General features: G+C 30.7%; 67 protein-coding genes and 2 tRNA genes (2 of these 69 cut by a window edge). 43 read left to right on the top strand and 26 right to left on the bottom strand.

Features of this window, described 5'->3' with window-relative positions:
- Nucleotides 1–782, bottom strand: partial view of a glycosyltransferase family 4 protein gene (locus tag K5783_RS07100; protein ID WP_297473316.1) — the 5' portion only. Its footprint begins 199 nt before the window's first position; the window shows 782 of its 981 coding nt (coding positions 1–782); the start codon lies at nucleotides 780–782; the stop codon falls past the left edge of the window.
- 202 nt (nucleotides 783–984) lie between these two features.
- On the opposite strand from K5783_RS07100, the gene K5783_RS07095 reads away from it, so the two are divergent.
- Nucleotides 985–1,488, top strand: a complete 504-nt coding sequence (locus K5783_RS07095; RefSeq protein ID WP_297473315.1) for a hypothetical protein — start codon at nucleotides 985–987, stop codon at nucleotides 1,486–1,488.
- A 152-nt stretch (nucleotides 1,489–1,640) separates the two neighbouring features.
- Here K5783_RS07095 and K5783_RS07090 read toward each other — a convergent pair whose 3' ends face one another.
- Both K5783_RS07090 and K5783_RS07085 read right to left on the bottom strand, forming a co-directional pair.
- Nucleotides 1,641–2,453 (bottom strand): class I SAM-dependent methyltransferase, encoded by an 813-nt coding sequence (locus tag K5783_RS07090; RefSeq protein ID WP_297473313.1) that lies wholly within the window; start codon nucleotides 2,451–2,453, stop codon nucleotides 1,641–1,643.
- A gap of 68 nt (nucleotides 2,454–2,521) precedes the next feature.
- A complete protein-coding gene (locus K5783_RS07085; RefSeq protein WP_297473312.1) occupies nucleotides 2,522–3,313 on the bottom strand; it encodes a class I SAM-dependent methyltransferase in 792 nt (263 codons plus the stop codon).
- Nucleotides 3,314–3,425: 112 nt separating this feature from the next.
- Here K5783_RS07085 and K5783_RS07080 point away from each other — a divergent pair, with 112 nt between their 5' ends.
- From K5783_RS07080 to K5783_RS07065, 4 genes are read left to right on the top strand one after another with little or no spacing between them, the layout of a single operon-like run.
- Nucleotides 3,426–4,550 carry a hypothetical protein gene (locus K5783_RS07080; RefSeq protein WP_297473311.1) on the top strand — a complete coding sequence of 375 codons (1,125 nt, stop codon included), beginning with the start codon at nucleotides 3,426–3,428 and terminating at the stop codon, nucleotides 4,548–4,550.
- 59 nt (nucleotides 4,551–4,609) lie between these two features.
- A complete protein-coding gene (locus K5783_RS07075; RefSeq protein WP_278974999.1) occupies nucleotides 4,610–5,182 on the top strand; it encodes an aldolase/citrate lyase family protein in 573 nt (190 codons plus the stop codon).
- A 12-nt stretch (nucleotides 5,183–5,194) separates the two neighbouring features.
- Nucleotides 5,195–5,989, top strand: coding sequence for a glycosyltransferase family protein (locus K5783_RS07070; protein WP_297473308.1), 795 nt, complete (start codon nucleotides 5,195–5,197; stop codon nucleotides 5,987–5,989).
- On the top strand, nucleotides 5,973–7,058 hold the full coding sequence (locus K5783_RS07065) for a DegT/DnrJ/EryC1/StrS aminotransferase family protein (RefSeq protein ID WP_297473307.1): 1,086 nt from the start codon (nucleotides 5,973–5,975) through the stop codon (nucleotides 7,056–7,058). Before K5783_RS07070 ends, K5783_RS07065 begins: the two co-directional genes overlap by 17 nt.
- Before the next feature lie 6 nt (nucleotides 7,059–7,064).
- Here the strand turns inward: K5783_RS07065 and K5783_RS07060 are convergent, their stop codons facing one another.
- Nucleotides 7,065–7,796 (bottom strand): N-acetylneuraminate synthase family protein, encoded by a 732-nt coding sequence (locus tag K5783_RS07060; RefSeq protein WP_297473306.1) that lies wholly within the window; start codon nucleotides 7,794–7,796, stop codon nucleotides 7,065–7,067.
- A 60-nt stretch (nucleotides 7,797–7,856) separates the two neighbouring features.
- Here K5783_RS07060 and K5783_RS07055 point away from each other — a divergent pair, with 60 nt between their 5' ends.
- On the top strand, nucleotides 7,857–8,276 hold the full coding sequence (locus K5783_RS07055; protein ID WP_278974995.1) for a GNAT family N-acetyltransferase: 420 nt from the start codon (nucleotides 7,857–7,859) through the stop codon (nucleotides 8,274–8,276).
- A gap of 28 nt (nucleotides 8,277–8,304) precedes the next feature.
- On the opposite strand, the gene K5783_RS07050 is transcribed toward K5783_RS07055, so the two are convergent.
- From K5783_RS07050 to K5783_RS07020, 7 genes are all read right to left on the bottom strand, one after another.
- On the bottom strand, nucleotides 8,305–9,300 hold the full coding sequence (locus K5783_RS07050; RefSeq protein WP_366939169.1) for an SDR family NAD(P)-dependent oxidoreductase: 996 nt from the start codon (nucleotides 9,298–9,300) through the stop codon (nucleotides 8,305–8,307).
- A 62-nt stretch (nucleotides 9,301–9,362) separates the two neighbouring features.
- Nucleotides 9,363–9,956 (bottom strand): class I SAM-dependent methyltransferase, encoded by a 594-nt coding sequence (locus tag K5783_RS07045; protein WP_278974994.1) that lies wholly within the window; start codon nucleotides 9,954–9,956, stop codon nucleotides 9,363–9,365.
- A 301-nt stretch (nucleotides 9,957–10,257) separates the two neighbouring features.
- Nucleotides 10,258–11,568 (bottom strand): DUF4910 domain-containing protein, encoded by a 1,311-nt coding sequence (locus K5783_RS07040; RefSeq protein WP_297473305.1) that lies wholly within the window; start codon nucleotides 11,566–11,568, stop codon nucleotides 10,258–10,260.
- 127 nt (nucleotides 11,569–11,695) lie between these two features.
- Complete coding sequence (locus K5783_RS07035; RefSeq protein ID WP_297473303.1) at nucleotides 11,696–13,591, bottom strand: hypothetical protein; 1,896 nt, start codon at nucleotides 13,589–13,591, stop codon at nucleotides 11,696–11,698.
- A gap of 59 nt (nucleotides 13,592–13,650) precedes the next feature.
- Nucleotides 13,651–14,892: a class I SAM-dependent methyltransferase gene (locus tag K5783_RS07030; protein ID WP_297473302.1), complete on the bottom strand. Its 1,242-nt coding sequence runs from the start codon at nucleotides 14,890–14,892 to the stop codon at nucleotides 13,651–13,653.
- Between the two features lie 55 nt (nucleotides 14,893–14,947).
- Nucleotides 14,948–15,994, bottom strand: a complete 1,047-nt coding sequence (locus tag K5783_RS07025) for a glycosyltransferase family 2 protein (RefSeq protein WP_297473300.1) — start codon at nucleotides 15,992–15,994, stop codon at nucleotides 14,948–14,950.
- 22 nt (nucleotides 15,995–16,016) lie between these two features.
- The gene (locus tag K5783_RS07020; protein WP_297473298.1) at nucleotides 16,017–16,958 is read right to left on the bottom strand and encodes an SDR family oxidoreductase; all 942 of its coding nucleotides are present in this window, start codon (nucleotides 16,956–16,958) and stop codon (nucleotides 16,017–16,019) included.
- A gap of 144 nt (nucleotides 16,959–17,102) precedes the next feature.
- Between K5783_RS07020 and K5783_RS07015 the strand changes: the two genes are divergently transcribed.
- From K5783_RS07015 to K5783_RS06990, 6 genes are all read left to right on the top strand, one after another.
- Nucleotides 17,103–17,615 (top strand): dTDP-4-dehydrorhamnose 3,5-epimerase family protein, encoded by a 513-nt coding sequence (locus K5783_RS07015; RefSeq protein ID WP_297473297.1) that lies wholly within the window; start codon nucleotides 17,103–17,105, stop codon nucleotides 17,613–17,615.
- The gene (gene rfbB, locus K5783_RS07010; RefSeq protein WP_278974987.1) at nucleotides 17,612–18,613 is read left to right on the top strand and encodes a dTDP-glucose 4,6-dehydratase; all 1,002 of its coding nucleotides are present in this window, start codon (nucleotides 17,612–17,614) and stop codon (nucleotides 18,611–18,613) included. The genes K5783_RS07015 and rfbB overlap by 4 nt, the downstream gene beginning before the upstream one ends.
- A gap of 49 nt (nucleotides 18,614–18,662) precedes the next feature.
- Nucleotides 18,663–19,727 carry a glucose-1-phosphate thymidylyltransferase gene (locus tag K5783_RS07005; protein ID WP_297473296.1) on the top strand — a complete coding sequence of 355 codons (1,065 nt, stop codon included), beginning with the start codon at nucleotides 18,663–18,665 and terminating at the stop codon, nucleotides 19,725–19,727.
- A gap of 139 nt (nucleotides 19,728–19,866) precedes the next feature.
- Nucleotides 19,867–20,748 (top strand): hypothetical protein, encoded by an 882-nt coding sequence (locus tag K5783_RS07000; protein ID WP_297473295.1) that lies wholly within the window; start codon nucleotides 19,867–19,869, stop codon nucleotides 20,746–20,748.
- Nucleotides 20,749–20,760: 12 nt separating this feature from the next.
- Complete coding sequence (locus K5783_RS06995) at nucleotides 20,761–21,627, top strand: sulfotransferase (RefSeq protein WP_297473294.1); 867 nt, start codon at nucleotides 20,761–20,763, stop codon at nucleotides 21,625–21,627.
- 32 nt (nucleotides 21,628–21,659) lie between these two features.
- Entirely contained in the window at nucleotides 21,660–22,022 is a 363-nt protein-coding gene (locus tag K5783_RS06990; RefSeq protein ID WP_297473292.1) for a hypothetical protein, read from the top strand.
- 23 nt (nucleotides 22,023–22,045) lie between these two features.
- Here the strand turns inward: K5783_RS06990 and K5783_RS06985 are convergent, their stop codons facing one another.
- A complete protein-coding gene (locus K5783_RS06985; RefSeq protein WP_278974982.1) occupies nucleotides 22,046–22,576 on the bottom strand; it encodes an acyltransferase in 531 nt (176 codons plus the stop codon).
- Nucleotides 22,577–22,680: 104 nt separating this feature from the next.
- Here K5783_RS06985 and K5783_RS06980 point away from each other — a divergent pair, with 104 nt between their 5' ends.
- The 4 genes from K5783_RS06980 to K5783_RS06965 are packed head-to-tail and all read left to right on the top strand — an operon-like array spanning nucleotide 22,681 to nucleotide 25,481.
- The gene (locus K5783_RS06980; RefSeq protein WP_297473289.1) at nucleotides 22,681–24,432 is read left to right on the top strand and encodes an HAD family hydrolase; all 1,752 of its coding nucleotides are present in this window, start codon (nucleotides 22,681–22,683) and stop codon (nucleotides 24,430–24,432) included.
- Nucleotides 24,432–24,671 carry an acyl carrier protein gene (locus K5783_RS06975; RefSeq protein ID WP_278974980.1) on the top strand — a complete coding sequence of 80 codons (240 nt, stop codon included), beginning with the start codon at nucleotides 24,432–24,434 and terminating at the stop codon, nucleotides 24,669–24,671. Before K5783_RS06980 ends, K5783_RS06975 begins: the two co-directional genes overlap by 1 nt.
- On the top strand, nucleotides 24,664–25,092 hold the full coding sequence (locus K5783_RS06970; protein ID WP_278974979.1) for a MaoC family dehydratase: 429 nt from the start codon (nucleotides 24,664–24,666) through the stop codon (nucleotides 25,090–25,092). Before K5783_RS06975 ends, K5783_RS06970 begins: the two co-directional genes overlap by 8 nt.
- Nucleotides 25,050–25,481, top strand: coding sequence for a holo-ACP synthase (locus K5783_RS06965; RefSeq protein ID WP_347567272.1), 432 nt, complete (start codon nucleotides 25,050–25,052; stop codon nucleotides 25,479–25,481). The genes K5783_RS06970 and K5783_RS06965 overlap by 43 nt, the downstream gene beginning before the upstream one ends.
- Here the strand turns inward: K5783_RS06965 and K5783_RS06960 are convergent, their stop codons facing one another.
- Together K5783_RS06960 and K5783_RS06955 are read right to left on the bottom strand one after the other, a co-directional pair.
- Complete coding sequence (locus K5783_RS06960; protein WP_297473287.1) at nucleotides 25,482–27,122, bottom strand: glycosyltransferase family 39 protein; 1,641 nt, start codon at nucleotides 27,120–27,122, stop codon at nucleotides 25,482–25,484. It lies immediately after the preceding gene.
- On the bottom strand, nucleotides 27,115–28,248 hold the full coding sequence (locus K5783_RS06955) for a hypothetical protein (RefSeq protein ID WP_297473285.1): 1,134 nt from the start codon (nucleotides 28,246–28,248) through the stop codon (nucleotides 27,115–27,117). Before K5783_RS06955 ends, K5783_RS06960 begins: the two co-directional genes overlap by 8 nt.
- Before the next feature lie 170 nt (nucleotides 28,249–28,418).
- On the opposite strand from K5783_RS06955, the gene K5783_RS06950 reads away from it, so the two are divergent.
- Together K5783_RS06950 and K5783_RS06945 are read left to right on the top strand one after the other, a co-directional pair.
- The gene (locus K5783_RS06950; RefSeq protein ID WP_297473283.1) at nucleotides 28,419–29,927 is read left to right on the top strand and encodes a hypothetical protein; all 1,509 of its coding nucleotides are present in this window, start codon (nucleotides 28,419–28,421) and stop codon (nucleotides 29,925–29,927) included.
- 9 nt (nucleotides 29,928–29,936) lie between these two features.
- A complete protein-coding gene (locus K5783_RS06945) occupies nucleotides 29,937–30,638 on the top strand; it encodes an acylneuraminate cytidylyltransferase family protein (RefSeq protein ID WP_278974974.1) in 702 nt (233 codons plus the stop codon).
- On the opposite strand, the gene K5783_RS06940 is transcribed toward K5783_RS06945, so the two are convergent.
- Nucleotides 30,635–32,470, bottom strand: a complete 1,836-nt coding sequence (locus K5783_RS06940; RefSeq protein ID WP_297473280.1) for an MBL fold metallo-hydrolase — start codon at nucleotides 32,468–32,470, stop codon at nucleotides 30,635–30,637. The two genes, K5783_RS06945 and K5783_RS06940, sit on opposite strands and share 4 nt — an antisense overlap.
- Before the next feature lie 70 nt (nucleotides 32,471–32,540).
- Complete coding sequence (locus K5783_RS06935; protein WP_297473279.1) at nucleotides 32,541–33,470, bottom strand: methyltransferase domain-containing protein; 930 nt, start codon at nucleotides 33,468–33,470, stop codon at nucleotides 32,541–32,543.
- A gap of 151 nt (nucleotides 33,471–33,621) precedes the next feature.
- Between K5783_RS06935 and K5783_RS06930 the strand changes: the two genes are divergently transcribed.
- From K5783_RS06930 to K5783_RS06915, 4 genes are read left to right on the top strand one after another with little or no spacing between them, the layout of a single operon-like run.
- Nucleotides 33,622–34,491 (top strand): SDR family NAD(P)-dependent oxidoreductase, encoded by an 870-nt coding sequence (locus K5783_RS06930; RefSeq protein WP_297473277.1) that lies wholly within the window; start codon nucleotides 33,622–33,624, stop codon nucleotides 34,489–34,491.
- Nucleotides 34,467–35,528 (top strand): N-acetylneuraminate synthase family protein, encoded by a 1,062-nt coding sequence (locus K5783_RS06925; RefSeq protein WP_297473276.1) that lies wholly within the window; start codon nucleotides 34,467–34,469, stop codon nucleotides 35,526–35,528. The genes K5783_RS06930 and K5783_RS06925 overlap by 25 nt, the downstream gene beginning before the upstream one ends.
- Nucleotides 35,525–36,667: a UDP-N-acetylglucosamine 2-epimerase gene (gene neuC / locus K5783_RS06920; RefSeq protein WP_278974966.1), complete on the top strand. Its 1,143-nt coding sequence runs from the start codon at nucleotides 35,525–35,527 to the stop codon at nucleotides 36,665–36,667. Before K5783_RS06925 ends, neuC begins: the two co-directional genes overlap by 4 nt.
- 1 nt (nucleotide 36,668) lies before the next feature.
- Nucleotides 36,669–37,541 carry an NAD(P)-dependent oxidoreductase gene (locus tag K5783_RS06915; RefSeq protein WP_297473274.1) on the top strand — a complete coding sequence of 291 codons (873 nt, stop codon included), beginning with the start codon at nucleotides 36,669–36,671 and terminating at the stop codon, nucleotides 37,539–37,541.
- Between the two features lie 78 nt (nucleotides 37,542–37,619).
- On the opposite strand, the gene K5783_RS06910 is transcribed toward K5783_RS06915, so the two are convergent.
- Nucleotides 37,620–38,444, bottom strand: a complete 825-nt coding sequence (locus tag K5783_RS06910) for a DUF3473 domain-containing protein (protein WP_297473273.1) — start codon at nucleotides 38,442–38,444, stop codon at nucleotides 37,620–37,622.
- 89 nt (nucleotides 38,445–38,533) lie between these two features.
- Between K5783_RS06910 and K5783_RS06905 the strand changes: the two genes are divergently transcribed.
- A complete protein-coding gene (locus tag K5783_RS06905; RefSeq protein WP_297473272.1) occupies nucleotides 38,534–39,409 on the top strand; it encodes a glycosyltransferase family 2 protein in 876 nt (291 codons plus the stop codon).
- Between the two features lie 306 nt (nucleotides 39,410–39,715).
- On the opposite strand, the gene K5783_RS06900 is transcribed toward K5783_RS06905, so the two are convergent.
- Nucleotides 39,716–40,708, bottom strand: coding sequence for an SIS domain-containing protein (locus K5783_RS06900; RefSeq protein ID WP_297473270.1), 993 nt, complete (start codon nucleotides 40,706–40,708; stop codon nucleotides 39,716–39,718).
- Nucleotides 40,709–41,118: 410 nt separating this feature from the next.
- Between K5783_RS06900 and mtnA the strand changes: the two genes are divergently transcribed.
- Complete coding sequence (gene mtnA / locus K5783_RS06895) at nucleotides 41,119–42,174, top strand: S-methyl-5-thioribose-1-phosphate isomerase (protein WP_297473269.1); 1,056 nt, start codon at nucleotides 41,119–41,121, stop codon at nucleotides 42,172–42,174.
- A 39-nt stretch (nucleotides 42,175–42,213) separates the two neighbouring features.
- On the top strand, nucleotides 42,214–42,852 hold the full coding sequence (locus K5783_RS06890) for a PqqD family peptide modification chaperone (protein WP_297473268.1): 639 nt from the start codon (nucleotides 42,214–42,216) through the stop codon (nucleotides 42,850–42,852).
- Nucleotides 42,853–42,854: 2 nt separating this feature from the next.
- Here the strand turns inward: K5783_RS06890 and K5783_RS06885 are convergent, their stop codons facing one another.
- Together K5783_RS06885 and K5783_RS06880 are read right to left on the bottom strand one after the other, a co-directional pair.
- Nucleotides 42,855–43,502: an SDR family oxidoreductase gene (locus tag K5783_RS06885; protein ID WP_297473266.1), complete on the bottom strand. Its 648-nt coding sequence runs from the start codon at nucleotides 43,500–43,502 to the stop codon at nucleotides 42,855–42,857.
- Between the two features lie 164 nt (nucleotides 43,503–43,666).
- Complete coding sequence (locus K5783_RS06880; protein WP_297473265.1) at nucleotides 43,667–43,906, bottom strand: hypothetical protein; 240 nt, start codon at nucleotides 43,904–43,906, stop codon at nucleotides 43,667–43,669.
- A 113-nt stretch (nucleotides 43,907–44,019) separates the two neighbouring features.
- On the opposite strand from K5783_RS06880, the gene K5783_RS06875 reads away from it, so the two are divergent.
- Nucleotides 44,020–44,613 (top strand): hypothetical protein, encoded by a 594-nt coding sequence (locus K5783_RS06875; RefSeq protein WP_297473264.1) that lies wholly within the window; start codon nucleotides 44,020–44,022, stop codon nucleotides 44,611–44,613.
- Here K5783_RS06875 and K5783_RS06870 read toward each other — a convergent pair.
- Nucleotides 44,577–45,065 carry a hypothetical protein gene (locus tag K5783_RS06870; RefSeq protein WP_297473262.1) on the bottom strand — a complete coding sequence of 163 codons (489 nt, stop codon included), beginning with the start codon at nucleotides 45,063–45,065 and terminating at the stop codon, nucleotides 44,577–44,579. The two genes, K5783_RS06875 and K5783_RS06870, sit on opposite strands and share 37 nt — an antisense overlap.
- 42 nt (nucleotides 45,066–45,107) lie before the next feature.
- Nucleotides 45,108–45,182, bottom strand: a tRNA-Arg gene (locus K5783_RS06865).
- Nucleotides 45,183–45,226: 44 nt separating this feature from the next.
- Between K5783_RS06865 and K5783_RS06860 the strand changes: the two genes are divergently transcribed.
- A complete protein-coding gene (locus K5783_RS06860; protein ID WP_297473260.1) occupies nucleotides 45,227–46,402 on the top strand; it encodes an aminotransferase class I/II-fold pyridoxal phosphate-dependent enzyme in 1,176 nt (391 codons plus the stop codon).
- Here K5783_RS06860 and K5783_RS06855 read toward each other — a convergent pair.
- The 3 genes from K5783_RS06855 to npdG are packed head-to-tail and all read right to left on the bottom strand — an operon-like array spanning nucleotide 46,396 to nucleotide 47,701.
- Complete coding sequence (locus K5783_RS06855) at nucleotides 46,396–46,794, bottom strand: pyridoxamine 5'-phosphate oxidase family protein (protein WP_297473259.1); 399 nt, start codon at nucleotides 46,792–46,794, stop codon at nucleotides 46,396–46,398. The genes K5783_RS06860 and K5783_RS06855 overlap by 7 nt on opposite strands.
- Nucleotides 46,778–47,011 carry a hypothetical protein gene (locus K5783_RS06850; RefSeq protein WP_278974946.1) on the bottom strand — a complete coding sequence of 78 codons (234 nt, stop codon included), beginning with the start codon at nucleotides 47,009–47,011 and terminating at the stop codon, nucleotides 46,778–46,780. The genes K5783_RS06855 and K5783_RS06850 overlap by 17 nt, the downstream gene beginning before the upstream one ends.
- 18 nt (nucleotides 47,012–47,029) lie before the next feature.
- Complete coding sequence (gene npdG / locus K5783_RS06845) at nucleotides 47,030–47,701, bottom strand: NADPH-dependent F420 reductase (protein WP_297473255.1); 672 nt, start codon at nucleotides 47,699–47,701, stop codon at nucleotides 47,030–47,032.
- A gap of 51 nt (nucleotides 47,702–47,752) precedes the next feature.
- Here npdG and K5783_RS06840 point away from each other — a divergent pair, with 51 nt between their 5' ends.
- Genes K5783_RS06840 through K5783_RS06815 form a run of 6 tightly spaced genes read left to right on the top strand, consistent with a single transcriptional unit; the run spans nucleotide 47,753 to nucleotide 52,124 of the window.
- On the top strand, nucleotides 47,753–48,376 hold the full coding sequence (locus K5783_RS06840; RefSeq protein ID WP_297473254.1) for a histidine phosphatase family protein: 624 nt from the start codon (nucleotides 47,753–47,755) through the stop codon (nucleotides 48,374–48,376).
- A 56-nt stretch (nucleotides 48,377–48,432) separates the two neighbouring features.
- Nucleotides 48,433–48,693 (top strand): heme transporter CcmC, encoded by a 261-nt coding sequence (locus K5783_RS06835; protein WP_109877728.1) that lies wholly within the window; start codon nucleotides 48,433–48,435, stop codon nucleotides 48,691–48,693.
- A 2-nt stretch (nucleotides 48,694–48,695) separates the two neighbouring features.
- Nucleotides 48,696–49,127 carry a cupredoxin domain-containing protein gene (locus K5783_RS06830; protein WP_297473252.1) on the top strand — a complete coding sequence of 144 codons (432 nt, stop codon included), beginning with the start codon at nucleotides 48,696–48,698 and terminating at the stop codon, nucleotides 49,125–49,127.
- Between the two features lie 37 nt (nucleotides 49,128–49,164).
- The gene (locus K5783_RS06825; RefSeq protein ID WP_297473251.1) at nucleotides 49,165–50,691 is read left to right on the top strand and encodes a cbb3-type cytochrome c oxidase subunit I; all 1,527 of its coding nucleotides are present in this window, start codon (nucleotides 49,165–49,167) and stop codon (nucleotides 50,689–50,691) included.
- Nucleotides 50,692–50,698: 7 nt separating this feature from the next.
- Nucleotides 50,699–51,673 (top strand): plastocyanin/azurin family copper-binding protein, encoded by a 975-nt coding sequence (locus tag K5783_RS06820; protein ID WP_297473249.1) that lies wholly within the window; start codon nucleotides 50,699–50,701, stop codon nucleotides 51,671–51,673.
- 7 nt (nucleotides 51,674–51,680) lie between these two features.
- Nucleotides 51,681–52,124 carry a COX15/CtaA family protein gene (locus K5783_RS06815; RefSeq protein ID WP_297473246.1) on the top strand — a complete coding sequence of 148 codons (444 nt, stop codon included), beginning with the start codon at nucleotides 51,681–51,683 and terminating at the stop codon, nucleotides 52,122–52,124.
- On the opposite strand, the gene K5783_RS06810 is transcribed toward K5783_RS06815, so the two are convergent.
- Nucleotides 52,114–52,638 carry a hypothetical protein gene (locus K5783_RS06810; RefSeq protein WP_297473245.1) on the bottom strand — a complete coding sequence of 175 codons (525 nt, stop codon included), beginning with the start codon at nucleotides 52,636–52,638 and terminating at the stop codon, nucleotides 52,114–52,116. The two genes, K5783_RS06815 and K5783_RS06810, sit on opposite strands and share 11 nt — an antisense overlap.
- 96 nt (nucleotides 52,639–52,734) lie before the next feature.
- Between K5783_RS06810 and K5783_RS06805 the strand changes: the two genes are divergently transcribed.
- From K5783_RS06805 to K5783_RS06760, 10 genes are all read left to right on the top strand, one after another.
- Nucleotides 52,735–53,337: an SRPBCC family protein gene (locus K5783_RS06805; protein ID WP_366939173.1), complete on the top strand. Its 603-nt coding sequence runs from the start codon at nucleotides 52,735–52,737 to the stop codon at nucleotides 53,335–53,337.
- A gap of 60 nt (nucleotides 53,338–53,397) precedes the next feature.
- A tRNA-Lys gene (locus K5783_RS06800) sits at nucleotides 53,398–53,471 on the top strand.
- 80 nt (nucleotides 53,472–53,551) lie between these two features.
- Nucleotides 53,552–54,295 (top strand): hypothetical protein, encoded by a 744-nt coding sequence (locus K5783_RS06795; protein ID WP_297473242.1) that lies wholly within the window; start codon nucleotides 53,552–53,554, stop codon nucleotides 54,293–54,295.
- A gap of 25 nt (nucleotides 54,296–54,320) precedes the next feature.
- The gene (locus K5783_RS06790; RefSeq protein ID WP_297473240.1) at nucleotides 54,321–54,863 is read left to right on the top strand and encodes a hypothetical protein; all 543 of its coding nucleotides are present in this window, start codon (nucleotides 54,321–54,323) and stop codon (nucleotides 54,861–54,863) included.
- A gap of 5 nt (nucleotides 54,864–54,868) precedes the next feature.
- Nucleotides 54,869–54,991 carry a hypothetical protein gene (locus K5783_RS06785; protein WP_297473238.1) on the top strand — a complete coding sequence of 41 codons (123 nt, stop codon included), beginning with the start codon at nucleotides 54,869–54,871 and terminating at the stop codon, nucleotides 54,989–54,991.
- Nucleotides 54,992–55,000: 9 nt separating this feature from the next.
- Nucleotides 55,001–55,282 (top strand): hypothetical protein, encoded by a 282-nt coding sequence (locus K5783_RS06780; RefSeq protein WP_297473235.1) that lies wholly within the window; start codon nucleotides 55,001–55,003, stop codon nucleotides 55,280–55,282.
- 37 nt (nucleotides 55,283–55,319) lie between these two features.
- The gene (locus K5783_RS06775) at nucleotides 55,320–55,445 is read left to right on the top strand and encodes a hypothetical protein (protein WP_297473233.1); all 126 of its coding nucleotides are present in this window, start codon (nucleotides 55,320–55,322) and stop codon (nucleotides 55,443–55,445) included.
- Nucleotides 55,446–55,512: 67 nt separating this feature from the next.
- Nucleotides 55,513–55,713: a winged helix-turn-helix domain-containing protein gene (locus K5783_RS06770; protein ID WP_297473232.1), complete on the top strand. Its 201-nt coding sequence runs from the start codon at nucleotides 55,513–55,515 to the stop codon at nucleotides 55,711–55,713.
- A 409-nt stretch (nucleotides 55,714–56,122) separates the two neighbouring features.
- Nucleotides 56,123–56,476 carry a hypothetical protein gene (locus K5783_RS06765; protein WP_297473230.1) on the top strand — a complete coding sequence of 118 codons (354 nt, stop codon included), beginning with the start codon at nucleotides 56,123–56,125 and terminating at the stop codon, nucleotides 56,474–56,476.
- Nucleotides 56,473–56,634: the start of a hypothetical protein gene (locus tag K5783_RS06760; protein ID WP_297473229.1), read on the top strand. Its footprint extends 696 nt past the window's final position; the window shows 162 of its 858 coding nt (coding positions 1–162); it begins with the start codon at nucleotides 56,473–56,475; its stop codon lies beyond the right edge, outside the window. Before K5783_RS06765 ends, K5783_RS06760 begins: the two co-directional genes overlap by 4 nt.

The raw sequence follows: 56,634 nt of genomic DNA, 5'->3' as shown, positions 1-56,634 counted from the left end.
TTATCCTGCATCATCTCGGCAATACCTCCTGCATTTGTAGCAATTACAGGTTTTTCCATTAATTGAGCTTCCTTTAGAGTAAGTGGAGCCAAATCCATACCGCTTACTAGTGCGTAAATATCTATTTCACTTAGAAATTCTCTGACTTTTTCAGGATACTGTAAATGTCCCAACCAATGAAAATTTTCAAATTTTTCTAATTCTGAAATAATATTTTCTCTATAAACTCCATCACCTACCCAATAGAAATTTACATTTGGAAGTTCCTTCATGACTTTTTTTAAAATTAGCATCTCTTTTGTTTTCCCCCACCAGTCTGCACCTTGCAACAAACCTACACAGGGATGTTTTAACTTCATTCCTTCAACTTTATGCCAATGTTTGGCATTTATTCCCTCTAAAAATGGAAACGTTTCTTGAGTTGGATGATGTTCTTTTACAACATCTTCCAAGTATTTGCATATTGGCAATATTGTAATTGCATTTCTAAAACATTTTTCTGCAGTTTTGTTTCTAAACCAAATCACTGCTCTCATAATTGGTCCTTTATGTAATGTTTTTTTTGCCCATTCGATTTCGGACCAATAATGCCCTCTTAACAGAACAAATAATGGAATTTTTGATTTGATTGTATCTATTCCAAAATGAGATTGCCTATCAATAAACACAGCATCTGGCGCAAATTCATCAATTAGATTTCTAAACTTTTTATTTGTTCCAAACCATTCTTGTGGTCTTTTACTGGGGAAACCTGTACTATAATCTGTATCCTTGACCAACATGGTTTTCACACCTAATTTTTGTAAAGAATCTGAGAATTCTTTTAAATGAAAGAACTTTCCCTGGCTTCCATATGCTATAAGTAATTTCAATTCTGTGTATTCTTATTCAAGCCTACTCAATATTAAATATCCTGAAATTTTTTCACTGAAATCAATTTTAATTTTTAGTGATATTGATATAGTCTAAATCATTATCTGTTTTATGGAAAAGCATTTAGGATTTAGAGCCTGGTTTTATTTTCGAAATGGATGGTCACTATATTTTGCTTTTATTTTTGCTGCTATAAACACATTGACTGTAACATATTATTTAGCAATTGAACGTATTCCTTCTTTATTACTGATTTTTCCAAGTTTTTTGCATTATATTGTAATTGTTACATTTGTAGGTATACCCCTTCTAATCTTTATTGGTTATGCTCATTATAAAAAAACGGCTGCATTTAGATCGGAAGTAGACATCTCAATGGAAACCAATCCTTATCAGCGTAGAATGGTTGTTAATACTGAAGCAATTCTAAGATTAAATCTAAAATTATTAGATCTTATTCTCAAGTCATCTGCTGTTGAAAAAGCTTCAAAAGAAGATTTAGAAAATATTGTTGTATTACAAAATGAAATTTCTCAATTACTGAAAAACAGAACATTCACAAATGAAAAAGATTTAGAATTTTTTAGAAATATTGATAAAAAAATATCTTTTTAATTAATTTTCAAGAATTTAATCAAATTTTTTGATTTAATCTTTTCAAACTATTTTTTATTATGAAAAATTTAATATTCTTAGGTTTTGATTTAGAACTTTTTTATAAAAAAGATATTTGACATACTTTAAAAAACTAATCTGTGATTTTAATTCTAAACTTTTAAAATTAATCGCAAAAATTTTCCTTTTTTACTGTTTGTAGGTATTCTTGGATAATATTGAAATTTTTTTAATCTTGATCTTGTTACTTTATTCATAACTCCTTCAAATTTTGTTGCAGGTCTAAAATAGTCACATTCTACTACTTTGAACCCTGTTTTATTAGCTAAATTTACTAGAGATTTCTTTGAAAAATGGAATGTATGGGGTACTTTAAAAATAGATGCTTTTAGCATAGAGGCATTTTCACAATTAGGCACCTCGATAAAAAAAATCCCATCATTCTTTAAATTTTTTTGAATATTTTTAAAAAACTGAATAGGTTTTATTAGATGCTCCAAAACATGTGACATCCAAATAATGTCAAATTTTTCTTTTAATTGAAAATCTTCTGCAGAACCAACAATACAATGACTATTTTTTAATTTTTGATTAATTAATTTAACATTATTTTCATCTGGTTCAATAGATGTAACCGAAAATCCTTCTTCATCAAACCAAAATGTAGCTTGACCTTGACCCGCACCAATTTCTAAAATGCTTTTTTTGTTATTCATATATGGCTTACAATATTTTTTTTGCGAAATCCAATGTCTTCTTTTTCCTTGTGAATCTATGTCTGAAAAATTATCTTTTACTGCATTTTTAGCATCCCATAAATTATTGTCTCCCCAATGCTTATCTTTGTAAATTGATTTTGTTTTTTCTGTAATTTCAATTTCTGATTCACCAGTAGCGTAAAGATTGCATTTTTCGCATTGAAATACTGGTAATTCTAAATAAGAATTATTTGTATATTTTTTCATTGATAAATTTCCACAAGAAATACATTCCATATCTATTTTCAGATTATGTTATAATATCAAACTATCTGTTAATCTCTAACTGAATTTAGAGTTAGTGTAAAACAATAACAACTTGGAAAACAAATCTTAGCCAAAAACTTCCTTAACTTGATGAATTTGAATTTGAATACAGCATATCCTGAATAACAGTAAGGGCAGTTTTTCTTGTTAACAATTTTGAATCCGTTTTTCTTAAATAATTTTTTCCAATAAAAATTTGAAAAATAAAGTATCTCATGAATAAAACTGGTATTTGCACCTAGAGGATGAAAAAACAATCTTCTTAGATTTTTCTTTGAAGATACATTTTCATCATTTAGAGTTTCGTTATTATTTTCTTTTTTTTCATATGAATTAAAAATATGCTGGAATTTCTTTGACTTGACCAAATATTTGGGAATAAAACAATAATGCCAAAAATTTGTGATAAATGACCACCATGTTGAGGGAACAATATGGATAATTAATCCGTCTTTTTTCAAAACCCTTCTCATTTCCATAAAAGCCACTTCAATATCATTAATTTCTTGTAACATATTTGAAGAAAATATGATATCAAATGAATTTTCTTTAAAATTTAATTTGTTAATATCGCCTTTTTGAACAGGAAAAAATTGTGGAAATAGTGGTTTGATATCAATTGAAGTGACATTGTATCCTTTTTTAGAAATTAATTCTGCCTGGAATCCATCACGACCACCAATCTCTAAAATTTCCAAATTTCTCTCTTTTGGAAACATTTCCAAAGCTGTTGCCAATTCACCATTTCTAATTAATTCCCACCATTTCTTTTCAGTATTTTCTCCCATCTCACATTTCATCTACAAATACCTAATAATTTTCTCAATATAACCATAAATCAGATTTATCATGACCGTCTTATAGATCATTATTAAGAAGATTTTAAATTAATATGAAAAATCATCATATACATTGAAAAAAAACTCTCTCTTGTTAATAATAGCAGCTTTGTCCATTTCTGTTTTTATTTATGGGGTTTTAGTAGGTACATACAAAATCTTTCCATATGAGCAATTAGATTATGTAAAAACGATTTCATTAAATGAAAAAAACGATTCTGATGAAAAAAATATTATTTATGAAAATGATGTAAATTCATTAATTCATATTAAAACTATCGATGATATATCCAAATTAAGAAATAATTTAATTGATTTTATTTGGAGTGGCGATGGACTTCCTAATTCAAAATTACCTGATAGCGTTCAAACAAATATTTCAAATCCATTATATGAGAATTTTAAAAATCTCAAAAGAATTGATCAAATTAATGTTGTAATGGATTATGGTGTAAACTCCATCTCTTATCTATTTATCCCTGAATCCAGCAATAACAAGTTAATAATATATCATCAGGGTCATGCAGGTGATTTCTACAAAGGAAAAGAAACCATTCAATTTTTTCTAGAAAATGATTACGCAGTATTGGCATTTTCAATGCCCTTGTTGGGAATGAATGATCAACCTGTGATTAAGGTACCTAATATTGGTACAATAAAATTAACATCGCATGAACATTTACGATTTCTTGAATCATCAGATTTATCTCCGATCAAATTTTTTATGGAACCTATAACTGTATCATTAAACTATTTGGATGAAAATTACGATTTTTCCTCATATCATATGGTTGGTATATCCGGTGGCGGTTGGACTGCCACTTTGTATCCTGCAATTGATGCAAGAATTTCACAAAGTTATTCTGTTGCCGGCTCTGTTCCAATTTACCTTCGTTCAATTCCTCAAAATTATGGAGACTATGAACAATGGCTTCCAGCACTTTATCAAAATGCAAATTATCTTGATTTGTACATAATGAATTCATATGGTGATGATAGAAAATTTGTTCAGATTTTTAATAAATATGATTCATGTTGTTTTTCAGGCGAATTATTCAAATCGTATGAAAATGAAATTAAAGAATCCATCAAGAAATTAAAACATGGTCATTTTGAGATTTATCTGGATGAGACTCATAAAACACACAAAATCTCAGAATCAGCATTAAAAATCATCCTTGATTCTATGAGAGATTAATTCTTCTTCAATCAGAATTAATGAAAAAACGATAAATAACGCAAAAAAAAATTCTTTTTGTGCTAATTGCCTCTCAAAATTTAACAAATTACGGAGTTCCTGTACCTGAAAATACAATTTTTAGAATCAACTTAGCTTGGACCAATTCATTAGATGAATTACAAAATCTTTTAAAAAAGCACTCAGAGCATGATGTCTTTGTTGATTTGCCCATACATAGAACAAAACCGCCTAACAACAAGTACTCACTTGAAGATCTGATTCCAATATTAGAGTCACATTCAAACGTAAAATATTTGGCAATTTCCAATGTTGAATCTGCAAGTGATCTCAAAAAACATCTTGAATTACTCCCTTCATCCATCACATTGATTCCTAAAATTGAAAGTCCAACTGGTGTGAACAATATTGAAGAGATAATGAATTCAATTCCTTCGCAAGAAAAAATAGCAATGCTTGATCATGATGATCTCTATTCGTCAATGTTGAAGAGAAATGAACCTTCTTCAAATTTTGTAACTTATGTAAATAAATTAGGAGAATATTGTTCTAAAAACAATATAATTCTTTTAAGAACAATCGGGGTTATTTTCAGTGATGAAGAAAAACGTATTACTGAATATGTAAAATAGATTTCATTTCATATGATTGGTTGCATAATTCAGGCACGTATTGGTTCTACTAGATTACCTGGAAAAGTGATGCTAAACCTTGATGAAAATCCAGTTTTGTACTATGTTTTAGAGCAACTTCGTTCCTGTAAATTAGTTGACAAAACCATTGTAGCCACTACCACTCTGGATGAAGATGATGTAATAGAAAATTTCGTTGCCACTATGAATGTAGATGTTTTCAGAGGAAGTCCAAATGATGTTCTAGACAGATATTATCAGTGTGCAAAAGAATTTTCCATTGACACTATTGTGAGAATCACTGCAGATAACCCGTTGATAGATCCCACGATTGTGGATGATTTGATAAAAGAATTTACCGCTAATTCATATGATTGTTTAACAAATGCGTATGTGAGAACATTCCCATATGGTACAGAAGTTGAAATATTCTCTTTTGAATCCCTTGAAAAAGCATGGAAAAATGCAATAAAGCCTTCTGAAAGAGAACACGTTACTCCTTATTTGTATAATAATTCTGGTAACTTTAAGATCTTTAATGTAGAACATCCAAAAAATATTTCAAATTTAAGATGGACAATTGATCGTGAAAATGATTTGACACTAGTAAAATTAATTGTGTCTAAAATCAAAAAGAGACCTATCTTGATGAATGACATTCTTGATTTGCTTTCCAAAGAACCAGAATTGTTTGAAATAAATAAAAATCAAATACCACATGAAGGATACCAAAAATCTCTAAAAGAAGATGAAGAGTACCTTAAATCTAGGAAAAAAGACAGAGAAAATCATGACAAAGAAAATTAAGCTATTTGATCCGTCAATTGATCAATCTGAAGAAAAAGCTATTATCAAAGTATTACAAAGTAAATTCTGGGCATCTGGTTCTGGAACTGGAAATGTGAAAATATTTGAAAACAAATTCAAAAAATATGTCGGTTCAACTGATTGTGTTGCAGTAAATAGTGGAACCTCTGCTCTAAATCTTGCTTTATCATTAATGGATATAAAAAATAAAGAAGTGATTGTTCCCTCTTTAACATTTGTCTCAACAATTCATGCAATAAAGTTGAATGGTGGTAAACCTATTTTTGTGGATGTGGATGAAAAAAATCTCTGTATTGATGCTGAACAGATTACTCAATCTATAACTGATAAAACCAAAGTGATTCTTCCTGTACATTTTGGGGGAATGCCTTGTGATTTGAGCAAAATAAAAAAAATCTGCAAGGATTATGATTTAACTCGAATAGAGGATGCTGCACATGCGTCTGGTTCAACATATAAGAATCAAAAAATCGGAAAACACAGTAGTGCTGTTTGTTTTAGCTTTCATCCTGTCAAAAATCTTGCAATGCCTACAGGGGGGTTGATTTCCCTTAATGGTAAATCTTCTAAAAAATTTAAAAAAATATTGGAATCTAGACGTTGGTGTGGTATTACAAATCGACATGATTCATTTTATGATGTACAGGAAATGGGTTGGAATTATTACATGAATGAATTCTCAGCAGCAATTGGAATTATACAATTAAAAAAATTAGATAAATTAAATATAAAAAGAAAAAAAATTGCTAAATTATATTCTAAAAAAATTAATTTAGAACAAAAAATGATATTTGATGAAAATTGTTCTTATCACCTATATTGGATTCGAGTAAAAAATAGAAATCAATTTAGAAAAAAAATGAATCAAATTGGAATTGAAACTGGAATCCATTATAGGCCAGTCCACACCTTTTCAATGTATAAAACCAATTCCCATCTACCTGTAACAGAAAAAGTGGGAAACGAGATAGTTTCTATTCCCATTCATCCAAACCTATCAAATGATCAAATTTACAAAATAATTGACGCAGTCAATGAATTTTCCTAATTTTAATTAAAAATTTGCGTTTTCAATAATTCTGATATTTGATACTAATTCAGATAATTCCTTGGTATTCATTGAAGTTGATGCATCTGGACCTTTAGAATTTTTTAATTTAACATGCTTTTCGATTAGAATCTGTTTGGATTTTTTTTGTTTTTTCAATATTGTAAATAATATGGGTGCTGTAATTCCTGATGTGTGATCAGAAAACCCATCATACTTTAGAGCTTCTTTCCAATCAATTTTCTTGAATTCCAATGGATATTCTGAAATACAATAACAAAAAATGGTTTTATTTTTAGAAAATATCCTCTCTATTTTTTTCTTATCTCCACCCATTCCCATACTTATGATGATTGGTTTTTTTGTTAAAGCCTTACTTTCTAATACTTCAAGTGAATGTGGATCTTTAATAAGACAAGTTCTTGATGCTATTTTGTATTTTTTTACATTTAACGTTTCTAGAAATGTTACAGCTTCTGGATAAAATACACTACACATGAATTCTATTCTTGCTTGATCAGCAATTTTTTTAATTTTTCTAGCTTTTTCAAATGTTAACTCAGATTTTTTAATTTCTTTCCAATTCGGATGATTCTTTGAATAAAGATCTTCTGCACGCCACATTTGAAATTTTACTATGTCTGCTCCGGCTTTTTTACATTCCTGAATAATTTTTTTAGCTTTTGATACACTTCCTTCCCAGTTTGAACCTATCTCAGCTACAATTATGGTTTTCAATTATTTAACACACATAAGGAAAAATTTAACTGTTTTAAAGTTTCGATTAAATTAATTCTAATGAAAAATAATGTGATCTCTGTTAAATTGAAATCTGTGAAAAAATCAGACTGTGAATTTCTTTATGATTTGTTAAAGGAAAGAGATCCAAGAGCAAATATCTCTCATAAAAAAATGCCTAGTTTTACACAACATGTAAAATTTGTCATGTCCAAACCCTACTCAAAATGGTATATTATTGAAGCCTTCCAAAATCCTGTAGGCTCAGTTTACCTGACAAAAGATAACGAAATTGGTATTTTCGTTAAAAAGGATTTTCATAGTAAGGGTATTGCTTCTGCTGCAATTAACCTATTAATGGAAAAACATCCTCGTTCCAGATATTTAGCAAATATAAATCCAAAAAATAAGAAATCAATTCAATTTTTTAAAAATCAAAAATTCAATCTAATTCAACATACCTATGAATTAGAAAAATAAATTATTCTTTACGTATTATTTCTTTATCTTAAATTACTTTTTTAATCATTTGCTTTAATTCTTCTTTTGATATCTTTTCTACTTTATCTGATGAATAATCTTTAACATTTTCTATTTTTTTTATTCCTTGATATACTTCTTTGATATTATCTATGTGAAATAGTGGATATAGTGGATTTGTAATAAAATACATGTTATTGTATTCCCAACTATACCTAATTTCATCTTCACTAATTAAAATTTCATGCAATTTTTCTCCAGCTCTTATCCCTATAATTTCTTCACTGACATTTTCAAATAAATCGCTTAAAGCATCTTTTAGGTCCATGATGTTATATGCCCGCATTTTTGGTACAAAAATCTCTGAACCTTTACCTGAATTTGTAGCATTCAAAATAAAATCTAATGCTTCATCCATTGTAATACTAAATCTAGTCATTCTCGGATCTGTTATTGTGATTTTTTTCTTTTGCTTAATCTGTTCAAGAAATAATGGTATTACTGAACCACTACTACCAAAAACATTTCCATATCTGACAGAAATAAATTTAGTTAAATGTTTTTCTGGATCTGCAAAATTATTTGCAGTTACAAATAGTTTTTCCATTAATAATTTTGTAGCTCCATAGGTGTTTAATGGAGAAACAGCTTTATCTGTACCTATCGCAACAGCTTTTTCTACATTTTCATGTAGACAAGCGTTAATTACATTCTGTGAACCTATTACATTTGTTTTAATTGCTTCAAAAGGATTGTATTCTATCTTTGGAACATGTTTTAATGCTGCAGTATGAAAAACGATATCTATATCTTCAAAAGCTCGTTTTAAACGTTCATAATCATTAATATCTCCTAAAAAAAATCTAAGACGATTATCGTTAAATTGATTTTCCATCTGAATCTGTTTTTCTTCATTTCTACTGAAAATTCTAATTGTGTCTACTTTCATTTCTAAAAGGCGTTTAGTAAGAGCCTGTCCTAATGAACCTGTACCGCCTGTAATTAGGATCTTTTTTCCTTCCATGATGGATTCTCTTCTAACTAATTCTAAAAAGCTTTGCTTATCTAAAAAAATTAAATATGTTATTATTTTTCTAAAACTATTTGCATAATATTTCCCCAAAAAGGAAAACTCTTTTTTGTCTCACCTTTAATTAACTGAATTAAACTTTCATTGTCTTTTACATGATTTGCATATGGCGTTTCTAAGTATGGATATGAACATTCTTGAATTTTATAATTATATATTTCACATAACTTCATTATGGACATTTTATTGAAAATCAATGTATGTGAAATTTCATCAAATAAATGCCAATTATCTTTTAATAAATTATATAAAATTGAATCAGAATTGGGAAGGCTGTAAATAATAATTTTTACATTTTCTGAACTTAACTCAGCAATTTTTTTCATGGTTTCTTTTAGATCAAATCCTAAAAATTGAAAAGATCCTCTAAATACTATACAGTCAAACTTCAAATTAGTTTGATAGTTAATCAAATCTGTTTCAGTAAAATTGATTGCTGAATTGCATTTTTCTTCAGCTATCGCGATTGCATCTCTATCTATGTCTATTCCATAAAGTTGGAGATCAGAAATTTTACTTAGATTAGCTAGGAATCCTCCAGTTGAACACCCAATATCTAATACATTCCCTTTCGGAACTATTTTTTTCAAATGTTTGGCATCTATAGAGTATTGTATTTGCCGCAATCTACTTGAAGTAGAATTCTCCTTTCTTGATTCCTTATAATTTTTCAGATAATTGGAATTTCTGCTATGTTCTTTACTATCTATATATTGTAAAGAACATTGACTACACTGAAATACTTTACATGTATCCAACTTTATTTCTTGAAATTCTCTTGATTCACATAGAGGACAAACCATTTCCTGTAATTTTTGGATCTATCGTACATAAATTATTTATCAACTGTTTAAAATGATTAAAATTCCATTATGTCTAAAATTAATTTCGTTAGATTGGTTGAATTAAACCTGATTCAACCAATCGTTTTGCAGCTAGCTTGATATCACTCAATTCTATTTTTGAACGCTGTGATATGTCTAATAGGCTATTTTCCCCATCAGAAAAATTTAACACCCAAAATATTGGCATTTTATCTTTCATCCCATCTTTCTTTGCTCCAATCATATCATATAATCCTCTTTTACCAAGATTGGGCTCACATTTTGGATAAATATTCTTGAACATTAATTCCGTTTTTTTTGTATGTTTTTGAGTACTTTTGCTCAAGGAAGAACCTCCAAAATGTTCTTCCAATTCAAAAATTACACTTAGATATTTCTCAAAAGTACTTTGAAAATTTTTTGGATGTACAAAATCTAGGTTATCCGCAGATGTATGATATTCGGGAAATTTTCCATAAAGTGTTCTGGTAATTGATCCAATTGGAAGATTGAATCCTGGGGAAGAAAACTGTCTTTCATCGCTACCTGCTGGAAAGAAATCAATAATCTCATATTTTTCTCCAGATTCTTTTAGAATATTTTCAACAATTTTGTCAATCATTGAATTCCCATCTCTTGTCTTTTTGTATGTAATGTGTCCACTATCCCCTAAACATGTTGCAACAAGTCCACCTTTTATTCTATCAATTTTTTTTTCATTAATAGATAACCAAGTTATTGCACCAATCGTTTCTGGAATAAACAAAAATCGATATGAGAATTTTAATTTCTTGTTTAAAAGATATTTTGCAAGAAATGTTAGAAGCGATACTCCACTTAAATTATCATTACACATAGAAGGATGACAAATATAACATGAAAATAAAATCTCGTTTTGACTTTCACCTCTCAAGAGTAATTCTCCATATGTTAAATGCCCTTTATCTAATGTGGATGATATTACTACTTCGTATTCATCTTCTGTTAATTTTTTAAATTGTTCATGTGGTATACAAAATCCCCAATTCTCTTTATAATATGAAGTTCTGTATGGAATCCAATTTGGATGTTCAGGTAAAGTGTATAGATGCTCCTTTAATTCACTTAATGTAACTTTTTTATTTATTGGACTACTATAATTTAAAATATGTAAATTTGATTTTTTAAAATCAATAATTTTTTCACCTTTTGAATTTTTTACATAAGCATCTTTGATATTCCACTCTTTTGGTATTATCCAATCAAAAACTTTTGTTCCGCTTGGAACTTCATGAATTTTTATAGGTATGTGTTTTTTAATTATTTCAAGAGTTTCTCTAACTCCATTTCCTGTTATACTGCGACAAATTGGAAATAATTCACGTACCAATTCATACATTTCCCCCCCATAATCTGGAAAATCTATTTTATGAAAATCATTCTTATTATTCAACTTACAATATTTATTCAAAATAGAGTTAATATATTCTCTATAATAAAAAATACTTTAGTTTGAAAAATTATTTTTATAATGTTTTAAGTAGTTCAATAAAACTTTCTGTTGCATTTTTAGGATTTGCCAAATATTTATTCATAAAATCATCCCCTTTCTTAATCATCTCCTTTTCTACTTCATTATTTTCTAGCATTTTTCTTAATTTCTCTTCAAAATTATTTGGAGAACATATAGTAGAATAATTATTTTTAAATATTTCTGGTACACCCATTTTATAATCTACAACTGGAACAATAATAACTGGTTTATGAAGAATTTGTGCTTCTATAATTGATGTTGATAACCCCATTGAAATCATCATACTACATGATTTGATTAATGGAATAATATCTCCTGTAGTTACTACACCAATTTCAGAATTAATGTTTTTAATATAATTTGTTATGTCAAATTCTCTAGGACTAGGATGTAATTTTATAACAATTTTTTTATTATGTTCTAATAGAATTTTACAAATTTTAGAAATTGCATCTTCATAATCTTCGAAATTTTTTATTTGATGTCCTTGAACATAGTTATAAGCAGGTCCTTGTGCAGCTAAAAGAACATATTCTTTTTTACTTGTTAAATTCCAAAATTCCTCATTATCATATCGTGGTGCTCCTATAACTTCTACTCTTGAATCAGATAATTTTGCATTTTTAAGAGCATCACTTTTGGAAATTTCACCCCACACTGCAAATTTATCTGCATTTCTTGGATATACTGTCATTACTTTATTTGCAGTTTTTGCTTCTTCCGTATCATAGTAAAGACCTTGTTGTAAAAGAACAATTGGAATATCAAATTGTTTTGCTTGACTAATTACTATCTGTTCTGTTAAACCCACCTCTTGAAAAACAACTACGGAATTAAATCTGAATTTTTTAAATAATCTTTTTACCAATTCGATTTCATTAACTACTTCTTCAATTCTATTATTGATTAAATTCATGAGTGTAGGCTTGATAATACTCCATGATGAAATGCCATCCTTAGAAAAAAACTTTGTAAAAAATTCATCATTTTTCCATAATTTCTCAATCTGAATTTTTAATTCGTTTATTTTGGCATCTTTATTTATTTCAAATCTATTATCTTTTAATACCTGTGAAGAAATAATCTTACAATCTGATTTCTTAAAAATTTTATATGTATCAAAATTCCAAATTGCTGGTCTTCGCCTACCATAAAAAAATAGACTTAATGATTCACTTTTAGATTTTAATAATAATTTTTTGTATCTATCAGTATGAATTTCAACAAGTAATGATGATTTACCATTAATTTTTTTCTTTGGTCCAAAAAACAAATTGATAAAAATCTCTGAGAGTTTTTTTAACTTCAGATATAATTTTCGAGAAATCAAAATCATAAAATAACGATTTCCTACTTTGAAATCTACTCTGACCTTATCAAAAATAAAATTTGTTTCCTTTATCTCCTCTTCAATTTTTTTACTTGAATCTGAAAATGAATTTATAATATCAAATAAAATTCCTGATGCAAAAAATACGCAATTTGAGTATTTTTTATAAAAATTGTAAATTACTCTATATTTTCTTAAGAATTTTACTAAAAATTCAGCGAATTGTTCATGAAACAATCTTCCAATGTTGACATTCTCAAAAATTAATTCAGAATTGATTTCAGATTGATCAAACCATTTAGACAGATTATATGCCTCATTTTGAATTAATTCAAGATCATTTTCACTGAGAAATTCATCAGAAATAATATGACTAATATTATTTTTCAACAGTTTTTTTCTTAAGTCAATATCAAAAACAATAATTCTTACATCCTTAAATTCTTGAATTATATTTTTTAATTTACTAAATGATGTAGTTGAATCTGCAAAAATTATGTTTGCTCTTTCATTATTTTTTAACAATAATTCCTCATTAACAATAATTTCTGAATTCATTTTAATATTAAACTCCTATTGCAATATAAAATTAGTTTAGTAATATCCATAAATTTTGTTCAAATTAGTCTGGGTATTGGAATAGGCACTAAAAATTTTCCTCCTTTTTTCATAAATTCATTTTCTTTTTTTATTATTTCTTCTTCATAATTCCATGCTAATAACAACGCAATTTGTTGTGATGATAATTCTTGGTGTGTGATATCTGATCTTACTTGTATGTGCATTCCTGGAGTGTATAATCCATGTTTTAGTGGTGTTGTATCTAAAATATAATCTAAGAATTGTGTTCCAATTTTACAATAATTTAGTAATACATTTCCTTTTGCTGGAGCACCATACCCAAAAATTATTTTACCTTCTTTCTTAAATTTTGATAATTTATCTTGCAGTTCACTCCTTAATTGTTTAACATTATCTGAAAATTTTTCATATGTTTTAATTTTATAAATTCCAAATTTTTCTTCATATTTAATTAATTCTTTCAAATCTTTTGTAATTTCAAAATTATCTTTTTCAGCTACAAATACTCGTATAGTGCCTCCATGAACTTTTTGTTTTTTTACATCAAATATTTCTAAATTAAATTCATTCATTAATTTCATTAATGGTCTTAATGAAAAATATGATAAATGTTCATGATACACTGTATCAAATTCTAATTTTTGAATTAAATCAATTAGATATGGTACTTCAAATACAAAAATTCCTTTATTTTTTAATAAAAGTTTTATACATTTCATAAATTCTTTCAAATCTTCAATATGTCCAAATACATTATTAGCAACTACAATCGATGCTTTCTTCTCCAAAGAATTTTTTTTTATAATATTCTGGTTTAAAAAATTACTTTTTGTTGGAATTCCAATATCATTTGCCATTTTTGCAATATTTTTAGCGGGTTCTATTCCTAAAACATCTGTTCCTAATTTTTTGAATTCTTTTAATAATGATCCATCATTACTACCAATTTCTATCACAAACGGCTTTTTAATTTCTTTTAAAAATTCATTATAAATTTCAGATGCATATTTTTGAAAGTGATTTAGAATTGGCTTACTTGCACTCGTCAAATATAGATATTCTTTAAATAAAAATTCTTTATCTACAATATCTAATAACTGTAGAAGAAAACAATTTTTACACAAGTATAATCTTAGAGGAAATTTATTCTCATATTTTTGTAAATTTTCTTTTTTTATGAAAGCATTTGCTAGAGGTTGTTTACCTAGATCTAATATCAATTTTAGATCCTGACTAGAACAAATTCTACATTCATTTTTTTTATGATATTTTCTCATTTGTAGTGACAGGTTTATAGGATTGAATATATTGATTACTATATCCTTTTAAAATTTAATAATATCCGACAAATTTTCCAAGAATTTTTAACAACTTGTTAAATTTCTCAATACTTTCAGTTTCAGAAACCTCTAGAGGTGTTTGAATTGTACAACTAAATGATTTAAAAATTTCTTCATCATCTACATTCCTTGTTTTTTCAATTATTTTCCTTCTTTTTCTGATATGATTCCAAAATTTGATTATCCCTCCATAACTTCTCAATTTTTTTAAAAGCATTCTTTTTTTAGTAAAAAAAATCAATAACACAATTTCAATAATCAACAATGATGGAAGTAATTTTAGAATGGTTTTAATCTTGTAATTTGATAAAAGTACTACCCATCTATTTCTCTCAAGTAAGTAAAATTTTTCTCCACTCCATTTCCATTGCGCACTTCCATGGTGATATACGATGGATTTTGGAACATAAAATGATCTATAATTTTGCAATCTTGCACGCCATCCTAAATCTAAATCTTCATTATATGCAAATAATTTTTCATCAAACAAACCAACTTTATCAAAAATTTCTTTTGAACAAAACAAACAAGTTCCTGCTGCAAATCCAATTTCTTCAATCTCATTATATTGTAAGAGATCTCTTTTTCCCTTTTCTCTAGAGAAACCAAATCCAAAAATATTTATCAAATTTCCTGCACTGTCTATTATGTTTCTATCTTTCATTTTCAAAAATTTTGGTTGATAAAGTCCACTGCCTTTTTTTTGATATGCTTCAAGTAAATAATCTAACCATTTTGGTGCAACAATCAAATCATTATTTAATAATACAATGAATTCTCCATTTGCATTTCTTATTCCGATGTTTAATCCCTCTGAAACACCTACGTTTTTCTTATTTAGAATAAAATTGCAATTTTGGTATTTTTCTGAAAATTTTTCACCACTTTTATCAGGAGAATCATTGTCTACCACTATGACCTCATAATCTTGTTTAGTTTCTCTGAAAATTGACTCTAAACAATTCTCTAAGAATTTCTCTCCATTATAATTAAGAATAATAATTGAGATCAATCCTTTTTTTGTATTAATGTTAGTCATAATTCGTCGAATTTTCTACTTTTTATGATGTCACATCTATAAGTTCTGGCTCTTCTTTTTTTATCTGAGTGTACATTATCTCTATTGCTTGATCTATTTCCAAAAGATTCATTCCATTTCTGACTATTTTATCACAGTTCAAACATGATTTTAGAGATCGTTTAGCAATCTGTTTTAATTCTATTGAAGAACAAGGAGTGATTAAATTATCTGAATATCCAAATTTTTTTGCTATTTTTTTAGAAAAATCTAATCTATTAATACAAGACAGACCTGATGCATGAAAAATTCCTTGCATATCTTTTTTTGTCATTTTTACAATGTTTTCTGATAAATTGTCTGCCAAAGTAGGTGTGCTGAATTGATCATCTACTATTGATAATTTTTGTTTTTCATTTAATTTTTTTAAAACCCATAACGCAAAATTCATTTTCTTTACAGAATTATCTCTTACTTGGAGATTTTTTAAAGGAATCCAACCAAACAAAACACTGGGACGTAATATTAAATAATTTGTAACTTTAGACGCAATTTTTTCACTTTCTAACTTTGTTTTACCATAGACGTTTATGGGATTAGGCTTGTCTTCTTCAACAAAATGATTTTTCTCTCCAGAAAAAACTGCATCCGTAGAAATATGAATAAATTTACATCCTAAATTTTGTGCAATTTTTGCAAGATTTTTTGTTCCCATAACATTAACATTATGTGCTTCATTTCTGAATTGTTCACAATAATCAACATTTGTCATAGCAGCAACATTTACAATAATATCTGGCTTTATTTCAAGAATTTTTTGACAATCTACTTGATCAACAATATTCATTTTTATGAGTTCGGCATTTTTAGAAAAAATCAAATTTTTATCATATGTAGAAAAAAGTTCAAAATCACTTGCGTTTGCCAATAATTTATATCCCAATAAACTACTTCCACCTACTACTAGCATTCTTTTTTTACTCATTAATTACAAATCAAATTTGGATATGATAAAAACTTTTTAAATTACATTTTTAGCTTTTTAGAAAATTACTTCAATCAAATTCGCTTTAAAAAAATTCATCAACGAATACTAAACAATATTAACATATAATTTAGTTGGTATTGTATGGATTTAGAAATTAAGAGTTATGATCTCGGAGTACAAGTTTTATTTCCTAAAATAAATAATGATGAACGTGGTTTTGTTACTGAAATCTTTAGAAATGATTGGAATGGGTTTTTTGGACAAGACAAGCCCAATCAAATTAACATCTCAAAAAGTAATCCTGGAGTTATTCGTGCTTGGCATAGGCATAAAAGAAATCAAGTGGATTTTTTTACTGTTTTGAAAGGTTCTATGAAGATCTGTGTATATGATAACAATGAAGAATCAAAAACTTTTGGAAAATTGGTGGAAATTATTGCAAGTGGAGATGACTTACAAATTATTAAAGTTCCAGGAAATTTTTGGCATGGGACCAAAACTATTGGTAATCAGCCCTCTTACACGGTTTATTTTATAAATAATTTATACGATTATGAAAATCCTGATGAGGAAAGACTTCTTTGGAATGATCCATCTATTATTGATCCTAGAACAAAACGCCCCTATGATTGGAATGATGTGAATCAGAAATGAAATTTCTTGTATGTGGTGGCTATGGTTTCATTGGAAGCACGTTTATCAAAAATCATCTAAAAAAATTTCCAGAAGATACTATTATCAATATAGATAATCTGACAATAGGTTCAAACAAACTTAATTTATCTGAAATCAATAATCCAAATTATTCCTTCTTTGAAGAGAATATGCAAAATGTTACAGAAATTGAAAAAATTTCCAAAGATGTTGATGTGATAATTAATTTTGCAGCTGAAACACATGTGGATAGAAGCATTGCAAATCCAAAACCGTTCATTGAAACAAATATTCTAGGTACATATTCACTTTTAGAATCTTCAAGGAAACACGATAAATTATTTGTTCATATCTCCACTGATGAAATATATGGTGATTTGGAAAATAAAACGTCTTTTAATGAAGATGATATTCTAAAACCCAGTAATCCATATTCAGCAACTAAAGCTGCAGCGGATTTACTTGTAGGTGCATATAGAAGAACTTATGGAATAGATTGTATTATTACAAGATGCACTAATAATTTTGGCCCAAATCAGTTCCCCGAAAAACTTATCCCAAAAACAATAATACGTGCATTGAAAAATCTTAAAGTTCCCCTTTATGGTGATGGAAATCAAATTAGAAGTTGGATTTATGTTTTTGATCATGTGGAAGCAGTAGATGCTTTAATTTCAAAAGGTCGGTCAGGCGAAATTTACAATATTACAGCATGGAATGAAATTTCTAATAAAAATATTGTAGAAAAAATTCTCAATCTATTGAATAAGCCTCATGATCTAATTGAATTTGTGCCTGATAGACCTGGACATGATAAACATTATTCCGTTGATTCTTCAAAAATTAAGAATGAAATTAATTGGGCTCCAAAATATGATTTTGATATTGCATTACAAGAAACTGTTAATTGGTATATTCAAAACAAGCAATGGTGGGAACCATTAGTTGATGAAAAAACACTTCATCCACAACCTTGGACATTAAATTGGGATAAATAACAAAATAATCAAAGATGAATTTAATTATAGATAAAACCATTTTAAAAAAATGAAAGGAATTATTTTACATGGGGGACATGGAACTAGATTACGTCCTTTAACCCATACCGGACCAAAACAACTTTTACCAATAGCAAACAAACCCATGTCAGAATACTGTTTAGAATCTTTGAGAACTGCTGGAATTACAGATATTGCCATAATAATTGGTGGAATTGGCTCAAATAAAGTCCAAGAATATTACGGTGATGGCAAAGATTTTGGAGTAAAATTATCTTACATTGAACAAGATTCTCCAAAAGGTATTGCACATGCCGTAAGACTTTGCAAAGATTTTATTGATAATGAAAAATTTGTTGTTTTTTTAGGTGACAATATAATTCAAAAAAATATTCAAGATTATGTAAGCGATTTTGTAAATTCTGATGATGCTGCATCTATTTTATTATGTGAAGTTAACAACCCCTCCCAATTTGGAATTGCAGAAATAAAAAATAAGAAAATAATCAAATTAATTGAAAAGCCTAAAAACCCTCCATCTAATTTAGCAGTTACTGGAATTTATTTTCTAACTCCGATAATTTTTGATCTTATAGACAAGCTAAAACCTTCTTGGAGAAATGAATTTGAAATTGTTGATGCTCTTCAAATGTTATTGGATATTAATAAAAAAGTGAGATACTATGTTATTACTGATTTTTGGAAAGATACTGGAACTCCAGAAGATATTCTACAAGCAAATAAAACTATTCTTGAAAATATGAAACCTTATTTTTATGGAACCAAAGATGATGATATTATTATTGAAGGTAATGTGATGATTGGAGAAGGTACGTTAATTAAAAACAATTCCAAAATAATGGGACCTGTAATTATTGGGAAAAACTGTATAATTAATGATGATGTGTGTGTTGGCCCAAACACCAGTATTGGTGATAATTCAAAATTATCCCATTGTAAAATTAAAAATTCTATTATAATGGAAAACTGTGAAATTGATTGTAGTATAAAAATCAAAAATAGTATTATCTCATCAAATTCAAATATCTCTAAAAAAACTGATCAAGATGAAAAGATATTCTTACTTGGAGAAGGAACAAAAATTTCTCTGTAATTGATTTTTAAAATATGTTATACGTTGTAATTGTTGGTGATTAAAAATTTCAAAAAAATATAAGATTGCATTTATTTATGAAAAATCAAATATTTATCTGTCTGGAAAACATTACGACAATGTATACTATCATTTTTTTATGAATGCGTTAAAAAGAAATGAATCATTAATGGTGACATATTTTCCTACCGAGAAATCTTTTGATGCCAAACAACTGAAAAATAAATTTGATGCTATTTTACTGTGGGAAAATAATACTTATGGAATGCCTGAAGAAATTCACAATATTGAAGATTTAGATATTCCAATCATTGCAAAAGCTGCCGATGCAGCACAAGCAAAAAAATCTATACCATTTCATAAAAAATGGAAGATTGATTATTATTTTCATTTTAATCCAAGTGATTATTTTCATGAACTCTATCCAAAAAATTTTAATTACAAAACAATTTTCATAGGAATTGAACCCTCATTATATCAAAATCTAACCCCGTTTAAAAAAAGAATAAAAAATAAAATCTTAAACTCTGGAAATATTGGAAATATGAAATTTTTTTCCCAATTGATAAACAAAGTAAAAAATCCAAAATGGAATGCCCTAGAACAATATTATCTTAGAACAATATGTACAAATCTTCCATATGTTGATTATACATCAACACTCAACCATGAATTTGTTAATGATAAATATCCTCTACTCCTTCAAAAATATGCAGCTGCAATTGCAGCCTGTACATATCAGCCTGTTATAAAATTCTGGGAAATTCCTGCAGCAGGATGTTTGACATTCATGGAAGTCACTAAGAAAAATCGAGCAAATTTACTTGGATTTGTAGATGGTGAAACTGCCATTTTTATTAATGAAGCCAATTATCAACAAAAGTTTGAAGATTATTTATCTGATTTAGATAATTCCAAATGGGAAAAAATTGCTAATGATGGAAGGAAATTTGCACTTGAAAATTTTAACAATGACAACGCCGTATGTTCATTGGTTAATTTGATCGAAAATTTGGTGTAAAGTGAAGTTTTTATGAAAAATTGGCTCAAAAAATATCCAAAAATTCATAGGGTTTTTCAGCGATTTTACTACCAATTTGTTAAACGACACATTTTTGCGATTAGTGGGCCTCTCAGATCACTGCCTGATTTTATAATTATTGGTACAGCTAGAAGTGGAACAACTTCATTATACTATAATATTTGCCAACATCCATGTGTGCTTCCTGCAGCATATGATGAATTAGGTTTTTTTGATAGTAATTTTCATCTGGGATTAAACTGGTATCGTTCGTTATTTCCAACATTATTCTCAAAGTGGATAGTAAAACACAACAAAAAGTTTGCAATTACTGGTGAAGATACTCCTTTTTACATATGGAGTCCAACTGTAGCAAAACGAATTCTAAAAATTCTCCCAAATGTAAAATTAATAGTTCTCTTTCGAAATCCTATAGATAGGGCATATTCGAATTACCATTTAGGTGTTAGAGCAGGATCTGAAAATTTATCATTTGAGGATGCAATTCAAGTTGAATTAAATCGTTTGAATAATAAGATTGAATCTGAAAATGAACTGGAAAAGTATACTACTCCTAGATCATACATTGTAAAGGGGCTTTATGCAAATCAACTAAAAATCTGGTTGGAATTGTTCAATAATGAACAATTATTCATTATTTCAACAGAAGATTTTGAATCTAAACCTCAAGAAACATTAGACAAAATTTTTGATTTCTTACAAATCCCAAAAAACCATGTTGTAAATCCGGAAAAACATAAAGTGGCTTCTTATCCTAAGATGAAAAGTGAAACAAGGAAGTTTTTAATAGACTTTTATAAAAAACCTAATGCTGAATTATTTAGCATGATAGGACGAGAATTTGATTGGGATAAATAATTTTAATAAGAATTATTATTAATCAAATAGATTTGAGCCTAGAGTTTGACACACAAATTGAAGATAAACGAGGAAAAATCTTATTTCTAAAGTATGATCATAAAAAAATTAATCTAATTGAAATTAAGAAAGGTTTTGCAAGAGGTGGACATTTTCATCAAACCGATACAAGTCATTTTTTGATCTCAGGCAAAATTGAATATCGTGAAGAAAATATAAAAACAGGAAAAGAAAAAATCTCAATCATTTCTTCTCCTAGTATTATTTATGTACAATCTAATGTAGCACATTTACTAATTGCAAAAGAAGATTCATTATTTTTTGAAGTCTTTGAAAATTATGAAGATACTGTTTATCCCAAATACAGAAAAATTGTTGAAGATCTGATAAAATAATTCTCTTAATTTTACTGTCTGATTCAATGATCGATTTTCTTTATGACTCTTCCTGGATTTCCAACTACAACACAATAATCTGGCACATCACTAGTTACTACACTACCTACTGATATGACACTATTTTCTCCTATGGTTACTCCTGCTGTAACTATTGAACCTGGAAACAACACTGCACCATTCTTTATTTTTACTTCTGCAACTTTTCTTGGAAATTCGCCATTTTTTAAAAATAAATTCGCTGCTGGATTTGTATGAGCAAAAACTATTACATTTGAACCAAATGTAACATTATCTCCTATGCTAACTAAATGTGGATAAATCAAATCTAATTGGACATATGCTGAAAAATGGCAATTTTTACCAATTTTGACTCCACGTAATCGTTGAATTTTAGCTGTGGTTTCTGAATGTGGACACGAATATGCAATAGAGTGCAAAATCCATGAATGAAGAAATTTCATCTTCATTCTGAAATTACCAAAAGTTCCAGTATATCCGTAATATTCCATTAATTCCTTCTCATTTACTGAAGTAGGATTCTCATCATCCATATGCTTATTCTATTCAAGCTTAATTTTAAATCTAAACTTATCTGATTATAATTACTGAATACTCAATCATAAACAACAAATACTAAAAATTGAAATGTCCTAACATGGTTAATGAAAATAAATTATCCTATTATCTGACAAAAAGCAAACTATTGGAAAAAAACTTTGAAAAAAACATTAGAATTGCAATTTTATCTAGTTTTACCTTAAATGGTATTGAAGAAACTTTTAAGGTAAAATGCACTGAAAAAAAAATTAACTGTGAAACTTATTTGGGTAGTTATAATCAATACCATCAAGAAATACTAAATCCTGAAAGTAATCTTTATCAATTTGATCCTGACATTGTATTTCTAATTTTAGATACCAGAAGTCTATTGGGAGATTTTTGGTATTCTCCATATTCAATTGATGTAAAACAAAGAAAAGAATTCGTCCAAAAAAAATATGAAGAGATAAAAAATTTAATTCAAGTATTTACAAAAAAATCAAAATCTAAATTCATCATTTCAAATTTTACCATTCCTGCAAGATCCAATTATGGAATTTGTGAAACAAAATCTGATTTTAGTCTTCAAAAAATGATTATAAAGTTAAATGAAAATTTGCAAGACTTTATTTCAAATTTAGATTCTGCCTATTTGTTTGATATGAATGGATTTGTCACTAGACATGGAGAAAATAATGTATTTGATCCCAAACAATATCTTTTTGGAGACATTAAAATTTCTCTAGATTATATTCCTCATTTGACAAATGACTTAATTGGATATGTTGTCGCAACTTTAGGTTTGTCAAAACGATGCATTGTTTTAGACTTGGATAATACGTTATGGGGTGGAATTATTGGCGAGGATGGTTTTGATGGAATCAAATTGGGATCTGGACCTCCTGGAAATGCATTTGTTGAATTTCAAAAATACCTATTGGGATTACATAATCGTGGAATCTTACTTGCCATTAATAGTAAAAATAATCCAAATGATGCACTTGAAGTTATTGAAAATCATCCAGATATGGTACTTAGAAAAGAACATTTTGCATGTATGAAAATAAATTGGAATGATAAAGTATCAAACATGAAAGAAATTTCAGAGGATCTAAATTTTGGTCTTGAAAATTTTGTATTTATTGATGACGATCCCATTCATAGAGAATTTATGAAATCAAGCCTACCTCAGGTTCTTACTGTTGATCTTCCTAAAGATCCCTCAAAATACACTCACGTTTTAGAAGAAATGAATGAATTTAATGTACTCAAAATTACTGATGAAGATAAAAAAAGAGGTTTGATGTACTCACAACAAAAAGAAAGAAAAGACTTGGAAAAATCATCATTAAATCTACAAGACTTTCTTAAAAATATGGAACTCAAAGTTACTATAAAAAAAGCTGACGATTTCACTATCCCTAGAATTTCTCAGCTAATTCTTAAAACTAATCAATTTAATCTAACTACAAAAAGATATCAGTTAGAAGACATTCAAAAATTTTCTCAAGATGAAAATTTTTTGATAGGATGTGCACAGGTTGAAGATAAATTTGGTGATAATGGAATAACAGGAGCATTTATTGTTCAAAAAAATGGAACAAAACATTGGGTTCTTGATACTTTTCTTTTGAGCTGTAGAGTTATGGGCCGTGAAGTTGAAAAAAGCATATTAGGTCATATTATCAAAACAGCCAAAGAACATGGTGTAGAGAAAATCAAAGCAGATTTTATTCCGACACAAAAGAATAAACCAATTGAAAATTTCCTACCTGACTGTGGATTTAAAAAAGAAGGTGATTCTTGGATAATTTCTATAAATGAAACATTTCAAATTCCTGATTTTATTAAAATCGAAGAAAAATAATGTCTGAAAAACTTTATGGAATAATTGCAAAAGTAATGGACGTACCAATAAATGAAATTAATGATAATTCTAGTCCTGAAACAATTTCTAGTTGGGATTCTTTTAATTCCTATATTTTATTAGATGAATTAGAATCAGAATTTAAAACTGAATTTACAATTGATGAAGTAACTGAAACGAAAAATGTATCAGATATTAAAAAATATCTAAAGGCACATGGGATTATTTTAGATGACTGACTCTCCAGCAGAATATAGTTTTGATGATCTTTTTGTGGGTCAAAAAACAAGTTTCTCTAAAAAAATAGATGAATCTTTGTTAAATGATTTTGCAAAAATTAGTGGTGATTTTAATCCTTTACACATGAATGAAAAATATGCTATTAATACAAATTTTGGGAAAAGAGTATGTCATGGAATGCTTTTAGCCTCGTTTTTTTCACAACTTGTAGGCATGAATTTGCCAGGTAAAAATTCATTGTATTTCTCACAAACATTGAATTTTAGAAATCCATGTTTTATTGATGATGAAGTAACTATAGAAGGAGAAATCATTGAAAAAAAATCTAGTATTAAATTAATTACTATGAAAACAATTATTCATAATCAAACTGGAAAATGCATAGTAGATGGTGTGGCAAAAGTTATTGTACGAGAATAAAATCTGTTTTTGATGAAATTAACATGATTGAAAATTTCGGCATAGGAATAGACATAGTTGATATAGAAAAATTTGAAAAAATCTCTTATTTAAAAAAACCAAGTTTTTATAAAAAACTTTTTCTTCCCTCTGAAATTAAATATTGCTTGAAATACAAAAATTCTGCTGAACACTTTGCAGGAAAATTTGCAATTAAAGAAGCACTAAAAAAATCAATTAAAGAACCAATATCCTTTCTTGATATTGAAACATATCATTCAAAATCAAAATTAAAAATCAAACTACTAAAAGATTGGAATAAAAAATACAAAGTTTTGGGCTCTATAAGTCATGATAACAAATATGCTATCGGTTTTGTCATTTCTGAGAAATTATCCAATATAACATGATTAAGGATTATTTTTTAAAAACTCTTCAAACTTTTCATAGTCTATTTTATAGATTTTTACATGGTATTTGTAATCCTTTTCTATCGAATCAAATTCCTTTATTAAATATGGATAATTTTCATCGTTGAAAAAAATCTCATTAAGAAATTTTGATTTTCTTTCATTTCCATCAACAACTATGTGAGTCAGTCCTTTCTCCTTTGAGTCTTTTATGAATTCACTTAATAAAAAATAATTTTCTGGGGAAATTTTTTTAATTTCAAATAGTTGATTATAGCCTGTTTCATCTGGTAATGGAATGTCTGGCCATTTCTTTGCAACTTCGGCTACATGTATGTATGTGCTCTCTGGTGGAAAATGGTTTACTCCACTTGCAATCTTAACTATCTCCTTAGCGATAGAAAAAGCTTCAACCTCATGAACATAATCGATCTTTTTGTATTCAAGGTATGTAACAGAACCAATAAAAATTCCACATATCAGAAATAATATGAATATTCCTTTTTTTTGAATTTTATTTTCAAATCTCATTATTGTAAATGATGAAAAAACGCAAAAAATTGGAAATAATACATACAGATATCGTGTTTCTTCAATCCCTCTCCCATATGCATAAAATGCAGGAATAAGAAGAAAAATTCCACTTAGAATCATAATTTTTGTTTTCTCATCACGATTTTGTAAAAATATGAAAAAACCAATTGGTACAAAAAATATAAAAATTGGTATCATCACCCATCCAAGATATTTTATTAAATTTGTAGAACCAAGTGTAATGAACTGAAAAATTTTATTTTCCTCTATAGAATCTGGTCCATATATTGGATCATCTTTATCAGGAATTCCCTGAACAATGTGTTTTGAAAGATAGTTTGCTCCTCCTTGTGATATTTCACTGATTATTCCATCATTACCTGTTGCTTGAATTCGAAAATATGCCATAGGTAATAAAATTAAAATAAATATTCCTATAACTCCTAACAACTTTAAAAAAAACTTTTTTTGATGCCTAAATCTAATAATATAAAGTACTAAAAATGGTATTAACAAAATTATTCCTTCATATCGTATCATGGTGAACAGTGCTAAAATTCCAAACGATGCTGATACTACTTTCACATCTTTACTTGAAAATAAGAACAATGCAATAGCACCAACAAATACAAAACTTGTCTCAGTAATTCCTAACAATGAATTGATGATTATCCTAGGATCCATCACAAATAGAGTTGCACCAATAAGTGCAGAAGTTTTAGCAACAAATCTAGCACATAATAGATATACTGGAATTACAGTTAATACCGAAATTATAACTGTCAACATCCGTTGAATATGGCTAAACTCTATCAATCCGTCATTATTTGAAATTGTAAAGAATATTGACAAAAAAGAAGGCCAACCATTATTACTCAAATCCCATCCTGTGGGGAAATGCCCTTCTTGACTCATAACTACTGCATATGACAAATAATCTAATCCATCTAGAATAATGGGAATGTCCCAAGGAAAATAATAGGTTCTAACAAAAAACCCAATTACTCCAATCCCAATTAAAAAAAGTATTGGACTCTTCGTTATCAATGAAACTTTCTTGTCAATTATTTCGAATCGTGAAATTATTTGATTTGAATTTTTAGCCATTCTTTTCTCCAATGTTGATTTTATTTTGATAAATAAGATAGGTTGCCTCAACTGTAGCAGATAAAACAAACGCAATTGCTATGCCTATTAAATCTAAAAAATCACTCAGTATTACTATCCCTACAATCATGGTTATAACTGAAATTAATTTTCCAATTAATACTGTCTTACTATTTTCTAAACTTAATAATTTTGAAGTATACAAAAGACTGATTGTTGAAGGAATTACTGCTAAACTCATTATACGTATTGCATCAACAGCCAAAATATATTTTGGAAAAACTGATGTTATAGCTAAAGGCAAGAATATTATTCCAAGAGCTGATATTCCTACTGATATTAAAATTGTAAATTTCTTTAGTCTGTCATGTAATATGTTACTTGCTTCTTGACTAAGTAAATATTTGAAAATTATATTGGAAAACATCATTAAAACTGCTACAACTTGTAATGCTAAGGCATAATTTCCTAATATCGAAAAACCCAACAACGGTACAATAATTAATTTTCCTATCTGAGTTCTAAATCCAATAGATAAACTGTAAAAATAATTATCTCTTACAAATCCAAAACGAGATTTTAGAAGAGAAAAATTAATCTTAGACCTATTAAATATTTTAAAAAAAATGATTATGAAATGAATGTATGATAACGCAAGTCCATAAATTATTCCATCTACTCCAAATAAAAAGTAAAAACCTATGCCTACTCCCAAGGTTAGACATTTTTGTGTTAAAACATATTTTGAATAACCTATGTAATTTTTTCTCCCTAGTAAGTATCCAATCGATAATTCACTAAGAATAAAACCAAAAACTATTAGACTAATATCTAATCTATAGAAAATTAAAGCCAGTATAATAGCTGAAACAGATGTAATTACTAATGTAAGAAAATATAATGTAGGTTCGATTTTGAAGTTTTTTGCTGTGAAAACTGTTACAGTATTTTGAGTTCCTATTAATGAAATGGCATAAGCTATTCCAGCTATTCCTAAAAAATAATGTATTTCTCCATATTGTTCTGCATCAAGTAAAGTAGCCATATAGAACCAAAAAATAGCAGTCATTCCTGCTCCTACGGTGTCTGCCATTCCCACCGATACTATACTCTTAATTTCAGCCAATTCGTTCTATTGGGTACCACAATTTTCTTCATAATAGCATTTTGTTAAAAAAATAATTTAGTAACTATAATGAATTAATACATCTAAAAGTATCTTGAATTATTGTATTTTTTGAATTTTCAATTTAAGGCTTAAATGCCCTTTGATAATAATCGTATTTAGTTAAAAAAATGGGAGACAAAATAATTTTTTGGTTAGATCAAACTCTATTGCCGTTCTTTGTAGCAAATAATTTTCATAAAAAAAATGACTATGACCTTTATGCAATAATAGACATAACAAATAGAACAAAAAATTTTTTCCAAGAACAAAAATTTGTTCCATTTAAGAAGGTCTGGTATTACCATGATTATCTTAGTAAAAATAAAAAAGATATAGACATGTCTTATCTATCAGAATTTGAAAAAAAATATGGTGTTGATCTTTGGAATTTAGCAATAAATGAAAGAATATTCTATCGTTTCAATAGAATCTACAAGTTTTCTAGAGAAGAAATTCTTAATATTTTATCTCAAGAATGTAAGCTATTTGAATCAATTCTAGATGAAATTAAACCTGATTTTTTCATAACAAAAGTTCCTCCTTTACATCATCATCAATTATTTTATGAAATATGCAAAGCAAAAGGGATTAAAGTTTTGAATCTATACTTGTCTAGAATAGGAAAAAAATGTATAATATCGCAGGAAACACAACATCTTGATAGTACTGAATCACTAAAAGACATTGAAGGAAAAAATCGTGATTTTACAGAATTACAAAATTATCTAAAGTCATTTAATTATTCTGGCCAGATAAAAAATTATGTAAAAAAACGTTCTAGCTCCAAATTAAATAAAATCAAAGCCGCAATTCAATTTTTCTTGATTTCAAAGAATACAAACATTGGAAATCATTATTTTTATTCAGGAAGAACCAAACTGCGTGTTTTTTTTGATACTGTGATTTTTTCCTTAAAGAAAAAATATAGAAGAAATTTTGTTAATAATAATTTAAAACAAAATTTGGAACTATCTGAACCTTTTATTTATTTTGCATTGTCTAATAATGAAGAACGAAATTTATTAATTTCTGCCCCTTTTTTCACCAACCAGATTGAAAATGTTCGTCATGTTGCAAAATCTATCCCAATTGGATACAGATTATATGTGAAGGAGCATCCTGCTCAAGAAATTAGAGGATGGCGTTCTATATCTGACTATAAACAAATAATGGAAATTCCAAATGTTACTTTGATTCATCCATCATATCCAACTGAAAAATTATACAATAATTGTTCCTTAGTCATTACTATAGGCGGAACAGCAGGCCTTGATGCTGCATTTTATGGAAAACCTTCAATAATTTTCTCCGATCTTGGGTATGCCATTTTACCATCAGTTGAAAAAGTTTCATCAATACATGATTTGTCAAAAACCATTCGTCTTTCGTTAAAGAAAAATGTTAATTCCTCAGACTTGGACAAATATCTCATCCTTTTAGATAAAAATTCCTTTGATTTTGATTTACTAGATTTTGAAATGAAAGAACATGATTATTTTTATTATGGAAGTATTTTAGCTGATGTGGAAATACCAATAAAAAAAATGGAAGATTTTATATTCCAACATCAAACTCAAATTGATTCATTATCTTCAGAATTTGAAAAGAAAATAAAACAATTTAAGGAATCAAATTAATCAATAAAAATGAAACCTATCTGCTTTATTGGCGCTCGTGGTGGCTCAAAAGGTGTTCCAAGAAAAAATATACGAAAAATTGCAGGTAAACCTCTGATTGCATATACTATACAATCTGCCTTAAAATCAAAATTATTTAGTCATGTTTTTGTTTCAACTGAAGATAAAGAAATTGCTTCTATTGCAAAAAAATCTGGCGCAGAGGTTCCATTCTCACGTCCTAAACATTTAGCAACAAGCCAAATTGGATTTGCACCGGTTTTGTTCCATGGAATTAAAAAGTTATTTTCGCTTGGATATGATTTTGAAACACTTGTTTTACGGGATTGTACCGCCCCATTCATTAGAAATATTGATATGGAAAATACTATAAAATTACTAGAGGAAAAAAAACCACACGCAGTTTTTGGAGTTTACCGTCAACACTTTAATCCTTATTTTAATATGTTTGAATTAAATTCACATGGATTTCTAAAATTGAGCAAAACTAAAGGAAATCGACCTAGAAGTAGGCAAGAAGCTCCTCCTATTTATCAAATGACTGGATTGGATACTTTTAATGTCGAAAAATTTTTAAAATATAAAAAAATTATTTTGCCAAAAATCCTTCCTTACGAAATTCCTCCAGAAACTGGAATTATGATAGATACTGAATTGGAATTTAAAACAGTTGAAATGATTATACAAAAAAAATTGTTTAAAGAATTTTAAATTTCTAATAAGTTTAATTCATCAACTAATTCTCTTGTTTTTTTATCTGAAATACCGTGTAATTTACATCCCTCTTCAACACTTTCACCCATTCCAGGTTGACATCCTGTACAGAATAATCCATATTTTTCAAAAATTTTTGTTGCAGTTAATCCACCTTTTTCAATAATGTCTGCTATTGACATATCTGTTACTGTTTTGGAAAATTCTAGATCCTTTTGTTCAACATAATCTGGCCTAGCTCTCCAAGGTGCATACAATAATTTCCAAAAGTGAATATTGTATACGTCTGGTTTTCTAGAAAATGTACACCAAAATCCATTAAATGCTTCATCCCATGACAAATCCTTTTTTATTACTTCTTGTACGATTCCTCCTGGGCATGACATTTGCATATCTGCATCTTTAGGTTCTAAAATAGATTCATAGTTTACATTTCCATCTTTAAAAGAAATTAATCCATGAAGTGGTTTTTCATTTTCAATTGTAAATGAAACTGAATATGTTCCTACATCTTTAGCTAATTTTGAACCACTAAATAGTTCAAAATATTTTTTTATATCATCATGCGTCATGTCAAATTTTGTTGGCTTATATCCAAATTCTCTCTCTAATTCACAAGTATCATGTAAATATTTGAACATAAACTCTTCATTAAAGAATTTTTCACGTTCTGGACGCCTAATCATTTTTCCAGTAATTCCATCCCAAGACTCACCTGGTATCAAATCTAATACTTTGACATTCTTATTTTTAAAAAATTTCACAACTGCTTCTAACGAATTTTTTCTTTGAATTTTCATATATTTTAGATGTTCAGGATTTCCAAGCTCAAAAAAATTTGCAAATGGCAATATGTATTTTGCATTACATACTTCTGCGACATTTTCCATCATTTTTAACATTCCATTATTTTGTCTAATCAAAATCTGATTTTTTTGTTTATTGTCTAAATGATTCCATGCTACTGGATAACTACTAGTAGGACCTGTAAATTGTTGACAAACTAAGTCTACCTCACCTACTGTATCTTTTATTTTCCAATTAAATCCTGCGTCATTACAATTTAGAATTGTAAAATTTCCAAATTTCCAATATGAAATACTATCATTCCATATACTTCCAGATTTAAATGAAATCAACTCAATTTCGTTTGTAATTTTAATTGGTTCACCTGTCTTGATTTGTATGACATTTGTGAATCCTAATTTTTGTATACGTTTAGCTAATCTACCATCATCAAATTTTGTAACATAAACTGGAATGTTTTTATCCAATTGTGAAAGCGTTGGTTCATGATAATGGTCAGAATGCTCATGAGAAATCCAAATAACATCTATTTTAGGCAAGTCTCCCACTTTGATTCCTGGTGGTGGATAATTTGTCCATCCTCCAAGCATACATGGACCCTCAATCCAAGGATCTGATAAAATATTGAATCCATTCCATTCAAATAATAAACCTGCAGCTCCTACAATGGTAATTTTAGGAGGAATTTTTGGACCATTATCAAATATTCTTTTGTTTGTTTTATTGAAAGGTAAATTCACATAAAGCTCATCATTTTCAATTTTTACTTGAAAAGTTTGTAGACATTTATCTGGAACATTTGTTGCTTTCCCATTACAAGGATCATATTCCCATCCATGATTAGGACATCTTAACACTTCTTTTTTTAATTCTGAAACAATTCCGCTTTGATGTGGACATATCGCACTAAATAAAATAGGTAAAGAATTATCTTTCTTTGATAAAATATATGGTCTTCCATCGATTTCAATTGCAACAGGTAATTTTTCAAGAATATTTGCATCTCCGATTTTATATTCCATGAACTATTATTTTACGTTAAAAAATTTATATAAACTTAGAGTCAAATTCCAATTTTAATTTCATTGTTGATTATTTTTTAAGAAGAAAAGATAGATAAGGTGCATTTTCTAAAGAATACGATTCACCAATTGTTAGCAGAGGCTTAAATAACTCATAAAAAATTTCTACCCACTCTTGTTTGATTTTTTGACGTTTTTCAGATTCTAACGAATCTGACATTTGAATAAGTAAATGTGATATTGGACGTAATCCAATATTCCATATGTCCATTAAAATTTTATGTGGATATACAGATTTTATCTCAACAATCTCAAAACCTGCATTCTGCATAATCTCTTTCCATTCTGATAATTCCTTTAATCCCGGCGTATTTTCCCTACGCTTTCTATCTAATATTGAAATTGCAGTGGGAGAAAGAACTTTTTCTAATTGATATAAAATTTCATAACGATGCGGAGTTAATACCTCTAATGAACACATCCCACCAGGGCTAGTTATTCTATAAATATCTGAAACTAATTTTTCAGGTTGTTTGACCCAATACACAGAATTACTGTAAATTGTCTTAAAGTAATTATCTTCAAAAGGTAATGGCAATTGATTATTGTCGTGCAAGACTAATTTCTTATACAAATCCAGTTTTTCAGCTTTATCTAATAATGCTTGTTTCCAATCTGAACCATAATCTATTTTTATTTTAGGCCTCTTGACAAATTCCACATTATAATTTTCATTAAAATCATCAAAAATATCTACCATTTTATCATGGCTGAAATCTTTTGCTTTTGTTGATTTAAAATAATCAAAATCATTCTCAAAAATAGCTCCTAGATGGATCGCCATAAACAAACCATCTCCACAACTAAGATCTAATGAAGGTGATTCAAACTTAAGATTTTCAAATGCTTTACTCTTAAATGGAGTAATTAACCCATTTTCAGGCCGCAACCAATACAGATTTAAAAAATTTCTCAATTTTAATTCCAATGAATCTGTCAAGCATCAAATCCTGCTTGACAGAGTATAAAAATTTTGATTTGGTATTGATGGAAAATAATTTTTCATGGTGAAATTGAACAGAAAAGAATGACTTATTTGTTGAATGTATAAAAATATCATTATATTCTAAATAAAGATTAGAGGTTAAAAAATGAAAAAAACTGTAAATAAAACACAACTTTCAAAATTACTCAAAAATAAGGTAGTTTTGATTACTGGTGGTGCTGGGAGTCTGGGTTCTGCAATAGCCAAAGAATTACTAAATTATCCTGTAAAATCAATTCGGGTTTTTGACAATAATGAGCATGCATTATTCAAACTAAAGCGTTCTTTAACTGATCCTAGAGTAAGATTCCTATTGGGAACAATTCTTGATAAAGACAGAATTGAATTAGCAGGATTTGGTGTAGATGTTGTAATTCATACTGCAGCGCTAAAAAATATTGAAATCACTGAATACAATCCTATTGATACCATTGATGTCAATGTTAATGGAACTATCAATATGATCAAATCTGTTATAAAAAACAAACCCAAAATATTTATCAACATAAGCACCGATAAGGTTGCTGAGTCTTCAACACTATATGGAAATACAAAACAATTAGGAGAACGTTTGACAAACTGGGCTGGACCTCACATCCTCACTACAAAATTTGCTACAGTTCGTTTAGGAAATATTATTGAAACACGAGGAAATGTTTTTGAAGTTTGGAAAGAACAGGTTGAGAATAATCAATCTTTAACAATCACTGATCCTAAAATGAATCGATATTTTTTTCACATGGAAGAAGCTGTAGAATTTATTTTTAAATGCATAACAAAAGTTAATCGTGGAGAAATTTTTGTCCCAAAAATGAACTTATTTAATATTAAAGATTTAGCACTAAAAATTTCTAAAAATTACAAAGTAATAGGTCTTAGACAGGGTGAAAAACTACAAGAGATTCTGATCACTGATGATGAAAAAAAGATTTCACAAGAAAAAGATGATATGTGGATAATTCAAAACTATCATTAATTGAATTGAAACAAATTAAAATCGGTAATTATTTGATTGGGGATAAAAATTCCATTTTTGTAATAGCAGAAGCTGGAATAAATCATAATGGATCATTCAAACTAGCAAAAAAAATGATTGATTCTGCAAAAATGACTGGTGCTGATTGTATTAAATTTCAAACACATATCACGGACAAAGAAATGATAAAATCTAATATCAAACCTGGGAATATCTCAAAAAAAACCTTATGGAATATCATCAAAAATAGTGAACTTTCAGAAAAAGAAGAAGCAAAAATTCAACAATATTGTAAGAAAAAAAAGATTCTATTTCTTTCTACTCCGTTTTCCGTAGAAGCTGTTGATCGGTTAGAAAAAATCAATGTACCTGCATATAAAATTGGTTCAGGAGAATTGACAAATTTTCCTTTATTAAAAAGAATAGCTGATACTAAAAAACCGGTTATTTTATCCTCAGGAATGTCTGAACTAAAGGAAATTAAAGAAAGTGTTTCCTTTTTTAAAAAACGACATATCCCAATTATTTTATTACAAACTACCTCAATTTATCCCTCAGATTATAAGGATGTCAATCTAGGTGTTATTGAAAAATTTCAAAAATTATTCAACATTCCTATTGGTCTTTCAGATCACTCTCCTGGAATTTATACTGCTTTAGGTGCTGTTGCAAAAGGAGCTTGTTTAATCGAAAAACATTTTACATTAAACAAGAATTTACCAGGACCAGATCAAAAACTATCCTTAGAACCAAATGAATTTTCAGAATTAGTTAAGGGTTGTAGAGCAGTTAAACTTGCATTAGGAAATTCAAAAAAAATTTTTTCAAAAGAAAAACCTATTTTAAAATTTGCAAGAGAGTCTGTTGTGTCGTTAAAAAACATATCAATAGGTGAAAAATTTTCAGAAAAAAATATTACTACTAAACGACCTGCAACAGGTGATATTCCATCACGCGATTATTATAAAATCATAGGAAAATTAGCAAAAAGAAATATTCCAAAGAATGTTCAATTATCAAAAAAGGATGCATATTGAAAAAAAAAATTTTAATTGTTACTGAGAGGCGTGCAGATTACTCCAAATTCAGGCCTGTTATAAAAGAAATTGAAAATTCCTCAAAATTAGATTATTTTTTGATTGTTACAGGAAGTCATTTGTTAAAAGAGCATGGAAACACCTTGAAAGATATCAAAAAAGATGGTTTTAAAATTACTGCAAAGTTTCAAATGTACTCTAGAAAAAAAGATGATACTGGGTTTGAAATGGTATCTGCATTTGGAAAATCAATTATTGAATTATCTAAACTTGTTAAAAAATTAAATCCTGATATCATATTATCTGGATTTGATATAGGTGCAAACTTTGCATCTGCAATTATTGGAGCTCATATGAATAAAATTGTAATTCATATTGAAGGTGGTGAAGTTAGTGGTACAATTGATGATCCTATCAGACATGCTACTACAAGATTTGCGCATATTCACTATGTCACCAATTCATCTGCTGCTAGACGAATAATCAGAATGGGCGAAAATCCAAAATATGTTCATGTTGTAGGAAATCCCTCTCTTGATAGTATTAGAACAGTGAAAAAAATCCCTAAACATGAACTAGAAAAAGAATTTGATATTGATTTATCTAAGCCTCTAGTATTGATTCTTCAGCACACAGTTACTACGGAATTAGATTCAATCCAAAAAAATTTTAGAAAAACATTGGATGCGGTAAAAGAATTGAATGTTCAAGCAATTTTAATTTATGGAAATGCAGATGCTGGATCAAAACAAATTTCTCAAATCATCAAACATTCTAAAATCAAACAATATTCTACACTAAGCTTTGAAAAGTACATAAATTTACTCAAAAACTCTTCTGTGTTGGTAGGTAACTCTAGCAGCGGAATAATGGAAGCCCCTTTTTTACATGTACCCTCTATCGATATTGGCAGTAGACAATCTAAAAGACTTCAATCATCAAGTGTCATAGATGTAGATTATGATAAAAATAAAATTAAAAAAGTAATAATAAAAGCAATTTATGATAAACAATTTTTAGAAAAGTGTAAGAAAACAAAAAGTCTGTATGGAGAAGGTCATTCTGCAAAAAAAATTGTGAAATTACTAGAAAACTTAGATATCAAAAAAATCCCTATACAAAAACAACTTTTCTATTAATATGACTCAAAATATATTATTATTTGGTGGAGCTGGTTTTCTTGGAAAATCACTTCTTAAAAAAATCGAAAAAAATAATTCTGTAAGAATGATGATTCATAATTCAAATTTACAAACTACTGCTGAAACATTCAAGGGAAATATTTTATACACAAATTCTTTTCTAAATAAAATACGTGAGAATGAAACAATAGTTAATTTGTTGGGACAACTGACTCCAAATGAATCTGATTATATTAATTCAAACATACTTGGAGGTCTGAACTTACTAAATTCTTGTATTGACAAAAAAATAAAGCAAATAATTTTAGCTTCTTCCATTAATGTATATGGAGAAAATTTGAAAAGACCTTCACAAGAAACTGATCCATTAAAACCAAAGTCATCATATGGGATGATAAAATTACTCACTGAACAAATGTACAAATATTTTTCAGAAATGCATGGAATTAATGTTACTGTTTTACGTTTTGCAGGAATCTATGGTCCAACTAAAAATAATGGATTTCTAAGCAAAATTATAAACTCTACAAAGGACAAAACCATCATTCCAATTTGTTATAATCAAGGAAAACAACAACGTGACATGCTCTACGTTGATGATGCTATTGATTGTATTTTAAATGTAATTAATCATAAGTTAGATGGATTTAATATTTTCAATATTTCTTCTGGAAAATGTTATTCAATCAAAGAATTAATTTCAATAGTTGAACAAATCACTAAAACAAAAATTACTGTTAAATACAGTTCAGAAATACCTGATGAAAAATGTATTTGGGCTGATAACACAAAAGCAAAAAAAATCCTAAACTTTAACCCCAAAATTGATATTCAGACTGGCTTAGAATACACAATTAATCATTCTGACTAATTGAAATTATTCTCCAATCTGATTTTCAATATGTGTTTTTTAATTTAGTCAAATGGATAACTGCTATTAAAAAATACTCTAAATTGCTAATACTTCTTTTGCTGTTCCAAATTTGAAATCATTCAATAATTTCTCAAATTTTCCAATCGCTGATTTCAAATTATAATAATAGTACCAACTGTATTCCTTAATTCTGGGCATTGAAGGATCTAAATCCTTTGGATGTATGTATAACATTGCAGGCTTTCCTTGCTTGTTCAGTTTTTTAATTCCCAGCTTCATGTACCAATATGGAAAAAACCTAAGATAAAATCCTCCTGCAATTGGAATGTTTCCAATTATGGGAATTCTATGTGTTGCCATTGGAATCTCAACAAGTTTTCCGTTCTTATCTTCATTAACAATATTCTCTAATGACGGTCTATAGATGAATCTGGGTGCGTTACGAATCCCATACAGTTGAGTCTTAACAGGGAAAACACTCGAATCATAAGTAATCTTCTTGCTTAAGATTTCAAAAACCCAATAATTGTCTTTATTGATGGAAAAAAACGGTGCTCTAAAACCCTCTACTTTTTTGCCGGTAATTTTTTCTAAAACATTAATTGATTTAAAAAAGTCATCCTCAAATTGCTTTTTACTGACTTTTCTTAAATCAATGTGAGCATAACTGTGACTTGCGATTTCATGTCCCGTATCTGAAATTTTTTTTATCAACTCTGGAAACTTTTCAGCAATATAACCTAGCACAAAAAATGTAGCTTTGACATCATATTTTTCAAACAAATCTAGAATTCTTTCAGTGTTTTTGATAACTCTGCTTTCATATTTTGACCATTCTGAAAATGGTAAGTCACAGTAATAGTCTTCTAAATCAACTGACATTATGTTTGTTACAGGCATGTTTTTAGATTCTTTTTTCTAGCTAATAACTCATTATTCTATTTTAAAAACAATGTAGATATACTACAAATAGTTATTTTATTTTTGATATGTTGAAATTGGTATGTATTCCTGCGTTTAATGAAGAAAAACCAATTGTCGATGTAATAAAAAAATCGCTGAACTATGCAGATAGAGTTGTTGTATGTGATGACGGTTCTACTGATTTAACTTCTGAGCAAGCTAAGAATGCAGGTGCGATTGTACTAAAACACGAAAAAAATATGGGAAAAGGACATGCTATGAAATCTCTTTTTAGATATGCAAAGGACATTGATGCTGATGTTGTAGTCACTATAGATGGAGATGGCCAATTTTTACCTGAACAAATTCCAAACTTAATTGAACCTATTTTAGAAAATAATTTTGATATAGTAATTGGTAATAGATTTTCAGATGATAAAGAAATGCCTTCTTACAGAAAAGCTGGAAATAAAATGCTAGATACAATTACAAAATTGGCAGCTGAACTTCCATTCTCAGATACACAAAGCGGTTTTCGCTCTTATTCAAAAAAAGCAATTCAGTCTATTAGTTTTTCAACAAACGGATTTGGAGTTGATTCTGAAATTTTAGTAGATGCAGTCAACAAAGGATTAAAAATTACCGAAAAAAAAGTAACTGTACTTTATAACACTGGAGAAAAAACTTCTACTAAAGATCCTGTCTCTCATTCAATGAGTGTAATTGCTTCTTTACTTGAATTAATTGCAATACATCATCCCTTAAAATATCTTGGAATTCCGGGAATGATTTTGTTGATCGTGGGATTGGGATTTGCAACGTATGCTATATCAAATTTTAATGAAACTGGAAATTTTTCACTGCCATCTATATTAACTGCAATGAGTTCTCTAATAATTGGTTTAATTTTACTATTGATGTCTGTTGTTTTGTATAGCATATCTGCTACTCGAAAAACGTAACATTTTATTTCGATATGATCATAATTGATATGAACTAATTCTCATATTAGAAAATAGATTAAAAATTGCCCTCAATTTTTCATCCATAAATATAACCTATAGGACCGTTTTTTGATACCTTTAAAACTAATCTGTGTATTGTTATAGCATGTCATTAATTAAATTGTTAAAAGCAAAAATCAAAATTGTAAAATTTCCAAAAAGACAACCATCTGAAATGTATTAACATTTAATGTAAAAATCTGAAAAATATATTTAGATTTTCTATTAATTTTAACTATCAAATAGCATTTCTTACCAAATATTTCAAATTCTGCTTTTTATGTAATCTATGGGTAAAACAGGAGAAGGATCTGTTTTTGACAAAACTGCCTTGTAAATTGTTGCATAGTCAAGCATATAGATAAGAGAAATCGTTTTTGTCAAAATGTTTCCTGAAACAGAGTGAATCTCCTTAAAATCAATATCTCTTTTCGTAAAGAATTCTTTGATTATGTCAAATCTTTCCTTTGTTTTTATGTAATCGTCTTTTCCTTGCAATAAAACAGGCTGCACTACAGATGGTTTCTCCCATGATACTATTCCGTTATGACAAGCCTCTATGACATCCTCAATGATTGCATGAGTCTTTGCATTTTCTTGTAAAGATGATTTGAATCTTGTTGCAGTTGATTGCAATCCGTGAGGATAATAAATAATGGGAATTCCAGATATCCAACTAGCTAAATTGATTGCAGGATTTGAATCTGATAAGTTATGAGAGAAGATTTGTTTTTTCATAATGTCAAGTTCGTCTAATGATTCTACAATATCGTTTTTCTTAATTGGAAGAACTGAATTTAATGTCTTTAGAATCGAATAAGTAAAACTGACAAAAGATGTTCTTGGTGAATGAACAAGCGGAATTTTTCTAAATATTATTTGGTTTTTTTTACACTTGTCTTCCATTTTGCCTCCAGACGAAAATGCAATTAATTTACAATCCAGTTTTGCAGCAGAATCAAGTACTGTCAGAGTCTCAGATGTATTTCCAGACACACTTGTTGTAACTACTAGAGTTTTTTTATCAGCCGTCTTTGGCAAGAGATATCCTTTGATAAGCGACACATGAATATCGCTTTTGGATAGTATTGAAGCAAACAAGTCTCCAATAGCACCAGAACCTCCCATTCCAGCAAAAACAATGTGATCTATATCGTGAAAATCTACAAGTTCGTGATAGGCCTCGTATGATTCACGTGCAATCTCTGGCCATGAATCATAGATTTTGTACATTCCCTGAGTGTCTACTTTGTCCATTGTTGCAATGTCTAGCAATATATGATTCAAAATCTGCTAAAACAATATAACAATTTGTAAATCTAAAAGTCCTTGAGAAGTCCAAAATGCATGTTTGTAAAGTTGTGTCTGCCTAGTGATTTCATCAGTTTATAATATTTTTTGAGCCTGTCTACTTTTGCTCTCCCAATGATTTTTGAGTGTAGAATCAGATGTATCTTTTCTGAAAATAGAGTTTTTTCTTTCAATCTTTTTTCCATTTCTGAGATCTTTTTTCTAATTAGTTCCACTGGTAATACATGTATGAATCAAAGAAATTAATCACTAATTAGAAAAGATTTGTTCTTTGCTAATCTCAAATCTATCATGATCTAATCAATCACGTATATTTTTCCAATTGATTTTTAAAAAGCCTGATTTTGCTATGAATAATGGATAATACTGTAGTTGATTCTTCCTTACGAACGGTAGAATGGAAAAATAACAAAGTAGTAATGATTGACCAGACAAAACTGCCAAATCAACTAATCTTTGTGGAATTTGATGATTTTAATCAAGTCGCAGATGCTATCAAAACTCTAGTGGTTAGAGGTGCCCCTGCAATTGGTGTGTCTGGTGCATTTGGATTGGCACTAGCAGTATTGCAAAGTAAAGCAACAACTAAAGATGATCTTTTATCTGATTTAGAAAACGCAAGAAAAATTCTTTTTGCAACTAGACCTACTGCAGTAAACTTGGGATGGGGATTGGAAAAAATCATGAAGATTGCAAAGACTGGAGAGACAGTTGAGCAAATTAAAGAACTAGTAATTGAAACTGCAAAAAAAATGGCAGAAGAAGACATTGAGATTAACAAAGCCATGGGAAAAAACGGATCCATTTTATTTGATGATAATGATACAATTATGACTCACTGCAATGCAGGTGCTCTAGCTACTGTTGCATACGGCACTGCACTAGGTGTAATTAGAGCAACCAGAGAGAGCGGAAAGAATATCAAAGTAATAGCAACTGAGACTAGACCAATCCAACAAGGATCAAGACTGACAGCATTTGAACTAAAGCATGATGGATTTGATGTAAGTTTGATTCCAGATACAGCAGTAGGCTATTCCATGGCAAACGGATTGGTAAACAAAGTAGTAGTCGGAGCTGACAGAATTGTAAAGACTGGTCATGTCTTTAACAAAATCGGAACATATCAGGTAGCAACAATGGCCAAACAGCACGGAATCCCGTTCTACGTTGCAGCACCATTATCCACAATTGACTTGGAAACCAAAGCAGAAGATGTAATTATTGAGATGCGCAAAGGAAACGAAGTTACTGGAATTGGCGATAAAAAGACAGCACCTGATGACATCAATGTCATAAATCCGGCATTTGACATGACTCCGCCTGAACTAATTTCAGGAATTATCACTGAAAAAGGCGTTGCCAGAGCACCATATGAAGAATCAATCCCAAAATTATTTCAAGCTAATTAATAGAAAGTTTTTATTGTTTTTCAAAGTCCCATATACAATATGAGCACCGTTTCTCCACAAGCCATTGAAGAGTCTCTAAAACAATGCATGGATCCAGAAGTTCCTCTCAATATAGTAGAGATGGGATTAATCTATGGAATTGATGTTGCAGAGAATAATGACGTCAACATAAAAATGACAATGACCACTCAGGGTTGTCCTTTACATGAGACTCTAGTTCAGGATGCAACAAGATACGCAAAAAAAGTTCCTGGAGTGAACAATGTCAAAATTGACATCGTATGGGAGCCTGCATGGTCAATGGATAAAATGACTGATGAGGGAAAAATGAAATTAAAAAACATGGGCGCTGCAATGAATACTCCTGCACCAATTAATTATGAAACTGCATTGCCTCAAGGAGTTGGAAAACTAGTACAACAAGAAGACGGCTCCATGGTGTTGGCCAACGAGCATGATCAGGGATTCATGGTGAATCAGGCAATAGTTGACTTTTGGAAATCATGTAATGGACAACGCAAAGTCACAGAACTAGTTGAGGTGTTTGCACAGCAGACAGGACTGCAGAGAAACCAGGTAGAAAAAGAAGTCATGCAGTTATTGCAACAATTACGAGAAGGCGGATTGATTGCAATTGCAGGACAACCAGACGCACCAAATGTTGAATTTAAAAAATAATTCTAGTAAATATAGTTTGAATTTGCACCATCAAAATTAATTGTTACACCTGACAGATACTTTATCTTGTTTTCAATAATTGATTTGACAAAATTTCCAATCTCTTCAGGCTCTCCTAGTCTTCTCATGGGTAATGATTTTTTGTATTCCTCTATATTTTCAATTAACTCTCGAGTTCTATCCGTATTAATTGGCCCTGGAGCAATATTTACACAACTGATGTTTCTTTGAGCGTATTCTTTGCTTAATACTTTGAAAACCTCGCTGAATGCAGCACGATAAGCCGAAGAGATTATCAATTTCATGTTAGGTTCCTTGATTACACTTGAACTGATCAAAAAGATATATCCATTATCATTAATCTTAATATTTTGTAGAATAGTACAAAATCCCAAAAACAACTGATTGTGATATAATTTCCAGTCATCTTCTGTAATGGTGTGGAACGGTTTTGGTGCGGGACCGCCAGTGTTCAATACCAGAATGTCCGTTGTACCATGACTGTCTAAAAATTTCCTAACGCTATCCAAATTTGATGTATCTATGTCGTTTTTAGAGGCTGCAAACACGTCAATATCTATTGATTTTAGTGATTCGGCAATTGCCTTTCCTATTCCCCTGGAGCCGCCAAGAACAATCGCACTGGTCATGTTATTTTTAAAATTATTTAAGATAATTAAGTCTCTTGTGATTCTAGAGTTTTTTCAATCTTTCTGAATCTAGTTTCACTGGCGACACATATGAATATAAAATAACTAGCACGGATCATGACCTGAGCTAGATGAAAATTAAAAACCAGATTAATGAGAATTTTTTAGATTTCCTTAATTTCTGTAATTGTACCTAATACAGAATCCATCTGGATAACAGCCTTTTTCTCATCCCATCCCAAAGCAACATACCAATCCCCTGCGTCATCATGATATTTTGTCTCCAAAGTTTGGATGTCATCAGGCTTTACATCATATTTTTTTGCAACGCCCGATACTGCCAAAGCTATGGCATCCTTTTCCTTTTCCAATCTCCTTTTCATTAATCCTATTCCAGGACTCATAAAGTCACTTGATTTTATCATCTAATATAGTTAATTCACAAAATTACCCATAATGTCGAATTTTTCTAATATTCTTACAATATTACAAATAACCCAATTACATTGTAACAGCAATGAAACTAATTCAAAGATTATCAAATTCCACTCTTACAAAATCCAGCACCCTGGTTTCTCTAGTTTCAATTCTTGCAGTGATTGGTCCTGTCGTAGTAGTTTCAGCAGGATTCTGGGATGCGATATCCCATCTGCAAAAAGAGCCAGAGTTTTTCTGGAGCCCTTCTCACATGGTAGTATACACTGGAGTCTCAATGACTGCGTGTGCTGCAATCATGGGCAGCATGTTGATTCTAAGGAAATCAGTTCGTGGATCTCTTAAAACCGGAATTAAATTAGTTATTGCAGGATCCATAGTTCAAATAATTGCAGGATTTGGAGATTCAATATCTCATGATCTCTTTGGTATTGACGGTTTGATCTCTTGGTCTCACCAGCCTCTGGAACTGGGTCTAGTTCTTGCATCATTAGGCGGAGTGCTAATCCTAAAAAACAGAGAACACACAAAGCTCAAACTATTACTTCCATTCTCAATAGTTACATTTTTGTTTTTTACAACTTGGCTGATCTTTAATCTGGTACTAATCTTTGGGCATACAATTCAATGCATTCAAGTCTATGAGATATTCTCCTCTGGATGCTCAATCTTGTAGTTTTGAATTTTAAAATATGATATTATTATCATTGCAACAGCTCCTGCAAGAACCAGAATACCTGCAGGAACCATATCATGAGAGTTTGTATCTCCAAATTCTATTTGTAAATCAACTGGATTTTTTGAGATATTTGTCACTTTGATTGTAAATGTGCCGTCTTCAAAGTCAAAATACCCAACTGACATTTTTGTCTGAATTTTTTCCTCTTGAATTACATTGTCTTGAGAATCTAATATTTGCACAAAAATCTCTTCGCCTGAAAATTCTGGCATGAATAATTTGTAAAATCCAATATCTTCTCCCATAAACTCTGATTTTAATTCAAAAGAGTTTGACTGCTTTAGAATTATTGAATCACTAGTTTTCTCAGATTCTGCAAAAATAAACGAACACCAAATCATTCCTATTATCACTAAACTCAATCCCAGTTTGAACAGTGATAATTTCATTTCATCATAATTACAATTAATTTACTTTATAAGATAATCTAAAGGGCTCGGAGGGCTTCGATCCCTCGACCTAGCGGTTCGAAGCCGCTCGCACTATCCAGACTGTGCAACGAGTCCAAACAAGTAAGATTTTAACAGGCCTAAATATCTGTCTAGATACTTTGAAGGTATCAAAAAAAGTTGTAGGAGTGGAATATGCAATTAGAGACATTGTAGTTGCTGCACGCAAAGTACAACAAAAAGGAATGAATGTTGATTATCTGAACATTGGTGATCCTGTGCAGTTTGGCTTTCAGCCACCTGACAATGTAAAACAAGCTCTAATTGACGCAATTAACAGAGGTGAAAATTATTATTCAACATCTGAAGGTCTCTTGGAACTAAGAGAAGAGATAGCAAAAAAAGAAAATGCCAAAGGACTATCCATATCCGCTGATGAAATTCTAATCACTAACGGTGTCTCTGAAGGACTGGACATGGTGATATCATCAATTGTCGAAGAAGGTGACGAAGTGCTGTTACCTGGACCGTATTATCCTCCATATGCATCCTATGTGAGATTGCATGGCGGAGTTCCAATAGAGTTTGCAGTAGACTTGGAAAACTCTACCCCTGACATTGAAGATATCAAATCCAAAATTACCTCAAAGACAGTAGCTATTTGTTTAATCAGTCCAAACAATCCGACAGGTGTGGTATTCAACGAAAAATCCCTCAAAGAACTAGTAAACATTGCAAACCAAAACAATCTCTATATCATCTGCGACGAAATTTATGATCAAATAATTTTTGATGATGAATTTGTTGGAATTGGCAAAGTAGCAGGAGACTCACCTGTAATTGTTCTTAATGGTTTCTCCAAAGTACATCTAATGTCTGGATGGAGAATTGGATACATTGCATTTAACCAATCATCTCAACTGGATAATCTTCGAGAGCATTTGCCAAAATTAGCCAGAGTAAGAATTGCAACCAGCCTTCCAGTGCAACATGCAGCTTTGGAATCGCTTCGCGGTCCTCAAAATTACATTAGCGAGTTTGTATCTGAAATCAAAAAAAGAAGAGACTTGGTAGTAAAGCGCCTAAATGAAATGCCAGGACTTTCTTGTCCCAATCCCAAGGGTGCATTTTATGCATTTCCAAAAATTGAAGACAACAGATTTGGAACTGACAAAGAATTTGTAACAAAGTTACTTGAAACTAAAGGTGTGCTAACAGTCCACGGTTCAGGATTTGGAGAACAATATGGCAGTGGACATTTCAGACTGGTATATCTTCCAAGTCTTGCGATTCTGGATTCTGCAATGAACAAAATTCAAGACTTTGTTAGTCAGTAACTCCAAACTGAAATTTTTCTTGGAACTATTTCTATGATACAATCAGTATCATCTAGCAATTCTTTTGCAGATTTATTTTCCATATCATCAAAGTATCGTAAGAGAATTTTCTTTGCAATTAATTTCACCTTGGTCTTTTCCAAAATCAGACTAGCTTCTCCCTGTCCCATAATACCATAAATGTCAGGTGACTTTATTCCCACATCCACACAAAATGCAACGTGCTTGTTTCTTTTTACATTCCTTGCTTTTTCAGTTTTAGTGTTTGTTCCAATGTAGAATTTTTTTCCACTGTACCTGTACCAGACGGGAACGATATGAGGAGTTTTTTTGCCAATAGTTGACAGTCGTAATATTTTCTGAGATTTTAGAAATTCATCTCTTTTGCTCATGCTTTCTAAATCCCAATACTATCATAAAAATCCCAAAGGCAATCATTGCAGCAGATACTTTTTCGTTGGTAAAATCAGAATTTATCAGAAACTCTTCAACAAATTCCGGGCCCCAAATTAACAACTGCTGAATCAGAACAATTCCACCCATCACACAAAACAGTACCCCGATTGCAGTAAACCAATTTCTACCGCGTCTATAGTATTCGTAACTCATGATTAATGAAAATCAGGCTTAGATGATTTTGATTCCGGGATTCTTTATCTTGTTTCTAATCATTGCATTAAGCAGTAATGGTGTTGACATTTCTGCAAGATATGATAGTTCAATTGGTCCCAAGTAAATTGATCTCAATCCTTTGATTTCATCAATCAAAGTATTGACAACTTTGACTGATTCATCATCATCTCCGCAGACAAATATATCGTAATCTAGTTCCAGTGTGGGATTGATTAGTTTCTTCTCAGATATGACATGAAATGCAGAAACTAGTTTTGATTTGTCTTTCATATGATTTAACACAAGTTTGTATGAAAATGGCTTATTCTCCTTAATTGAAACACACTCAAATCCAACATCAGTCTTTGTCATTGGAACAATTGGAGATACCACAACACAACTGTCTTTTATTTCAGGTAAAATCCTAGAACACACTGAATCAATATTCTCATATGGAATTGATAAAATCAAAACATCACTTTCTTTTGCAACAGTGACATTGTCACCTCCAGAAATTGATCCCTTAATTTCGCCAAATGCTTCTTTTGCAAGATTTGTATATTCAATTGCTGATTCTGCCGCTCGTGCAGCATCTCTAGAGCCAACTATGACATCATGATTTTGTGACCATCTCAGAGCAAAACCTTTGCCCATGCCACCAGTACCGCCAATAATTCCCACCTTCATTATTATTCGTCTGATAATCTTATTATTATCTCTATTTGAATTCCGTTCAGATTGGGACATATTATTTTCCTAAGACACGGTCAGGCAAAAAATAACGTTGAGAGAATTCTAGCAGGAAGAACAGAAGGCGTTCCATTAACTGATGTTGGAATTAAACAAGCAGAACATACTGCAGAACTACTAAAACACATGAATGTTTCAGCAATTTACTCGAGTCCAATTGAGAGAGCAAAACATACTGCAGAAATTGTTGGAGGACACAATTCTCTTGATGTAACAATTGATGATAGATTGATTGAGCTTGATATGGGAAAATTCACTGGCGTTCCATATGATGAAATTTTTACCAGTCATGGCAATGTCTTTATGAAATTTTACAATGGTGAACTAGAAATTGCTCACAACGGTGTGGAAACTTTTGCCGAAGTCAAAAAAAGAGTTTTAGGAATAGTTGATCATGTCATTGAAAAACATCCGGATGAAAATATAGTTCTTGTAACTCATATGGATCCAATCAAAGCAATGCTGTCTACTATAGTTGATTTGTCTCCTACCAATTTATTTGAGCTAATTATAGAGAATGCATCTCTTAATCTCTTTAGAGAAAAAGATCGAAAGTTTTCACTTTCAGGACTTAATGTAATGCATCCATCAAGATTCGATCTTAGAATATAACTAGTAATCTTGAAAACCCTTAAATAGAAATTATTGGCCACGTCATTCAATCGCTAATGAAGAAATTGGTCGGATTATTCTTGGTATTGGCAGTTATAGTGGTTATTCCAGCTATAGAGTCAGCGTTTGCTGCAGGTGATGAGCCTGGAGAATATCTTGATCGTAGAGCAATTATTTGGAATTTATTTTTTAGAATGATGACTATCGCATTTGTTGTTGGCGCCGTTGTATCCGGTACTATAATTTGGCAAGTTTGGAGATTCAGGGAATCTCATCCAAAAGCAAAACCAACTCCATATGAGGGGACGGACTGGTAGAATTGGGCGGACACTCTAACTGGCCTGAATGGATCTACATTGGAGTCGTAGTTGCACTAATGGTTTGGGTAGGAGCAGAAGCCTGGGAGGCTGAAAGACTGGTAGAGCATGTTCCTGCCGATGCAGAAGTTATCAAAGTTACTGGACAACAATGGTTCTGGTCTTTTGAACATGAAGACGGCACAAAAGAAATTGGTGAGTTACATGTTGAAAAAGGCAAAGCCTACAAATTTGAAATAGAATCCAAAGATGTCAATCATTCTTTTAACATTCATGATTATGTTGTTTTGATGGATGCAATTCCTGGTAGAGTTAACACGGTATGGTTTGCACCAACTGATGTAGGAGAACATGACATTCAATGCAGGGAATATTGTGGATTGATTCACTATAACATGAGAGGTAAGTTAATTGTGGAGGAGCCTTCATCTTGATAACGCTTTTATCACAACCATCTGGAGGACTTAGCTAATGGTTCTAGAACTGCAAAAACCACGTCCAATCTGGCAAATTATGTTTTCGACACATCATACTGATGTAGGTTTACTTTATCTGATTTCATCACTGGCATTCTTGTTCCTAGGAGGAACCTTGGCTCTTGCAATTAGAGCAGAGTTGTTCTTGCCAGGAGCACAAATTATTGGTGATGCGATGACCTTTAACAGAATCTTTACAGTTCATGGTACAACGCTAATCTTCTTGTTTATCATTCCATTTGCATCTGCAGTTGGTAACTACTACGTTCCAATCATGGTCAGATACAAAGACATGGCATATCCAAAACTCAATGCAATCGCATTCTGGATGATTCCACCAGCTGGCGCACTTATCTGGTTGGGATTTGCGGACTTTACTTGGTATGCAACTCCGCCCTACTCTATTATCAGCGCACCAGGTCCAGCTGCTGACATGTGGATTTTTGGATTAAAGATTCTTGGTATCTCATCAGTATTGGGGGCAATCAACTTTGTTGTTACAATTCTCAAATGTAAACACCCTGACATGTCAATTGGGCAAGTCCCACTTTTAGCATGGTCATTTTTGTCATCATCTTTGATTATTCTAGTTGCAATTCCAACATTTGCAGCAGCACTTTTGATGTTGCTAACTGACAGACTTGGTGTAAGTGGATTCTTCAATCCTGCAATGGGAGGAGATCCAATAGCATATGCACACTTGTTCTGGTTTACGTTCCATCCTGAGGTGTATGTGTTGGTAATCCCAGCAATCGGTATGATGTATGAAATTATTCCAAGATTCTCAAGAAAACCAATCTACAGCTACAACTCTGGTGTCTTTGCGTTTGTTTTGCTATCTATTGTAGGCTTTTCATCATGGGCACACCACATGTATGCAACCGGAATGTCATTTACCGAAAAGACCGTCTTTATGGTGGGAACGCTTGCCGCAGTGCCAGCATCTGCAATGCACGTTTTCAACTTTATTGCAACAATGTGGAATGGCAGAATTAAATTTTCAACACCAATGATGTGGGCAGTTGGAGGCATTGCATTGTTCTTCTCAGCAGGCGCAGGCGGTGTAGCAAATGCTGCAATGCCATTAGACTTTACAACACACGACACATACTGGGTAGTCGGTCACTTCCATCTCTTTGTGATGGGTACAATTGCATTTGGTTCAGTTGGTTTTCTCTACTACATGTTCCCATATGTAACAGGAAGAATGTACAATGAAACAATGGGTAAGGTTCATTTTGCCATGTCATTTATTGGAACTGTTTTGGTATTCTTTACACAACACGTACTTGGCTTGTACGGAATGCCAAGAAGAATTTTCGATTATCCTCCAATCCCAGAATGGATTGCAATGAACCAGATTGCCACAGTGGGCGCAATGATTATTGGTGTCAGCATGGCAATCTTTTTGGCAAACATGATTTACAGTTCAGGAAAAGGAAAACTTGCAAATACCGAAGACCCATTCGGAGTAGGCGGCAAGTATTACTATCCATTTGAGGCAAAGAACCCATCACATTAGGAGATAAATGAAATTGAGTCACGATAATTCCCAAGTTTACAGAACAACTCCAGCCAGAACTGGAAAAATGATGATAATCATGTTAGGTATCTGCATTGTCGGCGGAGTAATCTTCTTTTCAATGTGGGATTATTGGATTTCACAACCAGCTCCTGTTGTGGGTATGATGAGTGAAACTATTGAACATGATGTACAAGCTGCTTTTACCGGAGTTCACATTCCAGTTACTTTATCATTTATAGAATCAAGTGATTTTAGGACTCTGGCATTTAATGCGTTACCCGGAGAACCTGATAACAATCCAACAATCAACGCTGATGTTGGTGATGAAATTAATTTCTCTGTAATTAATAATGGAAAATCATTTCATTCATTTGGTGTAACCAAAGCCACTGAAGGATTTTCAGGAATTATTCCTGGATCTGAAGTTGCATCTGCATCAAATCCATTAAAACCTGGTGAGGGTGGAGACTCTAAATTCATTCCTGGTGAAGAAGGAACTTACTATTACATTTGTACTGTTCCAGGTCACAGAGAACAAGGAATGGTTGGTAAAATCGTTGTAGGTGATGTTCCAGTCGAAGAAGTTATGGAAACAGAACCAGAAGTAATGGAAGAAGTTATGGAAGCAACACCAGAACCAGAGGTAATGGAAGAAGTTGCAGAACCAGAACCTGTAGCATATGATGGAGTGATATCTATCCCAGATGGTTCATCCGTTCCAGGATGTGAAGAAACATATGAATGCTATATTCCATACCATGTTACAGTTTCAGCAGGTGATGAGATTACTTGGTCAAATGATGATTCAGCAGCTCACACGGTTACAAGTGGAACACCTTCAGATGGTCCTGATGGAAACTTTGATAGTAGTTTGTTTATGGCAGGAAATACATTCTCAGTAACATTAGATGAAGCAGGTGAATACCCATACTTTTGTATGGTTCATCCTTGGATGGTAGGTATAGTTACAGTAAACTAGAGAAATTTTGGCTATACAATATCTTGCATTAACTACGCTGGTTGTTCTGTATTCGTTGATGTTTATTGGTGGCTATATTTCAGCTGCAGGACTTGGTCTGACTTGTCCTGAATGGCCTCTGTGCCCTAATGGAGTGATGCCTTCTGAGGAATATCTAATTGAATGGATTCATAGAACAACTGCTGCAACCACTGGATTATTAGTAATTTCAACTATGATTGCAAGTCTGATTAACAAGAATTCTGACTTGAAAATAAAAATTACAAGTTCACTTGCAACTGGATTGGTGATTACTCAAATTACCTTAGGCGCACTGGTAATTGATACAAAACTTCATGCGGTTCTGGTTGCAATTCATCTGGGTATTGGAATCTGGCTATTTGCGATGGTGTTGCTAACAACATTGTTTGCATTTAGAATTTCTAGAATAACTGTGAAACCTACAGTCTAGATTTTTTGAAAATTTTTGGCATATAGATGTAAATCATTACCCCTGTGAAAACTAGAGCGCCAACAATTATCGCACCAAAGAAAATTACACCAAATGGGCTTTGAGTTCCCATGTTAAACGTATACGTTATGACTCCTTCGTTTCCTGGCATATCGTACAAGTCAATTTTTACAATATGGTTTCCTTGTTGTCTCCAGACATAATCAAAATCCCAATGGTTCCCTTCAATGGATGTGGGAGGAATTGTATCTACTTGTTGGCCATTAAAAAAAACTCGAATTCCCATTGTAAATCTGTCCACATCTTCATATTCAAACCCCTCACTCACTTTGACTAAAAATTGAGATGGTTCTCCAATTTGCGGAAATTCTGGTAATGTGGCTACCTGAACCCTATAACCTGCCTCAAACTGCTCTGCTGAATTAAACATGGAATGGCCATACGCTTCTTCAAATAATACGCTTGATGAAAACATCAAAACAAAGATCAGAAAAACTGATCGCTTTTTATCCATTAAATGAAATCTAACTTTACATGAATATATTGTAAATCAATGAACGTGAGAAAATCTTCAAAACCTTTAAATCCTTATTGGCAAGAAACCCAATCGTTGACCCTCGTTACAAAATCAATCGATATTAAAACACCTGTAGAGAATGTTTTTACCTACTTTGCAAGACCAGAGCACGTTTCTGACCAAATCAAAAATGACACGGTAGGTATGACGGTGGTTCCTATGGATATCAAAGAAGGAATGGGTGTAGGTACAACCTTCAGAATTATCGGTGACTTTAGCGGTAAACGTCTAGAGTGGGATTGTGAGACAACTGAATTTATCAGAAATGAAAAGATTACAGCAAAACAAATTGAAGGCCCATTTAAGAGATGGCAAATCACAAATGAATTCAAAGCCTTGGGAAATAATCTCACCAGAGTAACCATGTCTGTAGATTACGAAATGCCATTTGGTCCGCTAGGAGCAATTTTGGATAAAGCAAAATTCGCAAAATCTGCTGAGAAAGGAATGGAAACTGCTCTTTACAACGTTAGAGGTTTACTAGAAGGAAATGGTTCAATTCCAGTTTACATAACACTAGATGCATACCAAAAACTTCTTGCCGAAAAGAAAAAGATGAACGATGTTCCAGTTTCAACTGCACTTACGGCAATTATTGAAAAGTACAATGAAATTGAAGCAAAAACCCAAAACTAAATTTTCATTTATTTTAAAATCTTAAGATTAATAACAACTCTGGGCTTTATCCATTTTGGTGGGTCTATGGCGCAGCCAGGTAGCGCACCGGACTCTTAATCCGGTTGTCAAGGGTCCGAATCCCTTTAGACCCGCTCTCCCTTTCACTAGAGTCTCAAAAACTCTCAATATCTCTAACCAGTATTTACTTTCTGGTGGGTATAATGATAGAATAATGACACAACCATTTCTCTCAATCACAGAGACACAAGATCCTGCAACAACTGATCCGCTTGGAAACTTTTACGCTGGCATAAAATCAGAAGAAACAAAAACTACATACCGCAAGACACTGCGCGAGTTTCTCTTTGCAATAAAAGAGTTCTCGGGGGATTTTAATCAAAGGGCAATTGCGTTTTGCAAATACACAAAGGAAAATCCAGATAACACAAAAAATCTCCTAAAAAACTATGCCAAGTATTTGCGTACAAGAACAGAAAAACCAATTTCTGATGAGAACTATCTCAAACCTACTGTAGTGCCAAACAAGTTCAAGGGAATCAAAAAATTTCTAAAAATGAATGAACTTCCAATGGAATGGGGAGGAATAGAGGCAATATTTCCAGAAATTACAAATGTACAGCAAACAAGAGGCTACACAACTGAGGAGATTAGAAAGATAATAGAATATTGTTCAACTCCACTAAGTAAATTCTTAATCCTAGCTGAGAGCTCAAGTGGAATTCGTGTGGGAAGTCTATATGATCAAACATGGGGTAACATCAACCCAATATATCCTGCCAAAAACGGTACATACACCCATGACCCAGAAAAGGCAACTGGTAATGTAGTATGTGCAAGCATAATAGTCTATGATGGAACATCATCAAGATATCCGTCACTAATTTCACTTGAGGCATGGGATCAATTACGGATAGCAAAAAACAATCGGCACCAGTTCAGAATCCAATGTCTTTGATGTACAAACAACTCATAAAGAACATGTGTTTCCTGTAATATACCAGCCAAGAGTTGACACCCTTGACAATTACATTCGTGCCATATTTTGGGATGTGCAAGAAGACAAGATTGAGATTTCAGTCGTGTTCAATGACGAACAACTAAGCAGGGCTTGGTTTTTGGATGTTGCATACAGAGTGTTTAGAAAAAGAAAGTATGGACGAATTCGTGATCTTGAGTCCTTTAAGATTGTACTTGATAACGGCAACCCTGTATATCTGAAATTCCCTAATATCTACAGCAATAATGATACGCTCAAAGATGATTCCACGCACGGAGATTCGACAAAATGGGGCAAAAAGGCGCCTCCCCATGACATCAAGTACTTTTATGACGATGAGAACCATCCTGTCATCTTTGTGAATACTTCAAACCATGCAATGGCAGAACATGACACAAACCCACAATTCTGGAAGTGGGAATATGTGGGATGGGAAAAAGACACACCTCTTGTAATTGGCGGTGGAACTCGAGATGCAGTAGATAACATGCTCAAAGAGCAGGCAATAAAAGAAAAGTATTGTTAATCAGAATGGGATTTCTAATACAACAAGAAAATGAAAAAGAAAAAATGTTTGCATCAAATATGACTAGAACTGGAATTGGAATTTCTTTGAGTAATGATCATCTTGTTATTGTACAGAACTTTTGTTAGTGTGAAAAAATGAAAATCAGATACAAAACTCTCATTGTTATTGGCGGAACTGTTTTTGTTTACTTTGTAATATCTATGCTACTATCTTTATGCATGTCATTTTTTGATGATTGTTCTGTGCTTAGAGATGTGAACATTCAGACACGCCTTATCGTTCCTGGAGGTATTGTATGGGATACTACAAATGGTATCGAAGAACGGTCTGGAACTGCACATGGATTTGAAGAAACAAAACCCGGAGTTTTCATTCAAACACCCGATTTATCTTGTTTTTCATTATTGTGCCAATGATCATAATTACTGCGTCAGCCATATGGGGTAAAAGAAAATGAAGACTAGGCTTTTGATAATTTCTGGATTAATTGCGATGAGTTCGTTTATTCCTCAAGTGTTTGGCGTATCTGAAAACAATCTGGAAGATTCTGTTCCTTCTTGTGACATTGGGGTGTTTTAGTTTCAAGATAGAGGAAAAAAGTCCGCTCTTACAGCGTTTTTATATTTGTCATTTATGAACATATGATATGGCTGTGTATAGAAGTCCAACTAAAGTAGTAGGTGAAATTCTCACCATTGCTGAACAAACAGGTCAACAAGGAATCCGGCCAACTCCTTTGATGGCAAAGGCTAACATACCATCTTCAAAACTCTCAAAATTTATGAAAAATCTGACTAATGCCGGATTAATTGCAACTAAAGAAATTGATAAAAAAATGCATTTGTGATTACCTCTAAAGGAAGAGAATACCTTCAATCGTATAGAAGATTTATTGGAATTGCAGAGTCATATGGGTTGGAATTCTAGAAATTATTCTTGTCTGAGATAAAATTCAATAATTTGAATAAACATTTTATGTAAACCCCTCAAAGAGAGGGGAAAACAAGAGACGCGAAATCTCTGAGTCATGATGACTGGTATTATCTACATGAATTAGTTAATTGTAATATGTGTGTGCAAAATATTCAAAATGTTTCTAAACACTAATTTGTTCCCTTTCAAGTATGCCCTTAGCCAATTTGGAAATATTACTATGGGACATTTGGAATATAAAAATGAAAATGGATTTTAATATATTCATAAACAAAGAATTCTTTAGTAATTCTTAAATTGTATAATTTTTGGATTTTTGTGGTATGGTTGATGTGAATTCAAAATTATTATTGTTTGTAGTTATGGGTATTATTACATCTACTTTTTATGCAGATGACGTGTTTGCACAGCCTTTGCAAGAGGTAAATGCAGATGTGATTGAATTTGACGGTGTATTTGCAACAGTTGAGATTTCATGGAATGATAACGGTGCATCATACTATGAAGTTGGATGTGTAAGCTGTATGCCAAACTTGTCAGATACTACAACTGAAAACTTGATGGTTTTAAGCAATGTGACTGCTTTTGCCAATGGAGACGCATTACTGTATGTAATAGCCTATGATGATAACTCTGAGATAACTACAGCAACACAAGTTGTGGTGAAGTTAAGGTGAATAATCTCATAATATTGTCAAGTGCAAGTGTAATTGTAGTTACAATCATTGTAGTACTTGCAATGTCTGTTTCAGATGAAACTGTATCAGTATCGGAGCAAGAACTCAAAGAATCCATACAAAAAGAAATATCAAAATCCCCCCAAATTACCGGAATT

Origin of the sequence: Nitrosopumilus sp., from assembly GCF_025699125.1 — an archaeon.
Taxonomy (GTDB): domain Archaea; phylum Thermoproteota; class Nitrososphaeria; order Nitrososphaerales; family Nitrosopumilaceae; genus Nitrosopumilus.
The sequence above is the reverse complement of the archived record's forward strand: the minus strand, read 5'-3'. Positions and strand labels throughout refer to the sequence as shown.

What these genes read in the sequence shown, in the direction of transcription:
- K5783_RS06770 (WP_297473232.1), top strand. Translation starts at nt 55,513, where the DNA reads ATGGCTGTGTATAGAAGTCCAACTAAAGTAGTAGGTGAAATTCTCACC.
- K5783_RS06880 (WP_297473265.1), bottom strand. Translation starts at nt 43,906, where the DNA reads ATGAGTCCTGGAATAGGATTAATGAAAAGGAGATTGGAAAAGGAAAAG.
- K5783_RS06820 (WP_297473249.1), top strand. Translation starts at nt 50,699, where the DNA reads ATGAAATTGAGTCACGATAATTCCCAAGTTTACAGAACAACTCCAGCC.
- K5783_RS07095 (WP_297473315.1), top strand. Translation starts at nt 985, where the DNA reads ATGGAAAAGCATTTAGGATTTAGAGCCTGGTTTTATTTTCGAAATGGA.
- K5783_RS06930 (WP_297473277.1), top strand. Translation starts at nt 33,622, where the DNA reads ATGAAAAAAACTGTAAATAAAACACAACTTTCAAAATTACTCAAAAAT.
- K5783_RS06950 (WP_297473283.1), top strand. Translation starts at nt 28,419, where the DNA reads ATGGGAGACAAAATAATTTTTTGGTTAGATCAAACTCTATTGCCGTTC.
- K5783_RS06855 (WP_297473259.1), bottom strand. Translation starts at nt 46,794, where the DNA reads ATGAGCAAAAGAGATGAATTTCTAAAATCTCAGAAAATATTACGACTG.
- K5783_RS06795 (WP_297473242.1), top strand. Translation starts at nt 53,552, where the DNA reads ATGACACAACCATTTCTCTCAATCACAGAGACACAAGATCCTGCAACA.
- K5783_RS07035 (WP_297473303.1), bottom strand. Translation starts at nt 13,591, where the DNA reads ATGAATTCAGAAATTATTGTTAATGAGGAATTATTGTTAAAAAATAAT.
- K5783_RS06780 (WP_297473235.1), top strand. Translation starts at nt 55,001, where the DNA reads ATGAAAATCAGATACAAAACTCTCATTGTTATTGGCGGAACTGTTTTT.
- K5783_RS07000 (WP_297473295.1), top strand. Translation starts at nt 19,867, where the DNA reads ATGAATGCGTTAAAAAGAAATGAATCATTAATGGTGACATATTTTCCT.
- K5783_RS06825 (WP_297473251.1), top strand. Translation starts at nt 49,165, where the DNA reads ATGGTTCTAGAACTGCAAAAACCACGTCCAATCTGGCAAATTATGTTT.
- K5783_RS06785 (WP_297473238.1), top strand. Translation starts at nt 54,869, where the DNA reads ATGGGATTTCTAATACAACAAGAAAATGAAAAAGAAAAAATGTTTGCA.
- K5783_RS06970 (WP_278974979.1), top strand. Translation starts at nt 24,664, where the DNA reads ATGACTGACTCTCCAGCAGAATATAGTTTTGATGATCTTTTTGTGGGT.
- K5783_RS07085 (WP_297473312.1), bottom strand. Translation starts at nt 3,313, where the DNA reads ATGAAATGTGAGATGGGAGAAAATACTGAAAAGAAATGGTGGGAATTA.
- K5783_RS06810 (WP_297473245.1), bottom strand. Translation starts at nt 52,638, where the DNA reads ATGGATAAAAAGCGATCAGTTTTTCTGATCTTTGTTTTGATGTTTTCA.
- K5783_RS07020 (WP_297473298.1), bottom strand. Translation starts at nt 16,958, where the DNA reads ATGAGTAAAAAAAGAATGCTAGTAGTAGGTGGAAGTAGTTTATTGGGA.
- npdG (WP_297473255.1), bottom strand. Translation starts at nt 47,701, where the DNA reads ATGAAGGTGGGAATTATTGGCGGTACTGGTGGCATGGGCAAAGGTTTT.
- K5783_RS06985 (WP_278974982.1), bottom strand. Translation starts at nt 22,576, where the DNA reads ATGGATGATGAGAATCCTACTTCAGTAAATGAGAAGGAATTAATGGAA.
- K5783_RS06870 (WP_297473262.1), bottom strand. Translation starts at nt 45,065, where the DNA reads ATGAAATTATCACTGTTCAAACTGGGATTGAGTTTAGTGATAATAGGA.
- K5783_RS06910 (WP_297473273.1), bottom strand. Translation starts at nt 38,444, where the DNA reads ATGCCTGTAACAAACATAATGTCAGTTGATTTAGAAGACTATTACTGT.
- K5783_RS06940 (WP_297473280.1), bottom strand. Translation starts at nt 32,470, where the DNA reads ATGGAATATAAAATCGGAGATGCAAATATTCTTGAAAAATTACCTGTT.
- K5783_RS07055 (WP_278974995.1), top strand. Translation starts at nt 7,857, where the DNA reads ATGAAAAATAATGTGATCTCTGTTAAATTGAAATCTGTGAAAAAATCA.
- rfbB (WP_278974987.1), top strand. Translation starts at nt 17,612, where the DNA reads ATGAAATTTCTTGTATGTGGTGGCTATGGTTTCATTGGAAGCACGTTT.
- K5783_RS07050 (WP_366939169.1), bottom strand. Translation starts at nt 9,300, where the DNA reads ATGGAAGGAAAAAAGATCCTAATTACAGGCGGTACAGGTTCATTAGGA.
- K5783_RS07090 (WP_297473313.1), bottom strand. Translation starts at nt 2,453, where the DNA reads ATGAAAAAATATACAAATAATTCTTATTTAGAATTACCAGTATTTCAA.
- K5783_RS07070 (WP_297473308.1), top strand. Translation starts at nt 5,195, where the DNA reads ATGATTGGTTGCATAATTCAGGCACGTATTGGTTCTACTAGATTACCT.
- K5783_RS06975 (WP_278974980.1), top strand. Translation starts at nt 24,432, where the DNA reads ATGTCTGAAAAACTTTATGGAATAATTGCAAAAGTAATGGACGTACCA.
- K5783_RS06765 (WP_297473230.1), top strand. Translation starts at nt 56,123, where the DNA reads ATGGTTGATGTGAATTCAAAATTATTATTGTTTGTAGTTATGGGTATT.
- K5783_RS06980 (WP_297473289.1), top strand. Translation starts at nt 22,681, where the DNA reads ATGGTTAATGAAAATAAATTATCCTATTATCTGACAAAAAGCAAACTA.
- K5783_RS06900 (WP_297473270.1), bottom strand. Translation starts at nt 40,708, where the DNA reads ATGGACAAAGTAGACACTCAGGGAATGTACAAAATCTATGATTCATGG.
- K5783_RS06875 (WP_297473264.1), top strand. Translation starts at nt 44,020, where the DNA reads ATGAAACTAATTCAAAGATTATCAAATTCCACTCTTACAAAATCCAGC.
- K5783_RS07030 (WP_297473302.1), bottom strand. Translation starts at nt 14,892, where the DNA reads ATGAGAAAATATCATAAAAAAAATGAATGTAGAATTTGTTCTAGTCAG.
- K5783_RS06960 (WP_297473287.1), bottom strand. Translation starts at nt 27,122, where the DNA reads ATGGCTAAAAATTCAAATCAAATAATTTCACGATTCGAAATAATTGAC.
- K5783_RS06835 (WP_109877728.1), top strand. Translation starts at nt 48,433, where the DNA reads ATGAAGAAATTGGTCGGATTATTCTTGGTATTGGCAGTTATAGTGGTT.
- K5783_RS06905 (WP_297473272.1), top strand. Translation starts at nt 38,534, where the DNA reads ATGTTGAAATTGGTATGTATTCCTGCGTTTAATGAAGAAAAACCAATT.
- K5783_RS06850 (WP_278974946.1), bottom strand. Translation starts at nt 47,011, where the DNA reads ATGAGTTACGAATACTATAGACGCGGTAGAAATTGGTTTACTGCAATC.
- K5783_RS06945 (WP_278974974.1), top strand. Translation starts at nt 29,937, where the DNA reads ATGAAACCTATCTGCTTTATTGGCGCTCGTGGTGGCTCAAAAGGTGTT.
- K5783_RS07005 (WP_297473296.1), top strand. Translation starts at nt 18,663, where the DNA reads ATGAAAGGAATTATTTTACATGGGGGACATGGAACTAGATTACGTCCT.
- K5783_RS07065 (WP_297473307.1), top strand. Translation starts at nt 5,973, where the DNA reads ATGACAAAGAAAATTAAGCTATTTGATCCGTCAATTGATCAATCTGAA.
- K5783_RS06775 (WP_297473233.1), top strand. Translation starts at nt 55,320, where the DNA reads ATGAAGACTAGGCTTTTGATAATTTCTGGATTAATTGCGATGAGTTCG.
- K5783_RS07015 (WP_297473297.1), top strand. Translation starts at nt 17,103, where the DNA reads ATGGATTTAGAAATTAAGAGTTATGATCTCGGAGTACAAGTTTTATTT.
- K5783_RS06915 (WP_297473274.1), top strand. Translation starts at nt 36,669, where the DNA reads ATGACTCAAAATATATTATTATTTGGTGGAGCTGGTTTTCTTGGAAAA.
- K5783_RS07040 (WP_297473305.1), bottom strand. Translation starts at nt 11,568, where the DNA reads ATGTATGAATTGGTACGTGAATTATTTCCAATTTGTCGCAGTATAACA.
- K5783_RS06995 (WP_297473294.1), top strand. Translation starts at nt 20,761, where the DNA reads ATGAAAAATTGGCTCAAAAAATATCCAAAAATTCATAGGGTTTTTCAG.
- mtnA (WP_297473269.1), top strand. Translation starts at nt 41,119, where the DNA reads ATGGATAATACTGTAGTTGATTCTTCCTTACGAACGGTAGAATGGAAA.
- K5783_RS06890 (WP_297473268.1), top strand. Translation starts at nt 42,214, where the DNA reads ATGAGCACCGTTTCTCCACAAGCCATTGAAGAGTCTCTAAAACAATGC.
- K5783_RS06885 (WP_297473266.1), bottom strand. Translation starts at nt 43,502, where the DNA reads ATGACCAGTGCGATTGTTCTTGGCGGCTCCAGGGGAATAGGAAAGGCA.
- K5783_RS07025 (WP_297473300.1), bottom strand. Translation starts at nt 15,994, where the DNA reads ATGACTAACATTAATACAAAAAAAGGATTGATCTCAATTATTATTCTT.
- K5783_RS06965 (WP_347567272.1), top strand. Translation starts at nt 25,050, where the DNA reads ATGCATAGTAGATGGTGTGGCAAAAGTTATTGTACGAGAATAAAATCT.